Annotated in this window: 42 protein-coding genes, 2 tRNA genes, 1 pseudogene and 1 riboswitch (1 of these 46 running past the window's edge); of the genes and pseudogenes, 26 read left to right on the top strand and 19 right to left on the bottom strand. The window is 43.7% G+C overall.

The genetic code is table 11. From position 1 onward, the window contains the following. From G561_RS0103885 to G561_RS0103875, 3 genes are all read left to right on the top strand, one after another. A protein-coding gene (locus G561_RS0103885; protein WP_028858377.1) for a pirin family protein crosses the window boundary here: on the top strand, window positions 1-744 show its 3' portion. The gene continues 141 nt to the left of window position 1, outside the view; the window shows 744 of its 885 coding nt (coding positions 142-885); its start codon lies off the left edge, out of view; the stop codon is at window positions 742-744. A gap of 431 nt (window positions 745-1,175) precedes the next feature. Then, window positions 1,176-1,251, top strand: a tRNA-Ala gene (locus G561_RS0103880). Between the two features lie 132 nt (window positions 1,252-1,383). Then, window positions 1,384-1,459, top strand: a tRNA-Glu gene (locus G561_RS0103875). A gap of 263 nt (window positions 1,460-1,722) precedes the next feature. Here the strand turns inward: G561_RS0103875 and G561_RS0103870 are convergent. Then, on the bottom strand, window positions 1,723-3,303 hold the full coding sequence (locus tag G561_RS0103870) for a Do family serine endopeptidase (protein WP_028858376.1): 1,581 nt from the start codon (window positions 3,301-3,303) through the stop codon (window positions 1,723-1,725). 599 nt (window positions 3,304-3,902) lie between these two features. On the opposite strand from G561_RS0103870, the gene G561_RS0103865 reads away from it, so the two are divergent. After that, complete coding sequence (locus G561_RS0103865) at window positions 3,903-6,197, top strand: cation:proton antiporter (protein WP_028858375.1); 2,295 nt, start codon at window positions 3,903-3,905, stop codon at window positions 6,195-6,197. A gap of 181 nt (window positions 6,198-6,378) precedes the next feature. Here G561_RS0103865 and tmk read toward each other — a convergent pair whose 3' ends face one another. Next, complete coding sequence (gene tmk, locus G561_RS0103860; RefSeq protein ID WP_028858374.1) at window positions 6,379-7,017, bottom strand: dTMP kinase; 639 nt, start codon at window positions 7,015-7,017, stop codon at window positions 6,379-6,381. A gap of 19 nt (window positions 7,018-7,036) precedes the next feature. After that, complete coding sequence (gene mltG, locus G561_RS0103855) at window positions 7,037-8,224, bottom strand: endolytic transglycosylase MltG (protein WP_028858373.1); 1,188 nt, start codon at window positions 8,222-8,224, stop codon at window positions 7,037-7,039. Window positions 8,225-8,691: 467 nt separating this feature from the next. Between mltG and G561_RS0103850 the strand changes: the two genes are divergently transcribed. The 4 genes from G561_RS0103850 (at window position 8,692) to G561_RS0103835 (ending at window position 14,274) form a co-directional block, all read left to right on the top strand. Then, window positions 8,692-9,381, top strand: a complete 690-nt coding sequence (locus G561_RS0103850) for a hypothetical protein (protein WP_028858372.1) — start codon at window positions 8,692-8,694, stop codon at window positions 9,379-9,381. Between the two features lie 313 nt (window positions 9,382-9,694). Then, window positions 9,695-10,174 (top strand): hypothetical protein, encoded by a 480-nt coding sequence (locus G561_RS0103845; protein ID WP_147286706.1) that lies wholly within the window; start codon window positions 9,695-9,697, stop codon window positions 10,172-10,174. Continuing rightward, window positions 10,171-13,215, top strand: coding sequence for a YjbH domain-containing protein (locus tag G561_RS0103840; RefSeq protein WP_227674001.1), 3,045 nt, complete (start codon window positions 10,171-10,173; stop codon window positions 13,213-13,215). Before G561_RS0103845 ends, G561_RS0103840 begins: the two co-directional genes overlap by 4 nt. Before the next feature lie 294 nt (window positions 13,216-13,509). Further along, window positions 13,510-14,274, top strand: a complete 765-nt coding sequence (locus tag G561_RS0103835; protein ID WP_028858369.1) for a DpnI domain-containing protein — start codon at window positions 13,510-13,512, stop codon at window positions 14,272-14,274. Between the two features lie 250 nt (window positions 14,275-14,524). On the opposite strand, the gene G561_RS0103830 is transcribed toward G561_RS0103835, so the two are convergent. Next, entirely contained in the window at window positions 14,525-15,535 is a 1,011-nt protein-coding gene (locus G561_RS0103830; protein WP_028858368.1) for an aminotransferase class IV, read from the bottom strand. A gap of 63 nt (window positions 15,536-15,598) precedes the next feature. Beyond that, window positions 15,599-16,303, bottom strand: coding sequence for a hypothetical protein (locus G561_RS0103825; RefSeq protein WP_028858367.1), 705 nt, complete (start codon window positions 16,301-16,303; stop codon window positions 15,599-15,601). Between the two features lie 347 nt (window positions 16,304-16,650). Between G561_RS0103825 and aroE the strand changes: the two genes are divergently transcribed. After that, on the top strand, window positions 16,651-17,484 hold the full coding sequence (aroE, locus tag G561_RS0103820; protein ID WP_028858366.1) for a shikimate dehydrogenase: 834 nt from the start codon (window positions 16,651-16,653) through the stop codon (window positions 17,482-17,484). A gap of 77 nt (window positions 17,485-17,561) precedes the next feature. Here aroE and G561_RS13900 read toward each other — a convergent pair whose 3' ends face one another. After that, window positions 17,562-18,656 (bottom strand): FUSC family protein, encoded by a 1,095-nt coding sequence (locus G561_RS13900; RefSeq protein ID WP_051584352.1) that lies wholly within the window; start codon window positions 18,654-18,656, stop codon window positions 17,562-17,564. Between the two features lie 542 nt (window positions 18,657-19,198). Between G561_RS13900 and G561_RS0103810 the strand changes: the two genes are divergently transcribed. Next, window positions 19,199-21,019 (top strand): acyl-CoA dehydrogenase C-terminal domain-containing protein, encoded by a 1,821-nt coding sequence (locus G561_RS0103810; protein ID WP_028858365.1) that lies wholly within the window; start codon window positions 19,199-19,201, stop codon window positions 21,017-21,019. Window positions 21,020-21,143: 124 nt separating this feature from the next. On the opposite strand, the gene G561_RS0103805 is transcribed toward G561_RS0103810, so the two are convergent. The 4 genes from G561_RS0103805 to G561_RS0103790 form a co-directional block, all read right to left on the bottom strand. Continuing rightward, window positions 21,144-21,800, bottom strand: a complete 657-nt coding sequence (locus G561_RS0103805) for a YoaK family protein (protein ID WP_051584358.1) — start codon at window positions 21,798-21,800, stop codon at window positions 21,144-21,146. Window positions 21,801-22,058: 258 nt separating this feature from the next. Then, on the bottom strand, window positions 22,059-23,951 hold the full coding sequence (locus G561_RS0103800; RefSeq protein WP_028858363.1) for an amidohydrolase: 1,893 nt from the start codon (window positions 23,949-23,951) through the stop codon (window positions 22,059-22,061). A gap of 122 nt (window positions 23,952-24,073) precedes the next feature. Beyond that, window positions 24,074-24,325: a DUF1427 family protein gene (locus G561_RS15705; RefSeq protein WP_028858362.1), complete on the bottom strand. Its 252-nt coding sequence runs from the start codon at window positions 24,323-24,325 to the stop codon at window positions 24,074-24,076. A gap of 149 nt (window positions 24,326-24,474) precedes the next feature. After that, entirely contained in the window at window positions 24,475-25,164 is a 690-nt protein-coding gene (locus G561_RS0103790; RefSeq protein ID WP_028858361.1) for a hydrolase, read from the bottom strand. A 626-nt stretch (window positions 25,165-25,790) separates the two neighbouring features. After that, window positions 25,791-25,915: riboswitch (TPP riboswitch) on the top strand. A 189-nt stretch (window positions 25,916-26,104) separates the two neighbouring features. Here G561_RS0103790 and tenA point away from each other — a divergent pair. Continuing rightward, complete coding sequence (gene tenA / locus G561_RS0103785; protein ID WP_028858360.1) at window positions 26,105-26,752, top strand: thiaminase II; 648 nt, start codon at window positions 26,105-26,107, stop codon at window positions 26,750-26,752. Between the two features lie 60 nt (window positions 26,753-26,812). Continuing rightward, the gene (locus G561_RS0103780) at window positions 26,813-27,538 is read left to right on the top strand and encodes a class I SAM-dependent DNA methyltransferase (protein ID WP_320158241.1); all 726 of its coding nucleotides are present in this window, start codon (window positions 26,813-26,815) and stop codon (window positions 27,536-27,538) included. A 115-nt stretch (window positions 27,539-27,653) separates the two neighbouring features. On the opposite strand, the gene G561_RS0103775 is transcribed toward G561_RS0103780, so the two are convergent. The 3 genes from G561_RS0103775 to rapA all read right to left on the bottom strand — a co-directional run bounded on the left by G561_RS0103775 (window position 27,654) and on the right by rapA (window position 31,574). Continuing rightward, complete coding sequence (locus G561_RS0103775) at window positions 27,654-28,022, bottom strand: 5-carboxymethyl-2-hydroxymuconate Delta-isomerase (protein ID WP_028858358.1); 369 nt, start codon at window positions 28,020-28,022, stop codon at window positions 27,654-27,656. Between the two features lie 70 nt (window positions 28,023-28,092). Further along, window positions 28,093-28,560, bottom strand: a complete 468-nt coding sequence (gene ybaK, locus G561_RS0103770) for a Cys-tRNA(Pro) deacylase (protein ID WP_028858357.1) — start codon at window positions 28,558-28,560, stop codon at window positions 28,093-28,095. A 131-nt stretch (window positions 28,561-28,691) separates the two neighbouring features. Further along, window positions 28,692-31,574, bottom strand: a complete 2,883-nt coding sequence (rapA, locus tag G561_RS0103765; protein ID WP_028858356.1) for an RNA polymerase-associated protein RapA — start codon at window positions 31,572-31,574, stop codon at window positions 28,692-28,694. 400 nt (window positions 31,575-31,974) lie between these two features. Between rapA and G561_RS0103760 the strand changes: the two genes are divergently transcribed. After that, window positions 31,975-32,916 (top strand): D-2-hydroxyacid dehydrogenase, encoded by a 942-nt coding sequence (locus G561_RS0103760; RefSeq protein WP_028858355.1) that lies wholly within the window; start codon window positions 31,975-31,977, stop codon window positions 32,914-32,916. 805 nt (window positions 32,917-33,721) lie between these two features. Here G561_RS0103760 and G561_RS0103755 read toward each other — a convergent pair. The 3 genes from G561_RS0103755 to G561_RS0103745 all read right to left on the bottom strand — a co-directional run bounded on the left by G561_RS0103755 (window position 33,722) and on the right by G561_RS0103745 (window position 36,881). After that, window positions 33,722-34,255, bottom strand: coding sequence for an REP-associated tyrosine transposase (locus G561_RS0103755; protein WP_028858354.1), 534 nt, complete (start codon window positions 34,253-34,255; stop codon window positions 33,722-33,724). A gap of 773 nt (window positions 34,256-35,028) precedes the next feature. After that, window positions 35,029-35,829: an SDR family oxidoreductase UcpA gene (gene ucpA / locus G561_RS0103750; protein WP_028858353.1), complete on the bottom strand. Its 801-nt coding sequence runs from the start codon at window positions 35,827-35,829 to the stop codon at window positions 35,029-35,031. 161 nt (window positions 35,830-35,990) lie between these two features. Further along, on the bottom strand, window positions 35,991-36,881 hold the full coding sequence (locus G561_RS0103745) for an EamA family transporter (RefSeq protein WP_028858352.1): 891 nt from the start codon (window positions 36,879-36,881) through the stop codon (window positions 35,991-35,993). A gap of 148 nt (window positions 36,882-37,029) precedes the next feature. Here G561_RS0103745 and G561_RS14940 point away from each other — a divergent pair, with 148 nt between their 5' ends. The 8 genes from G561_RS14940 to G561_RS0103705 all read left to right on the top strand — a co-directional run bounded on the left by G561_RS14940 (window position 37,030) and on the right by G561_RS0103705 (window position 49,121). Then, entirely contained in the window at window positions 37,030-38,133 is a 1,104-nt protein-coding gene (locus G561_RS14940; RefSeq protein ID WP_051584351.1) for a fructosamine kinase family protein, read from the top strand. A gap of 235 nt (window positions 38,134-38,368) precedes the next feature. After that, on the top strand, window positions 38,369-40,294 hold the full coding sequence (locus G561_RS0103735) for an ABC transporter ATP-binding protein (RefSeq protein ID WP_037031607.1): 1,926 nt from the start codon (window positions 38,369-38,371) through the stop codon (window positions 40,292-40,294). A 192-nt stretch (window positions 40,295-40,486) separates the two neighbouring features. Beyond that, entirely contained in the window at window positions 40,487-41,614 is a 1,128-nt protein-coding gene (locus G561_RS13890) for an HlyD family secretion protein (protein WP_051584350.1), read from the top strand. Between the two features lie 257 nt (window positions 41,615-41,871). Then, on the top strand, window positions 41,872-44,706 hold the full coding sequence (rbbA, locus tag G561_RS0103725; RefSeq protein WP_037031606.1) for a ribosome-associated ATPase/putative transporter RbbA: 2,835 nt from the start codon (window positions 41,872-41,874) through the stop codon (window positions 44,704-44,706). 1 nt (window position 44,707) lies between these two features. Beyond that, window positions 44,708-45,826, top strand: coding sequence for an ABC transporter permease (locus G561_RS0103720; RefSeq protein ID WP_028858349.1), 1,119 nt, complete (start codon window positions 44,708-44,710; stop codon window positions 45,824-45,826). Window positions 45,827-45,908: 82 nt separating this feature from the next. Further along, window positions 45,909-47,387: an efflux transporter outer membrane subunit gene (locus G561_RS0103715; RefSeq protein ID WP_051584349.1), complete on the top strand. Its 1,479-nt coding sequence runs from the start codon at window positions 45,909-45,911 to the stop codon at window positions 47,385-47,387. 103 nt (window positions 47,388-47,490) lie between these two features. Further along, complete coding sequence (locus tag G561_RS0103710; protein ID WP_028858347.1) at window positions 47,491-48,396, top strand: alpha/beta fold hydrolase; 906 nt, start codon at window positions 47,491-47,493, stop codon at window positions 48,394-48,396. A 101-nt stretch (window positions 48,397-48,497) separates the two neighbouring features. Continuing rightward, on the top strand, window positions 48,498-49,121 hold the full coding sequence (locus tag G561_RS0103705) for an alpha-ketoglutarate-dependent dioxygenase AlkB family protein (protein WP_172462164.1): 624 nt from the start codon (window positions 48,498-48,500) through the stop codon (window positions 49,119-49,121). A 7-nt stretch (window positions 49,122-49,128) separates the two neighbouring features. Here the strand turns inward: G561_RS0103705 and G561_RS0103700 are convergent, their stop codons facing one another. From G561_RS0103700 to hisA, 3 genes are all read right to left on the bottom strand, one after another. Next, complete coding sequence (locus G561_RS0103700; protein WP_028858345.1) at window positions 49,129-50,124, bottom strand: NADP-dependent oxidoreductase; 996 nt, start codon at window positions 50,122-50,124, stop codon at window positions 49,129-49,131. Between the two features lie 138 nt (window positions 50,125-50,262). Next, window positions 50,263-51,978 carry a mechanosensitive ion channel domain-containing protein gene (locus G561_RS0103695; protein ID WP_081794360.1) on the bottom strand — a complete coding sequence of 572 codons (1,716 nt, stop codon included), beginning with the start codon at window positions 51,976-51,978 and terminating at the stop codon, window positions 50,263-50,265. A 56-nt stretch (window positions 51,979-52,034) separates the two neighbouring features. Next, window positions 52,035-52,823, bottom strand: a complete 789-nt coding sequence (gene hisA / locus G561_RS0103690; protein WP_227674000.1) for a 1-(5-phosphoribosyl)-5-[(5-phosphoribosylamino)methylideneamino]imidazole-4-carboxamide isomerase — start codon at window positions 52,821-52,823, stop codon at window positions 52,035-52,037. Window positions 52,824-53,212: 389 nt separating this feature from the next. Between hisA and G561_RS0103685 the strand changes: the two genes are divergently transcribed. From G561_RS0103685 to G561_RS13885, 5 genes and pseudogenes are all read left to right on the top strand, one after another. Then, the gene (locus G561_RS0103685) at window positions 53,213-54,577 is read left to right on the top strand and encodes a Na(+)-translocating NADH-quinone reductase subunit A (RefSeq protein WP_028858342.1); all 1,365 of its coding nucleotides are present in this window, start codon (window positions 53,213-53,215) and stop codon (window positions 54,575-54,577) included. A gap of 5 nt (window positions 54,578-54,582) precedes the next feature. Next, a complete protein-coding gene (locus G561_RS0103680; RefSeq protein WP_028858341.1) occupies window positions 54,583-55,815 on the top strand; it encodes an NADH:ubiquinone reductase (Na(+)-transporting) subunit B in 1,233 nt (410 codons plus the stop codon). After that, a complete protein-coding gene (locus tag G561_RS0103675; protein ID WP_028858340.1) occupies window positions 55,799-56,656 on the top strand; it encodes a Na(+)-translocating NADH-quinone reductase subunit C in 858 nt (285 codons plus the stop codon). The genes G561_RS0103680 and G561_RS0103675 overlap by 17 nt, the downstream gene beginning before the upstream one ends. 1 nt (window position 56,657) lies before the next feature. Then, on the top strand, window positions 56,658-57,332 hold the full coding sequence (locus G561_RS0103670) for an NADH:ubiquinone reductase (Na(+)-transporting) subunit D (protein WP_028858339.1): 675 nt from the start codon (window positions 56,658-56,660) through the stop codon (window positions 57,330-57,332). 103 nt (window positions 57,333-57,435) lie between these two features. Beyond that, window positions 57,436-57,671, top strand: a pseudogene (locus G561_RS13885) (IS982 family transposase); the annotation flags it as partial.

Below are 57,671 nucleotides of genomic sequence, written 5' to 3'. Positions count from 1 at the left end.
CCTTACTTGATGCTAGATAACTTTAAAAGCGATAATCCAGATGATTATATCGCCGGCTTCCCAAACCACCCCCATCGTGGCTTTGAAACCGTAACCTACATGATTACTGGCCGTATGCGTCATAAAGACAGTGCTGGCAATGAAGGGTTACTGCAAAACGGTGGTGTACAGTGGATGACGGCTGCTAGCGGGGTTATTCATTCGGAAATCCCTGAGCAAGAGGATGGCGAAATGGAAGGCTTCCAGCTTTGGTTAAACTTACCGGCCAAAGACAAAATGAATGAGCCTTGGTACCAAGACTTCCAAAATGCTGACTTGCCAAAGTTTGTGACCGAAAATGGTACTGAAGTAACGGTAATCGCCGGTGAGTCAAATGGCATACAAGGGGCGGTAACTCGAGAAGTGACTGAGCCTACCTATCTAGACATTCATCTGCCAGCAGACGCCAGCTTTAGCCATAATATTCCAGCAAGTCACAACGCCTTTGTGTTTGTGTACCGTGGCAGTGCTAGCATTGAGGGCAAGCAAGTACCGGTTAAAAACATGGCCATCCTAAAAAATGACCCAAATGCGGACGGCATCACCATTGAGGCTGGTAGCGAAGATACTAAAGTTATCTTGGTCACTGGTCGCCCCCTAAATGAGCCTATCGTGCAATATGGCCCCTTTGTGATGAACAGTCAGCAGGAGATTATCCAAGCAGTAAATGACTATCAACAAGGCCGCTTTGGTGAAGGAGCGTAATAGATAGCTTCATAGGCGCAATAGATAGTTGAGGTTTACCCTACCCAATCTAAGCCTGAACTTAATACAAAGCTGGTCAAAGTTAATTTGGCCAGCTTTTTTATTCTTTTATTAATGGTTTTTTATTAATCACTATTTGATCTTAGTTTATTTAAAACAATGAAATTTTTACGACCTCAGTTTATTAAAAGCTAAAAAGTGGCGAATTTTCGTGAATTTCAAAAAAAATTGAAAAAAAAGCATTATTTTTGATAATTGGGCTTTTCAGAACCATAATTTTGACCTATAATGCCCGCCACATCTTATGGGATGGTCGGTATAAACGTTGTTTTTGCTCTAAAAAGCCTCTTTTTTGAAATATTTTTAAAATAGTTAAAAAAAAGTGTTGACAACTTTCCATTACCCGCCTATAATACGCCCACTCTTAGAGAGGGGCTATAGCTCAGTTGGTAGAGCACTTGCATGGCATGCAAGGGGTCAACGGTTCGACTCCGTTTAGCTCCACCACATTTAAGATTAGTTGATACTCAGAATATTTTGTATATAATGACTATCAGCGGCACCAACGTAAGCACCTAGGCAAAGCTATTTTTATAGCACCTTACGTTGTAAAACTATTTCATGTTTACATGATTTTGTGTCCCGTTCGTCTAGAGGCCTAGGACCCCGCCCTTTCACGGCGGTAACAGGGGTTCGAATCCCCTACGGGATACCACCTATTCGAGCTTATCCTTAGCATTATATTTACTAAGAGATAAGCACTAAACCTCCAATCAGAGCGATTGGAGGTTTTTTTATGTCTATTTTATTTATCCTGTTGTCTTTTTTATTCTATTCCTCTTATCTCTTTACTCTGTATCAATAGAAATCGACTTAATCTGTATCAATAAAAATCGATAACAAAAAAGCGACGCACTCAAAAGAGTAGCGTCGCTTTTTGCTTTTTAAAATAGAAAGTTAAAAATTAATAGTTCATTCTTAGTCCAAACGCAGACCAATAATAGCTGGGATACCTTGGCGGATAACCTCAATAGTTACTACGCCCTCTTCTGGAAGCTGACGCAGTGCTCGTTGGAAGTCCTCGATACTGCTAATCGACTTCTGGTGCAAGTTGGTAATCACATCCCCTGGTCTTAGTCCAGCACGAGCAGCAAGCCCAGTGGGGTCAACTTCTGTGATCAACACCCCTTCTCCGCCTAGCTTAGCCAAACTCTCACGCGGTAAGGCCTGAATACGTAACCCTAGGCGAATCTGACTATTATTGGCTTTGGTGACCACAGCATCAGGGGAAACCTCGTCAGGGGCTACTGATAGTTTACCTCTAACATTTATCTGCTTGCCTTGACGTAACACCACGGCATTGAAGACATCGCCTGGCTTACTGCGGTTAATGATATTTAATAAATCTGACGATTCTAAAATCATCTTATTGTTATATTGAGTGATAATATCACCAGCTTTCAGTCCTGCCGCTTCTGCAGGAGAGTCTGGCGTTACTTTAATAAGTAAAGCACCTTGCGGCTTGCTTAAGCCATAGGCTTCCGCTAAGTTACGATCAATATCCTGCGGGAAGATACCCATGTAAGCACGCGTTACCACCCCGTTTTGTTTTAGCTGCTGATAGATATCTAAAGCTTCGTTAATGGGAATTGAGAAAGACAGCCCCATATAACCGCCGGTACCACTAAAGATACGTGAGTTAATACCAATTACTTGCCCATTGCGGTTAAATAAAGGACCACCAGAGTTACCGGGGTTTAGCGCCACGTCTGACTGAATAAAAGGCACGCTGATATCACGAGAGAAGTTACGAGATTTGGCACTGACAATACCGGCAGAAGCTGAGTAGTCAAAGCCGAAAGGAGAGCCAATAGCCAATACCGGCTCACCGACTCTTACCGCATTTGAGTCTCCTGTGGGCAGGGCGGGATATGACTTACCAGGCGAACCCTGTACTTTGAGCACTGCTACGTCGGAGCGCTCATCACTACCTACTAATTTGGCATCTAATTCAGTACGGTCATTTAGGGTAACGGTAATTTTATCCGCTCCGGCAATCACATGATGGTTGGTTAACATATAGCCATCGGTACTGACGAAGAATCCGGTACCATAATTGTACTCAATGGCTGGGGGTTGTGCCCCTGGAATGCGAATTCTATCGCCAAAGAACTGACGCAATAATTCAACGGTTTGCGCCTTAGCCAACTCCTCTTCACTCACCTTAGTGACCACGTTAACTCTGGCCACACCTGGGCTAACTTGCTCTACCAGTTCTGAGAAGTCAGAGGCAACCAAAGCCGCTTGAGCCACTGTAGGGGTCGCTGCTGTCGCTACTAGAGCACCTGTGGTTAACGCTGTACCTGCTGCTCCTAGCCCTAAGCTACTGATTGCCAGCACTGAACCTGCACTGACGGCTCTCAGCGCTTGCTGGATTTTGGTTAACTTTTGGCTCAAAGTAGAAGTAGTAGGGAACACCAAGGCATCTTCTGCCGAATCTTGTATTACAGCGTTCACTTCAGGGATACGAGGATTGTCTGTCTGTGAAGCACTATTCATTATTGTAATTCTCCTGGAGGGTCTGTGTTAAACAATAGGTTGACCTCAGTCCATTCGTGGATCATGCCAATACTAATGCCAACCTTACAGCCACAGCCGTTAATTATAATCAGTAACAAAATCTATATTCATGATAAGACGTTTTTACAGTATACGCTAGCAACTTATAGCACAAGCAAGCATCGCTCCAATTGCAGTTGCTTTCTAATTTGGTAACTGGGTCAAAAAACTACCGTATCTTTGAGCAATTGTACCGCATCTGTTACTTTATTTCGTGATATCATAAATTCACTTAACCCTAATTTCTTTTAATTAGGGTGTCAACAGTCGCCCAATAGATGGCTAATTATCTGCCAACCTTACTGGGTTATAGGACTATCAAAACTATAGCGCTAATAAAGATCGGCTGCTACAAATCATGGCTTCACTTAAGGGCATGACTTTATGGTTAGCCCTGCATTAGCGAAGCCTAGTAATAAACTACTAGGCTTTTTTACAGTGTCTTTTCACCTCTCTCTATTTTCTTTTTTTTGCCTGCAGGATGTAGTAAATGCTGACTACATAGCTGAGAATGGACACTGCATACACAAGGATTTTTTATGGATACCGCCTTATTATTATCTGGCGTGGTTGGGCTAGGCATTGCTGCGCAATGGCTGGCTTGGTATTTAAAACAGCCGTCAATTTTATTTTTATTACTTATTGGTATTTTTATTGGCCCGATCATGAACTACTTTGACCCAGATGCGGTCATTGGAGATTTACTATTTCCCTTTATCTCTTTGGGTGTGGCCATCATTTTATTTGAAGGCTCACTCACCTTAGAGTTCGAAGAAATTAAGCAGCACGGTAAAGTGGTACAAATGTTGGTCTCAGTCGGTGTATTAATTACCATCGCTGTGGTCGCCCTATCCACTTACCTTTTATTCGATGTCGACCCACTAATTGCACTACTATTTGGCTCCTTAGTCTGTGTTACCGGACCTACGGTTATCATGCCGCTACTGCGCAGTGTGCGCCCCAATAAGACCATCTCCAACATCTTAAAGTGGGAAGGGATTATCATCGATCCCGTGGGCGCTATCGCTGTGGTTTTGGTGTACGAATACATCATCTCCGGCGGAGAGGCCAACAGCATCTTCTTATTTGCTGAGATTGTGATTATTGCCTCTGCCATTGGTATGTTTGGGGCTTTTGTGCTGGCGAATTTAATTAAACGTCACATGATCCCTGAGTTTTTACACAACGTTTTTACCTTAGCCTTTGTGCTATTATTGTTCTCAATATCCAACCATTTAGAGCACGAATCGGGTCTATTGGCTGTGACCGTGATGGGCGTCGCCTTAGCTAATTGGAAAGACTTCCCACGTGAGCAAATCCTTGAATTTAATGAGTCATTAACCGTCCTGCTAATCTCAGTACTATTTATTGTGCTAGCAGCTCGGGTTGAGTTAAATAGCCTGTTAAGCGTCGGCTTCCAAGGCTTAGTGCTGTTAGCGATCGTCATGTTTGTAGCACGCCCTTTATCAGTCTGGGCCTCCTCAATGGGCTCTAATCTAAAAACTTCTGAAAAAATGATGATCAGTTGGATTGGGCCTCGCGGTATCGTTGCTGCCGCCATTTCCTCCTTATTTGCTATCCGCTTAGAGGAGTATGATATCCAAGGAGTGGAGTTGTTAGTGCCCTTGGTATTTATGGTAATCATTGGCACCGTCCTAATTCAAGGCTTGGGGGCGAAGATGGTGGGTAATCTGCTTGGAGTACGTGAGCCTGCCAATAATGGGGTGCTGATTGTGGGCTCTAACCCAGTGGCACTTAGAGTGGCAGCCGCATTACAGGAACAAGGCTTCGATGTGGTGGTAGCCCATAACAATTACACCAATATTGCCAAAGCCCGTATGGCTGGATTACGTACCTATTTTGGTAATCCCATCTCTGACCATGCCGAGCGTCACATGGACTTAATCGGTATTGGCCATCTCTTTGCCATGAGCACCGATAAGGAGATGAACACCCTATCCGAGCTACATTATCGTCATGAATTTGGCGAACAAAAAATCTATCGCTTAAAGTTCACTGAGGACAAGTCAAAGACAGAAAGAGAGAGCAAGCGCTCAGGCTTTAATTCACGTTGGTTATTTGGTAAAGATGTGACCTATACTAAGATGGCCAGTATGTTGTCAAAGAAGGCTCGGGTGAAGATTACCAATATTACTGACAGTTATAGCTACAGCCAGTATCGCGCCGATAATAAGCAATTTGTGCCTTTATTCACTATTGATAAAGAAGGTCATTTGCACGTGATTACTGACAGCTTTGACAATGAGATTCCTCGTGACCATAAGCTAGTGGCACTGGTCATTGAAGATGAAGTGCAGCCAAAAGAAGTTGATGTCACTGAGAAGCAAAACCAAGCCCGTGCTTTAGCCAACTCACAGTTTGAGGCCACATCCAAGTCACCTGAGAAGCGTAAAGAAAAGATTATAACCGAAGGGGTAGACGACCCAACTCATAGCTTGGAGCTTGATAAAGGTGACTCAAAACCAACTGATTCATCGCCTGCTCAAACTGACGTACAACACGGCCAAGATGAGGCAACTGGTGACAATGAGGCAAAATCTTCAACGACTGTACCTACTACGCAGTTAGAGGCTGAGCTGGCGACTAAGCTTGAACAGAGTCTACAAAAGCACTCTGATAGCAGTGGTAATACTAGTAGCAGTACAAATACAGGTAAAACCTCTAGCAATAAAAGCAGTAAGGCGGCTTCAGTTAAAAATCTGCAATCACAAGACAATGGTAACTCTCAAGCCCCAAGACAAGCCGATGGCTCGCTAGACCCTCAGCGCTTGCCCGATACTGAAGCAAAGAACAATTCGGATAAATCGTCTTAACTGCAGTGGCTTAACTGTTAATCCAAAGACACGACAACAATCTAAAAACAACCCAAAAAAAGAGCAGCTCACACAGGAGCTGCTCTTTTTTATTTACTACTAGGATCTCGATGATAACTATCTATCTATAGCTATGGTAGCTATACAACTGCACTGTTAGTGATAACTACACCCTTAGCGGCTACAGCTTCTGGGCAACGGCTTGCCAAATTCTAGCAGCTACCTCCTCTGCCTGCCCTTGAGCGTCAATACGCTGGACACGCTGAGGATGGGCCTGATGTTGCTGACTAAACCCTTGATAGACCCTTTCAAAAAAAGCCATTTGCTGTTGTTCAAAGCGATCAGCAGCACTACGCTTGCCTGCTCTTTGCATTCCCTCTGCAACCGGTAAATCTAGCCATAAGGTTAGGTCAGGCAGGCGGGGCACAAATTGACTGATAAGCCCCTCAATCTTCTGCAGCATAGCTGAGTCACCACACCCCCGACCATAGCCCTGATAAGCCACTGTAGAGTCTACAAAGCGATCGCAAATTACCCACTTGCCTGCCTCCAGCGCCGGCAAGATAACTTTTGCTAAGTGGTCACTACGAGCCGCGAACATCAGTAGCAGCTCAGTGTCATCGGTGATGTCCGTCTTGGTATCTAGTAATAGCTCTCGTAGCTGCTCGGCAAACGGACTACCCCCAGGCTCTCGAGTCTGCACGTACTCAATACCTGCGTCAGTTAAACACTGGCATAGACTATTGATGGCTGTGGTTTTTCCCACCCCCTCAGTACCTTCAAAGCTGATAAATTTAGCTGCATTGACTGTCTGCGACATAAGACTCGACTCTCTTTATTTATGGGTTATCAGCTGTTCTTTGTTCACGCATAACTTTTAAGTACTCTTGTACTGCCCGATTGTGGTCCGCAAGGGTTTTGGTAAACTTATGCCCACCCGTACCCGTAGCCACGAAATACAATACGTCACTATTGGCTGGGTGCATAGCCGCTTCAATAGATTCAGGAGAAGGCAAGGCAATTGGGGTCGGTGGCAAGCCATCGATTTGATAGGTGTTATAAGCGGTCTTCTCATTAATATCAGTACGGCGAATATTGCCATCATAACGCTCACCCATACCATAAATAATGGTAGGGTCAGTTTGTAGACGCATACCCTGATTAAGACGATTCACAAATACTGCCGACACCAGCTCACGCTCACTATCAACACTGGTCTCTTTTTCGATAATGGAGGCCATGATTAGCGCTTCATAAGGGGTCTTATATGGCAGATCAGCAGCACGCTTCTCCCAAGCTTCATCCAAAGCTTGTTGTTGACGCTTATAAAGGTCATTTAAGATCTGTTTATCAGTAACACCTCTAGCATAGTAATAGGTATCTGGAGTAAACCAACCCTCTAGATTATTAACGAACTCGCCTTCTGGAGTGAACGCATCAATACCCAGCAGCTGCTTAAAATTGTCTTTAGGCTTGCCGTTAGACTCTAGCACCTCTAACACTACCCCTTCTTTATTGGCAATCACTTTGTACAAGTCAGCAGCCGTCTTACCTTCAATAATTTGAATGGTAACCATGTCTACTTTTTGACCTTCTTTGAAGGCATCCATCATCTGTTTAAAGCTGGCATTTTTTGGTATTTCATAAGTACCAGCATGTAGCGGCACATCCACGGTTGCCTTGATATAAAGCTTGGCTAAGCTGGCAGAGAACATGGGCACATCGCGCTGAAATTGAGGTAAGAAGCCATAATAGCTCTGACCTTCTTCCACAACCAATTCACCAGCTGCTTGATTAGAGTGGCCAAACAAGGTCTGATAGACCATTGCCAATAAGAATAGCATTATTAAACCAAACACCAGTAGCAACTGATAACTGCGTTTTGAGGTAGGCTCTGGAGGCTGTTTTTTATGACGAGAGGGGTCATCACATACCAAGGATACGTCTGTTGGGTGCACTGTTTCAGTCTCAGTAGCTGTCGGTTTATTGGGATTATTGCTTGGATTTTTTGAATTCGAATCGCTCATAGCCACTCACGAGGTAAAAGTTTGCTAGAATTTAGCACTGTATGCTTAGATATTCAATGGGGAAAGAGCATCTGAGATTTTTTGTCTCCAATATAGCTATATTTCTATATATAAAGCATAGAGTTATCTTTGTTATTTTAATGCTATTAGCTACTAATTGTATTAGCTAATGACGCGCCCTCTCCTAACCTATTTCATACCTTTAAATATATAGCCTTTCAAGCCTGACAGACTAAACTTCTGCCGATTCCAACTGCTTATCTCCTAAGATTACAAAAAACTTGCTATTGATGAGCCTCCTTAAGTCGATGCTTTTTATTGGTTTTTTTCAAGCGACCTTTTTGATTGCTCTCTAACCTTCATAATTATTAGAAAAAAAAGTGTAAAAACCATCTAAAAATGTTAATGTGAAAATTAAACAAAACTTAACTGTTTATTTCAAGAATTTTAACAAAAGGATTTTACCATTGAAAACACTAGTAGGCGTTGTCTCATTAATGACCTTAGGAGCATTAAGTTTTTCTGCTCAAGCAGGCATCCATCAGGACTCGCATGGCAATGTGGGTTATGATACTTTGCAAGAGTGTCAACAAGCTATAAATTCAGGAACAGCTAGATTTTATAAATCTAGCACCTTTAAAAAGCCTCTATTACATGACAATGAAGTGTCAGTATCAAAGGGATTACTGGGTAATTTAGCCCCACAATTTCAAAATGGTACTTGCGATATCGGTACAGGTCATCGCCAACGTCGTGATGGCGTTGCTAAAGCCATTCAAGGTAAATATATTCCTTACTCGCCAGAGATGATGATTAATCAATATCATGATGCTTCAGGTAGGATTGTTCGTGTCTCTATGCATCAGTGTGATAACTGGTTCAGTGGCGCATTCCCTAAAGGCATGCCTGTTGTTCCACCGCCGCAACCTGTTCCACAACCAGCACCGCAACCTCTACCAACCGTCCAGACACCTCCTCCTGTCGTACAACCTGTAACGCCACCTCCACCGGCTCCTACGCCAGCAGTGGTAGCATCTTCGGGTGGTATTCCTATATGGGCGCCAGTAGCCGCTGCCGCAGTAATTGGTATTGCGATTGCTGCAAGTGGTGATGATGATAATGATTCTGGCACTTCAGGTACCACGGGCACTAAATAAGTAGCCACTTATATCTGATGTACTCACCATCCTTATAACACCTTAATATGCCTTAAATTTGTAAGAATTTAAGGCATATTTTTCTGAAACATAAAGATGAGAAAAAATGCTAAAAATAAACAAGCCTATTTTTAGGCTATTAATCGTAACTAGTGCTTTTAGCTTATTTGGATGTACTGTTAAAACTGGCTGCTCAGAGAGCAGTACCAAATGTTTTAGTACTTCTAAAGGCGCCATTAAAGGCAATGTTGTCTTTAGCAACAATCCTGATAGGCCTCAACTTGATCCCAACTTTAATTACATTAGGTTAAATATGAACGGTCACATTGCCTGGTTGGCTCAGGGTGCCAGCGATCAATGGCCCAGTGTTAATACTGAAGTGTTTTATAGTGCAGATCGCTCTATTTTTAAATGGAGTAATGGCCGATTGATTGCGGTAACGACAGCAGAATATGACTGGCGTGAACATATCATTTATCCTTTAAATTGGTCAGCACAAAAGCCTCAACAATTCATGCGAGAGATTGATACAGTCGACGGCATTACAGCAGTTCGCGAACGACGTGAATTAAGCAGTAGTGGAGCACCTGAGCACCATAATTTTGTCGGTGATAAAACGACTTTAAACTGGATACATGAATACACCATATCAAAAAGCCCAACGATGCAAGCTCAGCCTACCTTCGATAGTTGGTTTGCGTTTGATTCGAATAACATGAATAAGCCAGTCTATGGTCAACAATGCATCTCAAAAAGATACTGTTTATCTTGGCAAGTATGGAAATCATCATGAAGCGTAAACTATGTGCCTCTCCTCATTTTAATTACAAATATTTAGTTCTAGCTTTATCTTCCTCCCTTTCTCTATCCATCAATGCCAATGCGCAAAATCAAACTCAGCCACTAACCACGACTTTATACGACTCACCTGAGGCTATGCAGCCAGCTGTTAGCACCTCTAATCATTCAAGCTCTAATCATTCAAGAATACTGACCTCTCCTACAAGCCAGCGAATGGGTGGCTGGCTCTCACAAGAGTTTAATAATGGTCAAAATAGTGGCCTTAAACCCAACTCTAAATCTGACTTTAAAACTGCCTATGAACCTTATTATGAACCTGCCATGGTCTGGCAATCGAGCGCTGAAGTAGCACCACAGCAGACACAGCAAAAGACCCTTATTGCCGATTTAGATCATCTTTTAAAAAGTAAATCTTCAATAAAAAACAACTTATTGCCCCTAAAACAGTGGTTGCAGTCCTTAGCAGCCACAGGACGTGTGGTGCTTCCTAAGCAGGACCCTCGCTATTTAGAAGCCAACCCAAGTATTGAACCTGTTTTACGTACTGGGGATACTGTCCTTCTCCATGCTAATCCAAACACAGTGACCGTATTATTCGATAACACACAAGCGTGCCGAGTCCTTTATGAAGCGGGTACAAAAGCCCACAACTATATCGATGAGTGCCTAACCACTGTAAACAAACAGATGCAAGCCGATGATGCTTATCTGATTTCACCAGATGGCACTATACAATACATTGCCTTAGCAAAGTGGAATGCTCAAACCCAGCTGCCCCCTATTTCCGGGTCGTGGCTATGGGTACCTGATGCTACCAATGGCTGGACAAAAGACTTGGCCCTAGACGTTGCTAAATTTATAGCCACTCAAGGCCAAGATTTGCCATTGCCATTTGGACAAAATGACAACCCTATTAGTCTTACAGTTAGCCAACCTGTAACGTCAAGAGACCTACCGATCAGCTCAAGCGACTGGGGTGTCGTTGGTTTATTACAAACCCCTACCGCAAGAATGCACGACCAAGGCACCTTAGTAACTCATATCTCTCACGTCGATCCCTATACTCAATACAATCTTCTTTTGCAGCCGTTTGATAGGCTTGAAACTACCGTACGCTATAGCAATATTGATGGGGTATCTTATGGTCCTGTCAGCCCCAATCAAGATTTAAAAGACAAGTCTTTAGATGTTAAATTGAAGCTATTAAAAGAGGACCGCTGGTTGCCTGAGCTGGCTGTTGGCTGGCGAGATATGGCAGGAACTAGCTTATTCGCTGGTGAGTACCTAGTTGCAAGCAAACGTTATGGTGACTTTGACTTTAGCTTGGGTATGGGTTGGGGCTATTTAGGCGCTCGAGGTAATATTGATAATCCTCTAGGCAATATTGATGACCGCTTCGATGAGCGAGTCGTGGATAAGGGAGGCGAAGGTGGAGAGTTGAGTGCGAAATCTTGGTTTACTGGCCCAACTTCATTATTTGGTGGAATACAATGGCATACCCCTTATGATCCACTTACACTCAAAATTGAGTATGATGGCAATGATTATCAGTCTGAGCCTTATTCTGATAAAAACCTCAATACTAAGGACTTTCCAGTCAATATTGGAGCGACCTGGCAAGATTTAGACCGTGGTATCGCTGTTAGCGCGGGCTATGAGCGTGGCGATACGCTCATGCTAGGCCTAACCTTGCAAGGAGATTTATCTAAGCTTGGTCGCGTTAAACCTAAGGCCTATCAAGTCAAGAATATAGAAAAGCTTCCAGCCACTCAATACTCTAATCTTAGCTATCGAATCAATTTAGGCCAAGGCGATTCTGACACTTATACCAATCCGGCCATAATCAATGCCTTCTCCCAAGCTACTGGATGGAAGGCCACAGACCTGTCAATCACTCAGGGCAATGTTATATTAAACGTTGAAGACTATGGTGGCGCCTTTATCAAGGAAAGACTGCAGCAAGGCATGGAAGTACTACGTCAAGTGTTGCCAGCGGACACTAATTTTATTCAAATACAAGTCTCTCGTTATGGAGAGCCTGTAGGTGTATTCAATATCGATCCAGACACGTGGTCTCAGCAGTATTTACAGCTTCCGCCTCCTTCACAGCGTATTGATCACCCACTGACCATTACCACAGCGGTACCTACCTATCCTGCTTTAAATACTCAAGTAGTGTCCCATACTGAATTGCCGAAAGGGTCTATTCGATTTACCCCCAGTTTGCAGCAAAGTATTGGGGGTCCTGACGGCTATCTATTTGGTATTTTTGCGAATGCAAATGTAGATTACAAACTTTGGACAGGCTCATGGGTAGATGGCACAGCACAAGTGCGTGTGGTAGACAACTACGATAATTACTCGTATGTCGCAGACAGTAATTTACCGCGGGTTAGAACCAATTTTGGGGAGTATATGACCACCTCCAGACTCCTCATGCCGAATCTTCAGTGGAACCAATTTAAATCCTTTGGTAATAACTTATATGGCTTGGCATACGCAGGATACCTCGACCCTATGTTTGCCGGTGTTGGCGCTGAAATTCTATATCGTAAGCCTAATCAGCCTTGGGCAGTAGGCGTCGATTTAAACCATGTGCGTCAACGTGATTTTGACCAGCATTTTGGCTTGCAAGATTATGAAGCCACTACGGGTAATATTAGTGTCTATTGGGACACCCCTTGGTATGATGTTGATATGAAGGTATCGGCCGGTCAGTATTTAGCAGGAGATAAAGGCGCCACATTAGATTTGTCTCGTCAGTTTAATAATGGCGTAAAAATGGGTGGCTGGATTACCAAGACTGATGTCTCCTCTGAAGAGTTTGGGGAAGGCAGTTTAGACAAAGGTATCTACGTCTCCATTCCATTAGACACTCTATTTAGTCACTGGTCTTCAAATTCAGCGACATTGGTATATCAGCCTTTAATTCGTGATGGTGGAGCGAAACTTCATCGAAAGAATGAGCTAATAGATTTAACCTCTCCACTAGACAAGTCAACATTGGATATCAAAAATCCTTTGGCTCACTAGTAGATGGTATCGCTGTAAATAACCTTATTTTGTATTTTTAAGCCATCGTCTAATTACGGTGGCTTTTTGATAAAAGACAGCTTATTGCTTTAATAGCTTTATAGCTTGACTGGTTTTTTAGCTTTAGCCCAACTGTCGAAATTCAAACGACCCATAGCCACTCACGAGATGAAAGTTTGCTAGAATTGCACATTGTATGCTTGGATATTCAATGGGGAAAGAGCATATAGGCTGTTTTTTATCTTATATTTTTAAGAGCAATTGATAGCGCTCAAACTAGTCTGAGGGTCAACTATGGATTTAAAGTTTAATATAAGTCTAGCCCAAGGTTATAAGTCGCCCAGTCAAATCATTCGAGTTCTCAGTGAAGACTGGGTGAGCCACAACGGATATTGCCCTAGATGTGGTCACAATCCTTTATCTGAGTTCAGTAACAACCAGCCTGTGGCTGATTTTTATTGTTCAAGATGTAATGAACAATATGAACTAAAAAGCAAAAAAGCCAAATTAAGTACCATAATTAATGACGGCGCATACAGCACTATGATTGAGCGTATCAACAGTAAAGACAATCCAAATTTCTTTTTTCTAACTTATTCGCCAGAATTTGCTGTCAATAACTTCTTAATTATTCCTAAGCACTTTTTCACCCCAGATATTATTATCAAACGCCCTCCTCTACCTAATACTGCAAGAAGATCTGGCTGGGTTGGCTGTAATATTAACCTCAATAAAATACCGAAGCTTGGCAAAGTTTTCTTAGTTAAAAATCAACAGCCTATCGCAATAAATCGTGTCACAGAGCAGTTTCATAAAAGTACATTTTTGCATGAGCGAAAAATAGCTAATCGAGGCTGGACCTTAGAGGTAATGCGCTGTGTGGATAAATTGCCTGAAAAATTTACACTAAGTGAAGTTTATTACTTTAGTGACCACCTTAAGTCTCTTTATCCAGAAAACCACAATATACAAGCAAAAATACGCCAACAATTACAAGTACTGCGTGATCATGGTCTGATTGAATTTCTGGGAAATGGTCATTATTGTAAGTTAGACTAACCTACTTGGATGGCTCAGTTCTTACAAAATGTTTTCAGAGTCAATGTGTTAGAAACTAATAATAACAAACTGCCCATTTTATATGGTTCAATAAGAATAAAATATTGACAGCAAAAAAACAGATATTATCAATTGAAATTATCGAAACCTTATTAAAAACAGTAAAGATAGAAGCAAGCGATGAGTAACAGGCTTTGAATAAAGCCCAAGAGATGTATAGATATGAGCAGGTTGTCTCAGGTAGTAACGATTATTTTAGTACAGAATTCTTAATAAAAGGCGCTAAAGATAACTGAAACCTTTCATCTTGAAACCACAACTGCTGAACAGGAACCACACCACGCACCGCATTACAAAAGAACATCGCCTCAAGTTGGCTTAAATCTTCATTGCGTAAGTAACGCAGCTTAGCAGGTGCGCCGAGCTTTGCTAGCTTATCAATAATAACCTGACGCATAACCCCGCGCACCCCAGATTGCTCAATTGGTGGCGTATACCAAACGTCAGAATCTGCATCCTGTCCATCAGTATTCAGCGCTGGCTTTAAACGATAAAAGAAGTTGCTCATCACCCCTTCCACCCAATTACCGCTCATGTCTGCAACCAACCCTTCAGCAAGCTCAGGATTATGCTGCTTATGACGCTGTAACTCACCGGCTATCATCACCCCGTCCAAACGATTTAAGCTTTTTAGACCCGCCAAAGGCTGAGGCAAGCTAGCAAGCTGTGACTGCAAACACTTAGCTATAATGGGCGGCTGCTGTAACACCTGCTGTCCTAACGACTGATCATTATCCAAGTCACCACTCAAAAACTGAGCTGTATGCTCGGCGAGCGTTGCTGTCTGCATCACCCCCAACCAAATTAAAGCCTCGTTATCCGCAGCCTGTGTTGAATAAGCATAGCCACGCAAACTTTGGGCAGGACGAGAAAGGATAACTTTAATCAGTCCCTCGCTGATAGTAGCGGCAAACTGATGTAGTTCATTCCAGAGTTGCCGCTCAACTGTAGGGGGAATCGTTAACTGCAAAGCTTGGCAATGACCCATGAGACGAGCTTTATGGTACGACTGCCAAAGCAGCTTGCCATTATGCACTCCCATAGTGCTAAAGAAGCCATCACCATAGGCTACCGCTCTTAGGTTAGGAGCGATAATATCATTATGCGAGGAGGAGGAAATTGCAGAGGAGGCAGGCACTGAGGGTGTGAGAGTATTCATGCCGGCATCACTGAGTTGATACCACGTCATGGCATGAGACATCACCCTCTCCTTAATAACTGATTAGTGGTTAATTTAACCTTTTGAGATGACCTTGACCAATGATTAGCCGTTTTTATTCATAATAATCATACAGCTATAAAATTCACACTTAGCCAGTTCAACCTTAGTATCATTGATGACTTTATTCTTGACGATTTTGCCAGATAGGATGCTTTGAACCAGGTCCTTGCCCTCATCTCCCATAAGACCAGTCATCACTTTATACACTTTTTTGGCGTGATCAATGCTCATTTTCTTTTCGCTATCTGAATCATTGGGATTGGCATAATACCAGCCAAGCTCCAGATAATCTTGCGAGTCGATGATATCGAGATAAGGCTCATCGCCTTTCATAAAACGGTACTTCACCGCCATATTGCTGGCATAATCTAGACTTTTTTCATCAGTGACTGTGACTTTACCAAACTGTTTCTTTAAGGCATCTACATCCTCTAAGCTCAAATTCTGATTATTGGACGCTTTCCAGTTTTGTACGTCGTAGCTAACCGGCTTGCCTTCAGGCTTCTGGCTAACGTTTGACTCCACACGGCTGTCTGCCTCATGACTGGCCACAGCATCATTCTTAGACAGGGCTTGTTGCTTTGAAGCTTCCGTCTCTGAAGAAGCATCAACTGGAGTCACGGTTTCGTCGGCCTTGCTACACCCTGTCAATAACAAACAGGTAGCTAATCCTATGGCACTTAGCTTTGAGAGCGTTAAGCCGCTAGTAAATAGTTGGCTAGAGTTTTTGGACTTGCTGAATATCATTCACGCACACCTTTTTACTTATTTTTTGGACCGTTACCCACCTCGGTAACTCTTCAGTGAAGACTTCACAATAAAGCCCTCACTCTCTGTAAAAATGAATGTCTAGTTTATCCAAATCGCCACGCATTGCATAGTGGAAAAAGGATGAAGCTCAACACAAACCTTACAGACGGCTCACCCAAACATAGTGGGTTTGTTATACTCATCTTTTTATACTAAATTATAGCTAACAAACAGCGAAAAGCAGCTGCTTAAGTCCACTCTATTTCAACTGAGCTTTAATATCAACCTATGCTCACAAATCCACTTTGTCCTAATACGACAGCTAAAAAAATATAGAGTATTTTATGAGTCAATCTAGCCCTCAGCACTTTATCGTTATCGGCAATCCAATTGCGCACAGCAAATCTCCTGAGATTCATCAGCAGTTTGCCAAACAGGCCCAGTTACAAATTCGTTATAACCGTCAGTACTGCCCCGATGATGCCGCCAGTTTTATCGCAGTAGTAGAAGCTTTTTTTAATGGTGGTGGTGTCGGTGCTAATGTCACTGTCCCCTTTAAACAAGTAGCATACCAGTTATGTGCAGAACGTGGGCAGCTTTCGGCGCACGCTGAAGTGGCAGGGGCAGTAAACACCCTTATGCTAAAGGAAGGTAAGATCTATGGCGATAACACCGATGGTCAAGGGCTGGTCAATCATCTACTTAGTCTAGGCTGGCCCCTTAAAGGCGCTAAAGTTGCAATATTAGGCGCTGGCGGAGCATCACGCGGAGTGGCTCTGCCGCTTATTGAAGCGGGTATTAAACAGCTGACCATTGCCAATCGTACTGTGAGCAAGGCCCAAACTCTGGTTCAGCAACTGCGTACCGCCAGCCCAGTTATTGAGGCTATTGATCCTGATTACTGCGCTTTAGAGCAGTTAGAGGGTGATTTTGACATCATTATCAATGCCACCTCAATCGGCTTATCAGGGGATATGCTACCTCTAAAAGACAGCTTAAATTGCCATTATGCTTACGATATGATGTATGGCCGTGAGCTGCCGTTTTTGACTCATTTTTCTGATAAAGGAGCTAAAGTTTCACCAGGCTATGGCATGCTCATCGGACAAGCGGCATTAAGCTTTAAGCTGTGGACTGGCGCTAGCGTTGACCTTAATGCGTTAAGTGAGGCTCAATAACGACTGATAAATAAAGTTAATGAGCAATCACTGTGCAAATAACAGTGGTTTTAACATGAGGCTACTCACCCTAAGTGCTACTGCTTAGGGCTAAACACCTTAGTCTCTAAGGTCATTAATGGCTTTCTTAACCCCGTAGAGTGCATAACTACTCCGCCAAGCAAAGCAATCAAACAGCCTAATAAGGTATCTAAGAATCTGGCCTGCACAATTCCGTCGTAGGCCGCTGCAGCACCCGCCGATAGCGCTGAATGCCCTCTTCCATATTCAGCAATAAAGATGGTTAACGGCGTGACCATCACCACCGCCAATGCATAGTGGCGGGTAATAATGCTTTCTATCCAGACAAACATCATAAATATGGCGATTGCCACCCCGATGTCTGATAAAGGCAGTGACAATAAGAACCAAGCCACAAATACCCCAATGCCGGTGCCCAAAATCCTATGCAGCTGCTTAATCCACATCGTACGCAGCTGCATCCCTTGCATAATAACGTAGCAGCTAACAGGCACCCAATAAGGGTAAGGCATGTCCAACCATAGCGCCACCTCTAGTGACAGCACCACAAAGGCACTAACAATTAAGCTCTCTGTGACCATGCCCAACTGATAGCCATAGCCAGGATCCACACGCTCTGCTGGCGGTCTTACTATCCATAAATTATAAAAAAGTGACACTACCCAAGCATAAATAGCCCCTGCGGCGACAATACCAATTTTAGATAACATCTCCGACCATTGTACTGGCATAAAAATGGCCAAAACCGATGCCATCATAATAAACATACCTCCAGGCGGAGGCAGACGTAGATAGCGTCCCATTAGTACCATTGAAAAGGCCATAAAGATAAATAGTGGCACTCGAAAATCTGGCAGATTATGTGCCATAAGGCCTAAGCTAAAGCTACCAACCATAATAATGCCAATAAAAAACAACAAGGTCTGACGCTGGCGCACATTACCTGTCCGCGGTTGATTCAGAAATATCATGGCACCCAACGAAGCCAATATTCCTACTGGTAGCAGGTCAAATAAAGCCCCAATAAAAATAGTAGAAGCAATAGTAAAGGCAGCTACCACTCCCACATATAAAGGTCTAATCTTCGGTTTAAATTTAAATAAATGATCCGCCTCTTCTTTAGCAAGCTGTTTTAAACGCTGTATTATCATAAAAGAGAATTACTCACAGGGTGTTTTTTAAGAAAATCTACGCTCTGCCCAGCTTTACTTTGGACAGGCTAATATTTAATGGCCAGCTAGGCTTTTGGCCTAAATAAGTCGATTGGTCGGCGCCAAAAAGTCTTATGCTGACATTTCGATAACAGGAGTACAACACTACTACTGATTTAAGTTAATAATATAAGGCAATACTAAGTTGTAATGACTGTCTAAAGCACTGACTAAGCATTGCAACTATTAGCCCATCATAAAAAATATTGGCTCATCATAAAGCAAACCATACTCAGCAACAGGGAGGTTTATCAAAATTAGGTTCATGCAATATTGTACCTAACCACCGACACCATCATGACTGGTTTTTTTGGATAAAAACAAACTTATTTCTATGTGACACGTATTCACTGATGAATAATAGTTATTAATAATAGGTTTTTGTATGGATTGGGCTTATACTAAAATTGATGATAATACTGACATTATCATGGATAGATAATGTTTCACTGCAACACATTAAATATGAAAGAGATTAAATTATGCTAAGTTATAAAGCCCCACTTCGTGATATGAAGTTCTTATTAAATGACGTTTTTGATTACCAAACGCATTTTAAGGATTTAAGCAATGGCGAAAATGCCGATCCAGAAACGGTAGATATGATTCTACAAGGTATGGCTGACTTTGCTGAAAACGTCCTGTCGCCACTATACCAGCCTGCAGATGAAGAAGGCTGTCACTTCAAAGATGGCGTTGTGACTACTCCTAAAGGCTTTAAAGAAGCTTACGACCAGTTCGTAGAAGGCGGCTGGCAAGGTATTTCGTACCCAGAAGAGTACGGTGGTATGAATTTACCAATGTCATTAAACCTTATCAAGTCTGAAATGATTGGTACTGCTAACTGGCCATGGGCAATGTACCCAGGTCTAACTACTGGCTGTATCAACACCTTAATGCAGTACGGTACAGAAGAGCAAAAAGACACCTATCTTCCTAAATTAGTAGAGGGTACTTGGTCAGGTACTATGTGTCTAACTGAGCCACAAGCAGGTACTGACTTAGGTCAAGTAAAAACCAGAGCAGTGCCACAAGAAGACGGTACTTATAAGCTAAACGGTACTAAAATCTTCATCTCTAGTGGTGAGCATGACCTAACTGACAACATTATTCACATCGTTCTAGCGCGTCTTCCAAATGCCCCTGAAGGTACTCGTGGTATTTCACTATTTATCGTACCTAAGTTCAATATTAACGAAGAAGGTGAAGCAGGTGAGCGCAACGGCGTAAGCTGTGGTTCAATTGAGCACAAAATGGGTATCGCCTCATCAGCCACTTGTGTCCTAAACTTTGACGACGCAACTGGTTACCTAATTGGTGAACCACATCGTGGTCTAAAAGCGATGTTCACCTTCATGAACACTGCCCGTATCGGTACTGGTATCCAAGGTCTTGCTCACTGTGAGCTTGCTTTCCAAAACGCCCTACCCTATGCCAAAGAGCGTCGTTCAATGCGTACTCTTTCAGGTGTAAAAGAGCCTGAAAAAGTAGCAGATGCTATCATCAACCACGCTGATGTACGTCGCATGCTATTAACCATGAAGTCGTTCGCTGAGGGCGGCCGTTCAATGATTTATCATGCTGCGCGCTATGCAGACAAGATGGCTCAAGGTATCGCAGAGGGCAATGACGAAGAGTTTGAAAAGTGGGATGACAAGCTAGGTTTCTATACCCCAATTCTAAAAGGCTTCTTAACTGAGCTGGGTATTGAAGCGGCCAAAGAAGGCCAGCAAGTTTATGGTGGTCATGGTTATATCAAAGAGTGGGGCATGGAGCTGATCGCTCGTGATGCTCGTATTGCTACTCTTTATGAGGGAACCACTGGCGTACAGGCTCTTGACCTTTTAGGCCGTAAAGTTATCTTACAATCAAAAGGTAAGATCATCCGTAATTACACTTCAGGTATCATGAAGTGGTGTGGTGACTACGCTTTAGACAAAAACATGCGTAAATTCGTTTGGGCATTAACTAAGCTATGTGCTGAGTGGAACACCCTAACTGTACGTCTAATGCTAAGCGCTCGTAAAGACCGTGAAATCATCTCTGCAGCTTCTGTAGATTACTTAATGTACTCAGGCTACGTGATGATGGCTTACCACTGGGCACGTATGGCTGCAGTAGCTTATGACAAGCTAGAAAACGGTGGTACTGAAGCGCCAGAATTCTACAAAGCTAAGATTCAGACTGCTGAATTCTACTTTGATAAGATTTTACCACGCACTTCAGGTCACGCTGAAAGCATGGTAGCTCCAAGCTCGTCTATGACCGACATGGACATTGAACACTTTGCTTTCTTAGACTAATCTACCTGCTATTTAGTATTTAGCGCCTAGATTATCAAAAGACCGCTCTATTTAAATAGAGCGGTCTTTTTATTTGTATGGTTTTTGAGCTTAATAAGTAGGCTAAATTACAGAAAGCTAGGTACTAGGTACGGGTAGCTTGCCTTAAAGTTTGCTCATCTCTAGTAGCAATAGCCGCCATCAGCACTGGAAGGATAAATGGCCCAATCGCCCATAAGCCAATCTGTATATACAGCAAAGCCCCGATAAGAGCGCCTACTGCAAAGCTTGCCACAATGGTGAAGCTGTGCTTTAAGCTGACAAAATTACAATTATTACGATCAAATATATAGTCTGATAAATCAATACCTAACTGTGTGGTGTTACCGGTCATTAGTAAGGTCGAACTCATTTTGCCCATAACCGTCTTGCTCGCTGTATTACGAATGGCAAAAGCAATCAAACCCAAAAATCCAGTGAAAGCTATTTCTAAAGTACCCGGTTGATCAAATGGGCCAAAGTAGATTGCCGATAAAAAGAAAGCCAGCAAAAAAGCCACCTCAGCAAATAACAAGTCACTTAATATTAGTTTATTAGCTTTGCGCTTTTCGATAACCCGTTTGGTGACGATTACCGTCAATATAAATACTGGCACAGCGCCAAGCTTAATCCATAGCCCGCTCCCCCCTTGCACTATTCCAGCACCGGCCATTACCAAGTTTCCGGTCACATGGTTGGTAAAGAAACCAAATAGGCCAACAAAACCTATGGTATCAATGGCCCCACCTACTACAGTTAACATTACTGGTATCTTATATTGCTGCCAGAAAGTGACCTGCTGTGAGGAATTAGGCTTACCCTCTACAGTTTGCTCATTGTTTTGAGTCTTATTCGCACACATGGTCGTACCTTATTATTTTCGATTTTATTTTTTGAATTCTTACCGCACCAAAAGCGCCACTATAACTACAAAATCCCGCTGAAAATGAATTTCATCGGGATTTTGAGCAGCTTATAGTTGTAAGCTTAGTGCGCTATATTGCTGGTTTAAACCTCGTTATTAAACCGCCCAGCAAGAGCAGCCAAAAGCACCAAAGAAGTCTTTTAGATTCGACACTGGTGCATTAGACTTCCAAGCTTTAGCGTGGTTGTGCCCATGTATGCTACAAGCACTAGAGCAGCCACAAGAGGCCGCCATAGCAGCATGATTTTGCATTGGTGCTAAAGAGTTTTTACCCGCCCCCTCTGGATCTGCCCAAGCCGCATAGCCCCCATATTTGTTCACTGGTGACCAATCAGGCATTGCCGGAGGAATAGGACTGTCATAATCTGAGAACTCGCCTGCCCCAAATACAGGCTTACCACCCACCACAGTTAAATCCGAGGTTAAAAATGGAATCTCATTTTCTGCGACGTTAAAGAAGTCTTTATTGGGTACAATAAAGTCGGCTAGATGCCCCTCTTCAATACGGCCACGCTGTCCCTCTTCATTAGTAAACCAAGCTACTTTTTCAGTCCACATACGTAGGGCGGTCTCGCGGTCTAATAGGTTGTCTTGATCATAAAGCTGCATACCACCAACGGTTTGACCACTGATTAACCAGGATAGTGATACCCAAGGGTTGTATGAGGCAACACGGGTAGCGTCAGTACCAGCAGATACGTTAACCCCGCTGTCTAGCATTTGCTTAACCGGCGGTGTATTTGAGGCAGCTGCTGTGCCATAACGCTCTGCGAAATATTCTCCTTGATAAGCCATACGGTGCTGTACCGCAATACCACCACCTAGCTCAGCAATACGGTCGATCGACTTCTGTGAGATGGTTTCTGCGTGGTCAAAGAACCAGTTTAAGCCCTCAAAAGGAATCTCTTTATTTACCTTTTCAAAAACATTCAATGCGCGCTCAATGGTTTCATCATAAGTGGCATGTAAGCGCCATGGCCATTTGTTTTGGGCCAAAATACGCACCACCTCTTCAAGATCTTCCTCCATATTAGCTGGCATCTCAGGGCGAGGCTGACGGAAGTCTTCGAAGTCAGCAGCAGAATAAACCAACATCTCCCCTGCCCCGTTGTGGCGGAAGTAGTCATCACCTTGCTTGTAAGTGACCGAAGAGGTCCAATTTAGGAAGTCCTCTTTTTCCTCTTTGGGCTTTTGGGTAAATAAGTTATAAGCCATACGCACCGTTAACTGACCCTCATCATGCAGCTTCTGTACCACTTCATAGTCGTCAGGGAAGTTCTGTGAGCCGCCACCAGCGTCAATAATACCGGTAACCCCTAAGCGGTTTAGCTCACGCATAAAGTGGCGTGTAGAGTTCAATTGATACTCAAAGGGCAGCTTAGGGCCTTTGGCTAGGGTGGCATAAAGAATCGATGCATTTGGTTTTGCGAGTAGTAAGCCTGTTGGATTGCCTTTGGCATCACGTTGTATTTCGCCCCCTGGAGGCTCTGGCGTGTCTTTGGTGTATCCCACAGCACGTAGCGCGGCTGCGTTAAGCAGGGCACGGTCATATAGGTGTAGGATAAATACTGGTGTGTCAGGGGCAACGGCATTAATTTCATCAATGGTTGGTAAACGCTTTTCAACAAATTGATTTTCGGTAAAACCGCCCACCACACGCACCCACTGCGGAGCTGGGGTTTTAGCGACTTGATCTTTTAGCATCGCCATTGCGTCCGCTAACGAGCGTACACCGTCCCAGCGTAATTCCATATTGTAGTTTAGACCCCCGCGGATAACGTGCGTATGGTTGTCAAACAAGCCAGGCAATACACTGCGGCCTTTTAGGTTAATGGACTTAGTGTTGCTGCCTGCTAAGTCAAGAACTTCAGAGTCTGTACCGACTTTTATAAAGCGGCCCTCTTTAATGGCCACAGCTGATGCAGTGGGGTTCGCACGATCAAGCGTGGTTATCTTACCGTTATAATAAATAATATCTGGATGTGTCATAGTATTATCCTATCGAAATTAGCAGAAACAGCCTTTTTGGTAATCAGCCTTACAGTTTGGGGTCATATATACAGCAGCTTGTAGTCATATATTCAGCATAAAACTGTATTTATTTGTAGTACTTAGCCATTACCTATCTCTGCTGAGGATTGAGCTGTTTTTGATGCCTCAGTACTTTGAATCTGAGCTGAATTGGCTTGATCTGACGGATTAAATAGATACTGCTTAGCAACAGGAATAAGCTGCTCACCCATTAACATACCCAATAACCCAACTAGCGCCCATGTTGGGGGTGCAGGCGAACGAACATTGACCAGACTATAAAGCACACCTACTACAATTCCGACAATCAATGAAGCAATATAAATTCTCATAATTTATACCTTTTACTCGGATGATATAAAAAAAGGATTAACCAAGTAGAGAGAGCACCTGCAGTAGCAACATCTCACACTCGATTAATCCTTCTTATAGCCCGTTCACTTGGGCCTTAACCAGTTAAATCATTAGCCTGATGCAGGGACTATTTAGCTGGGTTAGGACCAATTAATTCACCGTGCTCTACACGCTCAGGAGCGCCGTGAACCATAGTGTAAGCATAGTCAACACCCATACCATAAGCACCTGAGTGTTCTCTTACGATGTCCATTACTGCGTCATAAGTGTCTTTTTTCGCCCAGTCACGTTGCCACTCAAGAAGCACTTGTTGCCAAGTCACAGGGATAACGCCCACTTGTATCATGCGGTCCATAGCATATTTATGAGCTTCAGCTGAAGTACCACCAGAAGCGTCAGCTACCATATAAATTTCATAGTCAGTATCTTGTAGGCAAGATAGAGCGAATGATAAGTTACATACCTCAGTCCATAGACCAGAAACAACAATTTTTTTGCGGCCATTTTTAGCGTTTTCAGCTAATGCATCACGAACGTTTTGGTCATCCCAAGAGTTCATTGAAGTACGCTCAAGGATTTTGTTTTCTGGGAAAACGGCTAGAAGCTCTGGATAAGTGTTGCCTGAGAAGCTTTTGGTCTCAACAGTGGTAATAGTAGTTGGAATGTTGAAAACCTTAGCGGCTTTAGCCAAACCAGTTACGTTGTTTTTTAATACTTGACGATCAATTGACTGTACGCCAAATGCCATTTGTGGCTGTTGATCGATAAAGATTATTTGAGAGTTTTCAGGAGTTAAAAGCTGTAATTTGTTAGACATTTTGTTTTCCTTGATTAGGTTTGCCCTGTAGCACCGATTGTGAATTCTCAAACTTTCGCCCGCTGGCTAAATTTAAAAACTCACTTTTAATTGTATAGTTAAACTTAAGTAATATGTTCGCTTAATTACTAAGGCCTAACAATATTATATTCTCAGTCAGTTTCTAGCTCAATAGCTAAAATTCCCAAATTACAGTTTTCGTACATTATTAACCTTAGTTAACATTCGGCACTTATTTGTTTTAAATTACTAAAAAATAAAGGGCTGGTTATGCAGTTTTACAATTAAGGAGAGTTTCTATAATTAAATGGATTAATATAAAAAAAGCTCCCCTATTTCAGAGGAGCTTATCGACCAGTTTGTCGGCTTTTAATGGTTTTGACTAACTGTGAGTTCATAACCACTTCAGTCCAATGACAACTGGTACTACAGCATTGTTTCAGGGCTACTCTCCGCTTATGTTTGGTATCCTATCTTGGCTTATCGATGATAAAACCTAGCCTGCCTTGCATTAATGCCATCCGTTGTCCTATGATAGTGAGTAGCAGCGGATAAAGCCTTATTGTAGGGACAGCAAATTAGTCTCGATAATGACTTTATCCCAGTGCCTTTATCTTATTATCCCAATGACCTTGTCGGGGTGCTATTGCTAATGATTTGATTATTCATATCAAGCACTTAGCCTTAGCTGAGAGACACCCGAGAACCTGATGCAGTTAATACTGACGTAGGAAACAAGCGTGATCTTAGTGAACTCACTTCCAAAAATACACTTAATCCATTAAGGCCTAGCCCTTTAATGGCATTTTAGTGCTGTTCAATATAATTCTGTGCTTCGTCTCCCAGTAGTCAATCCAAACGGTCATCAGGTTTTCAAAGACACGGCTAAATTTTTGGTCATGTGGCGGTTAATGACCTATCTTTGACAAAAGTGAACCTTATGGACTTTCAAACACTACGCGATAACTGTCCAACTTGGCAGAATTACATCCATCATGAGTTTGTCAATCAGTTGGCAACAGGAAGATTACCCAAACAAAGCTTTCAGCACTATCTAAAGCAAGATTACCTCTATCTGCTGCACTACACCCGAGTAATGGCGCTGAGTGTTTATAAGAGTGACACTTTGGCTCAAATGCGGGTGGGACAAGCTGGTATCAATGCCATGCTTGATCTAGAAATAGGTATGTACTTAGAGTTTTGTCAACAATGGGACATCTCCATTGAAGAAGTCGAAAACACCACAGAATCTGCAGCGACCATTGCCTACACCCGCTACTTATTAGATGCCGCCATGTCTGGCTCTTTGGTTGAGCTATATGCAGCCATTGCCCCTTGTCTAATGGGTTATGGGGAGATTGGCCAGCGCCTTAAAGCGGAGGGATTCGTTGACAATAACCCTTATCAGCCTTGGATTGACGTCTTCGCTAGCGAGGAGTTCCAAGAAGTGACTGCCCAAAATGAAGCCTTTATCAATCAATTATTTGCTGACGTCAGTCCGGCTCAGCAGCCAAAATTACAGAAGCTATTTAACACAGCCTCTCGTATGGAGGTTAACTTTTGGCAAATGGCTTTAGATTTGTCCTAATTACTGCACAAGTCTTAATTACCGCACAAGCCGTTAACTTAAACGTTCGACGAATAACTAATCCACATAAATAAGGAGAAAATCATGGCCGTATTTGATGAACATGCCAACGCATACGACAGTTGGTTTATGGACAATGAGAATTTACTACTCAGTGAACTAAAATTAGTGGCTCACTTTTTGGACAAAGACAGTACTATTTTGTCCGTGGGCTGCGGCAGCGGACTGTTTGAAATGCTACTGGCAAAAGACTACGACATCCATATCAAGCACGGTATTGAGCCTTCAAAAGACATGGCGCAAATCGCTGAGAAACGCGGACTAACTGTGGACATTAATACCGCAGAAGAGGCTGAGATTGAACCTAATAAATTCGATATTATTATGTTCAACGGCAGTGTCAGCTATATTAGCGACCTAGCCCTGTGTATCAACAAAGCTCATGAAGCCCTAAAGCCGGGTGGTAAGCTGATCCTTATTGATGTGCCAAAAGAAAGCGGCTTTGCCAGCTTGTACAACTTAGCCAGCGCAGTTGATACTTGGGATCATAAGCTATTGGCTCACATCTCACCCAAAGACCCATATCCTATTGAGCTGGTGCGCACTGCAAACTGGCGCACCTCTGATGAGAAAATTGAGCTGATGCAAGAGGCTGGATTCACTAATTTTGAATACGCACAAACCTTACTGACCCACCCTATGTTTGCCAATGACAAGGTGCAAGAGGTTATTGAGGGTTATGACCGCGGTGATTATGTGGCTATTTGTGCTCAAAAGAAAGCCTAATAAGCGTTGCTATTGCTGAGAGCTTCGATTAAAGCGTAATCCTCACTATTAAAAATAAAGCCCCATACAGCAATCTGTATGGGGCTTTATGCAAATAATCTATCACTGACACTGACTATATCTTCTGCTTTTTATAAGCCGCTGTCAGCTCAACAACTTCGACACAGTACTGTACCGATACTCGCTCTGATTGCTGCTCTACTAGCTCTTGCTTTAAGCAGGCATGCAGCTTCTCAGCCAAGTCATCTCGAATCTGTTGACTACGCCCCGGCATCAGCCTTAATTGGATATAAACGAACCCTTCAGCCTGCTGCTCATCCTCTACCCCGACCAAGAATGTTTCTAACTTCACAAATCTGGCCTTAATCGCTTGCGGTGAGCCAAAGTGGCCCGTTTCCCATAGGGTGCTATTTAGCTTTTTTAATAAACTGTCAGGCTCTTTGATAGTGACATTGGGCGTGGCTTGAACGATAACGTGTGGCATAGTTTTACTCTATATTGGTCTATATTGGTATTAAAGTTAATGGTAAAAATCTGGGTGAGTTTAATCAATATTAATCAACAATAGCAGCAAATTTGGCATTGAGGCTATTTGCCAATTGCTGCGGTGGCAACTCAATCTCAAGCCCTCGTCTGCCTCCGCTAACATGCATGGTCGTTAACGATTGGGCAGAGTCGTGAATGATTGTGGGCAATCGCTTCTTTTGACCCAAAGGACTTACCCCTCCCAGCACATAGCCACTGCTACGCTCAACCAGCTTAGGATCGGCCATGTGTACTTTTTTGCAGCCCAAAGCTTTGGCCACTTTTTTGAAGTTTAGCGTATCAATAACCGGTAAAACCGCAACCGCAAGTTTATTGGCATCGGTTTCTACCACTAACGTTTTGAAAACCTGTTCAGCAGGCAGACCTAGCTTATCAGCGGCTTCTAGACCATAAGACTCGGCACTAGGGTCGTGCTCATATTCATGGATTTGATAATCTAGTTTTAATTTTTTGGCTAAATTAATGGCTGGAGTCATAAACCTTTGCCTCAATAAAATCAGTTGTTAATCAGTTTAGAGTACCGCATATACCAAAAAACTAAAAGCCCCCCTTAATGATTAAGGAGGGCTTTTTTAGGCCTAAAAAGTCAAGATTATTGGCTAGCCACTTAAGGCTTAATTGCTACTAAAACCCGGATACTATCAGGCACCAATGATAAGTTAGTCAACGCCTGCTCCCCTTGGGCTTTTAGTGATTGTAGACGTTCAATCTCTTCATCACGCACGTTGGGGTTCACTTGTTGTAATTGTTTTAGGCGGCTAATTTCACGCTCCCAAACCTGACTAAATCGCGCCAATGCTTGAGCACTAATGCCCTCTAGCTTACTTTGTGCAATGGCTTCAGCGTCATAGTAACGTGACTCAATCACTTTATTACGCACCTTAACTACCTGACGCGAACGGTTTTTATCCAAACGCTCAATGTGCGGCATAATCATATCGGCGGTAATGCGATCAGATAGGTCACCGCCCTGCTCTCCTAAGAACACTCGTAGATTTTGGGTTGGTAAAGTAGCGCCTAAATTCAGAACTTTTGGAGCAATGGTAGTCACCCTAAAGTTCACCTCCAGTAGCAGCATGCCCTCCGGAACGGTGTTACTCTTCAACATGGCAACTGTGGTGTTACCAAAAGTGCCCGAGTTGGCCATATCATAAATGGCCAGCATTAGTGGGTGCTCATGAGTAATAAAATCCATGTCTTCACGCACTAAGGCTTGGCTACGTTTGAAAGTTAAGGTCATGCCGTCTTCAGAGATTGGCAGATTGTCGACATCGGTATGCTGGCTGTTTTCGGCTTCTGGCGGATGAATAACCCAAGAGCCATCACGCTGTACACTATGATCCAAATTCACTGAAGAGAAGAAGCGATCTAAGAAAGAGGGCAATAAATTATTGGCATCAAAATCGCTCATAGCGTCTGCAATGCGGTTGGCAACGCGTGGACGACAAGAGTTGTACTCAAGTAGACGGTCACGGCCCGACTGCAACTCCGCCTCTAACTCTTGACGAACGCTCGCTGCCTCATCAATTAGATCACCTAAAGCTTGACGGTTTTCTTCGCTATCATCACCCTCAAGTAAAGGTTTTAGATCGATAATGAACTGCTCTTGTACCGTTTGTGCGGTCGGTGAAATCTGATTGAAGATATTAAGCGCAGAATCATACCAGCGGTACATACGCTCTTGAGCAGTGCCCTGAACGTAAGGCACGTGTAGAGTAATTTTTCGGGTTTGACCGATACGATCCAAGCGACCAATACGCTGCTCTAAAGTATCTGGGTTAGCCGGTAAGTCCCACAGCACTAAATGACTAGCAAACTGGAAGTTACGACCTTCTGAGCCAATCTCTGAACACAGTAGAATTTGGGCACCAGCTTCATCAGCGAAGAAGGCCGCCGCTTGGTCACGCTCAAGCAGACTCATCTGCTCCGTGAAGATAGCGGTCTTAATGCCGGCATGTAGACGTAACACCGCCTCTAAACTCTCAACTGTAGCCCCACTACGGGCGATAAGCAGAACTTTTTCTTGCTTTAACTCTTCTTTTAATAGCTTAATTAACCACGGCACACGAGGGTCATCCTCTAACCAGCTGCCATCGGGTTGATTCTCCTCTCCCCACAGCTGCTCGCGTAATTTGCCACAGGTCTGGTAGCTGCCTATCCAGCTTTCAGGGCAAGGCAGAGGGTGTGGACGACTGGTACGACCATGGAAACCTTGCACGCTATCACGGGTGTTGCGGAACAGCACTCGGCCAGTACCATGACGGTCTAACAACTGATTTAGGGCATAAGTACGTAATTTATCGTCCTCATTAATGGAAGCCAACTCTTCAGGATCGCTAAAGCCTAATAAATGAGTCAGGGCTTTAATTTGACCCTCACTCAAAGGCTTTTTATCCATTAATACTTCGGCTACTGCTGCGGTGTCAGAGAACGCTGCCTGACCCTCAATAAAGTCATCTAAGTCATCGAAGCGGTCTGAATCAAGCAGACGCAGGCGAGCAAAGTGGCTCTCTACCCCCAACTGCTCTGGGGTAGCGGTTAATAACAACACGCCTGGAGTTTCATGAGCGAAGTCTGCCACCAGCTCATATTTATCATTACCGCCTTGCTCTGGGTCCCAATGTAAGTGATGCGCCTCATCCACCACCAATAAGTCAAAGCCGGCTTCAAGCGCTTGCTCATATAAATCATGATGGTCTAGCAATAAGTCTATGCTGGCGATGATACACTGCTCAGTGGCAAACACGTTTTGATCCGGATTATGCTCTTTAATAGCCGCCGTACGCACTAGATCAAATAGAGCGAAATTTAGGTTGAAGCGGCGACGCATCTCGACCATCCACTGATACTGCAAGCTGTCAGGGACCAAGATCAATACCCGCTGTGCTTTGCCAGTAAGTAGCTGCTGATGGATAATCAGACCCGCCTCAATGGTTTTACCCAAGCCCACTTCATCGGCCAATAGAACGCGAGGTGCGATACGTTTACCCACTTCATGAGCAATATAAAGCTGATGCGGAATAATATCGACACGGGCTCCCATCAAGCCTTTTAAAGGGTGCCCCGCTAAGGCCGACTGCATACGCAAGATATCTTGACGCAGCTCGTACCAATCGCCACGCTCCACTCGCCCTGCCAATAGACGCTCTAATGGTTTCGCCAAAGTAATATTGGCAGCCAAGCGGGTCTCCATGATGCCACGCGGGTGCCCTTCCACATGATATTTGACTACGCCCATCACCTCTTCAAGCCCAGTAACTATGTGCGTGTTACCCTCTTGGTCGGTAATCTCATCACCCACCTTAAACGTTACTCGAGATAAAGGCGCCGAGTTCTTGGCATAGACCCGGGTCTCTTCGCTTTGAGCAAATAAGATATGCACACAGCGGTCATCAACATCTATAACCACGCCCAGGCCAAGCTCAGCTTCGGTATCAGATAAATAACGTTGACCAACGGCGAATTCGGGGATTAAAGCAGCTATTGTCATAAATCAGTCAGTTCTTATATTAAAATGTGGGGTTTCGCTTGATAATCAATCACAAGCAACAGCAAATAAACCGCTGTCAATTGGTGCTTATTATAAAGGATTATTAGCCCTATCTACGTTAATGAGGTCAAAGTTAGCAAATTCTACACCTAATCTTTGAAAACACCTTTTCCTATCGATTTTTTTGCTATTTTAACAACTAATCACTGTCCTTAAAAAAATACTCGCATAATCTTTGTAAATAAATAGCTAATTTAGCACTTAGTTTTGGAACTTTGGGTTACAGTGTTAGCATGTTGAGTATTGGCTGGCTTTATTGTATCAATAATCACAGAGGTAAGCCTAAGCCCCTTTTAGTAATAGTTAAATTAAGCAACAGTAGAATAATTAGGAGAGATTTATGAAAGCCGTATTTTTGGATAGAGGGACTTTTTTGGATGACGTGAACTTGCCCGCCCCTAACGGAGTCACTGATTATGTGGTCTATGAGGATACCGAGCAAGATGATCAGCTAATTATTGAACGCTGTAAACAGGCTGATATTATTTTTTCTAACAAAGTAAAGCTCAATGCCGATATCATCTCAGCCCTGCCCGACTTAAAGCTAATACAACTGACGGCTACTGGGATGAATAACGTTGATGCAGAAGCTTGTAAAGCACACGATGTCGAGCTATACAACGTGGCAGGCTATGCGGTAAAAAGCGTACCAGAACATACCTTTATGCTGATGTTAGCCGCCCTACGTGCTGGGGTTTATTATCATGATAAAGTCAGTGATGGTACTTGGGAGCAGGCTGGTAGCTTTTGCTTAATGGACGTGCCCTTGATTGATTTAGAGGACAAAACTTTAGGGATTATCGGAGTCGGCACCATTGGTAAACGAGTCACTGAGATTGCCAAAGCCTTTGGGATGAAAGTATTGTGGGCAGAGCATCAAGGCAAAGAGCCTCGCAGTGATGACTATACCGACTTTGACACCGTGCTTGAGACGTCCGATGTCATTAGCCTGCATTGTCCCTTAACTGAGCAAACCCAGCACCTAATTAACCAAGACACGCTGGCCAAAATGAGCAAAAAACCATTAATCGTTAACGTAGCTCGCGGCGGTGTGGTGGACTCAAAAGCCTTAGCCGACGCGGTGAAAAACGATCAAATTATAGGTTATGCCACCGATGTCTTCGAACAAGAGCCAACCACCAAGGATGACCCTTTACTACAATTGGCCGATCACCCCAGAGTCATCTTTAGCCCGCACAATGCTTGGGGCAGTAAAGCCGCTCAACAGAAGCTGTGGGATATCTTGAGTGAGCAAGTGAGTGAGTTTATTGCTAAGCAGTAAAAGACAAAGAACAAAAGATAAAAGCAAATGAGCTTCAACATCGGAGCATTTTAATGAGGGAGAATTATGCGGGGCAACGGTAGTCTTTCTTTACAGGCTATGGCCGTGCCTCGTCCCTCGGCGAAGAGCAGAAGCCGGCTTTATTACTGTAAGTATCGACTTAGAACCGTAGGCTATGGCTTCCTATTAGGGTAATCACTTAAAACACTTAAAACGTAGGCTGTGGCTTTCTATTAGTACTGAAAACTCTTGAAACGTAGGCTGTGGCTTTAGCCCAGCTACTGATAAGTTTTAAATTTGGCTGCTTTTTTAGAGCAATTATTAAAAAAACTTGATATGTAAAATGTGGCTTTCTGTTAGGTCATTCACTAAATACACTTAAACCGTAGGCTGTGGCTTTCTGTTAGGTCATTCACTTAAAGCTCTTGAACCGTAGGCTATGGCTTCCTATTAGAGTAATTACTTAAAATAGTTGAAACGTAGGCTGTGGCTTCCTATTAGAGTAATTACTTAAAGCTCTTGAAACGTAGGCTATGGCTTCCTATTAGGGCAATCACTTAAAATAGTTGAAACGTAGGCTGCGGCTTCAGCCCAGCTATTGATAAGTTTTAAAACTTGGCTGCTTTTTTAGGACAATTATTAAAAAAACTTGATATGTAAAATGTGACTTTCTATTAGAGTAATTACTTAAAACACTTGAAACGTAGGCTGCGGCTTTAGCCCAGCTATTCTATTAATAACTTTTAAAATTTTGCTGGGCTAAAGCCACAGCCTACCTAAACCATTTAGTCCTAAAATGACTTGCCTAGTCATACTTCACATCGATGGTATCGAATAAACCATTTTCACCCCAATCTTGCGTATATATTCCTGCATCAATAAACTTACGCAATGTTGAATACTGCCAATCTTTTGGACTATTCACATAGCCATGTTTAACCGGATTGAAGTGTATATATTCAATATGTCTCTGATAATCTAGATCATCACGTATGCGATGTTCCCAAAATCTTCTTTGCCAAATACCTCTTTCACGCTTTTTTTGTCGTGATTGAGATATTGACTCTTCTTTATTCATTCGACGAGAGAACTGGCTTTTCAAACTGGCAATAATTATTGAATAGTTATTGCTACTCTCAGGTAATGTCAGAATCATGTGAACATGGTCGGGTAAAACGACCATCGCATCCAAATTGAAATCATAGTTCTTTTTGGTGTCACGGTATGCCATACGAAATTCAGCGATGTAATCCGTCAGCAGTGATGACTGCCTATCTTGTAAGACGAAGGTTATAAAGTAGCATCCGCCATAGGTATTGTCTCGAATATAGCGACGCATTTATTGACCTTGTAAATATGGATTTTAAAAACCAGATGCTTTTATGTTGTGGCGCAAGCTTCAAAAGTTTCTAAATTTAACTTTATTCTACCTAATGAATATCAAGTTAGCTTATTTAAATATTTAACTTGAAATGTAGGCTGTAGCTTTCTATTAGGGCAATTACTTAAAATACTTGAAGCGTAGGCTGTGGCTTTAGCCCAGCTATTCTATTAATAACTTTTAAAATCTGGCTGGGCTAAAGCCACAGCCTACATGTTATGGATTGCACTTTAGCATACGCTCAATACCCAGCTTTACGTCGACCACATCGTTTTAGCCCATGCCTGGTGTTTATATCCTTAAGGAGTAGACAGATTCGTAACTCTTTAAGGTCATTTGGTAGATGGTAATGGAGTCTGTGAATTTTATTGATGAACTAGGCAATAATAACAACCTTTTCTTTGAATATAAGATACTACTCACTTTTCTTTTAATTGGATAGCAGCTAATTAAATTATATTTAATGTTTACTACATCAGAACATCACCCCCAAAAGAGTACAAATATCCAAACAACAGCCTCACAGTGCTTTTTAGCCCGCACAATGTTTGGCGCAGTAAGGTGGTTCAACAGAAGCTGTGGGATATCTTGAGTGAGCAAGTGAGTGATTTTATTGCTAAGCAGTAAGGGCTTTGATAAAAAACAATAAAAAACCACCTTCTTTAAAAGAAGGTGGTTTTTTGTTGTGAGCGTATCGTATTTAGATTAAAGTTTAGTTACTCAAAATATAACTACTCAGCCGTACCCATACTTATAGTTTCAGGTAGAGTTGCGCCACCATCGATAACCACTTGTGAGCCAGTTAAATAACTTGACTCATCGCTGCCTAAGAAAGCAAATAGCTCACCCACTTCGGTCGGTTTTGCCAATCTTTTCATCGGTACAGATTGAGCAATGGAATCAATCGCCTCTTCTGGATTATCAGGGTTTGATTCTGATGCCATTTTTTCAACCATCGGAGTACGAGCATAACCTAGCTGTGTGCAGTTAACCCGAATATTTCTGTCAGCATATTCAACGGCCAGACACTTGGTTAGACCCACTAAGGCTGATTTGGTCATGGCATAAGCGGCTTCACCTGCGTCAGCCACCAGATCACCTGTTACAGATGAGGCAATAACAATGCTACCTGCGCCTTGCTCTAGCATCTGCGGGATTACTGCTTGGCAGGTATTCCAAACCCCTTTGATATTCACATCAATATGAAAGTCACGCATCTCATCACTCATTTGCTCAAACGGTGCTAATTGGCACACGCCGGCATTACAACAAGCAATATCAACTTTGTTAAAAGCATCCAAGGTTAGCTTTACAGCCTCTTGCATTTGAGCTTTGTCAGTGACATCACCAACATAGGTGATCACCTCTGCTTGATAGTCCTTACGAATGCGCTCAGCGGTTTGCTCAACGCTATCGGACAAATCAATCATACAGATTTTTGCACCATGCATCGCATATACGCTCGCAATGCCCTCGCCTAGACCTGTTGCCGCTCCAGTGATGATGGCGACTTTATCGGTTAGTTTTGCCATGATGAACTTCTATTGATTCAGGTTTAAGAGCCAATTTTTTTTGAGAGCTTATGTTTTTGAGAGCTAATACTCAAAGGTTAAAGTAACGTTTAACAGCTAAACGAAACATTCACCCTCTTTAAGATAGCAAATATCTATTGCCTCCGAAACAACCCTCTCTGCTATAAAAACAAAACCAACACACAAACAATAGCCAACCCAACACCCAACATATTGATCTTATTAAGCTTCTCTTTAAAGACAAAAACGCCCACCACAGTAGCCACAGCAATTACCCCTACGTTCATCCCAGTAAATACCATGCTTGGAGAGTCTGAAAGCAGTTGATGAGCTTTAATATAGGCATAAATATTACCCATATTTAACGCGCCTAATAGCAGACCTGAAGCCAAAGCTTTGCTCTGCCATTGAGTCTTATTGACCAGTAAATATAAAAATAACAGTAGCCCAGCTATACCGAAGGCGATAAATATGGTCAACGGAAAAGCAGCCCCCTGCTTAGCCACTTGTTTGAATAAAATATCAATAACACCGTAGCCGAGCCACACCCCTAGCAGCCAAAACCAGGGGGCTACCTTCTTTGAGCCAGAATTTTCATTCAGGTGCGTCGGAGTCTTGACGAAGCGACCGGCAACGATCGCATCAGGTTTCCGGTACAGCAAAGCTATCAGAGCCATAAAGCCTATAAATATTCCCCAAGTGCGTTGCAGGGTTAGCACTTCATCAAATAGCAAAAATGCAGCTGCGATAGGAATGATAAGCGACAACCGCTGTGCAGCATCCGAAGCAATCATCCCGACCGATTCAATGGCACGCCCCAGAATAACAAACACCAACGGCAACAAGATGCCCAGCAGTAGTATAATGGTCCAAGAACTGCCTAAATCCGCCGTGGCACTAAGGTCTGGCTTTAATAAAAGCCAAGTTAATAAAAAAGCCACAGGATAGCCGGCCACGATGGTTTGACGAATATCGATATTATTTTGACGTAACACTTTAAGTAGCACCGAAACAGCGACACTACAAAGGACAGCAATGATAAGGTAGGTCATAACGGGAGAATCCAAAAGTAATATGTAACAATATATTACAGTCTAACAAATTTTAACGTCATTTACCGTTTTCTTTGCTTGATACTTCGATATAACCCCTAAGCTACGTTAATTTGACTCAATTCATTTACCTATTTGGCTTATGACGATGAATCATTTAGTTTCTGAAACTACAGATCCAAACTCAATAAATGCTTTTCTAGAGACTGTCCCACGCTTTGACAGCCTAATTGAAGCCATAAACTCGCTTAGCAGTACCGTTATTGACTCCATAGATGATGTCAATCTAAAGCCGGTCTCTGGCGGTGATATTAATGACTCTGGTTTACTAACTTTAGATAGCGTTGACCCTGAGCATAGGCAAATATTTTTGAAACAAAATAGCGTGGATAATGCTCGCCTACTCTCTGCCGAAGTAGCGGGGCTAGTGGCCATTCGGGCGACGGGGGCTCGCACCTGTCAACCGTTATGCTTTGGCATAGATAATGAGCTAGGGTGTAGTTTTTTATTATTATCGGTGATTCACTCTTCTCAAGGCTCAAAAGGTGCTACTAATAAATCACAGGGTTGGCATGACTTAGCCTCACAACTGGCTACTTTACATCAAGCACTGCCACCACAACCTGATTCAGTAGAAGCCAAGGCTACAAACCCAGATACTGAGGCCCAGCAGCAAACTGAGCAGCAAATCCAGACATGGTACGCGGGATGGTTTGAAGATAACTTTATCGGTAGCAATCCTCAGTACAATCCTTGGAGCGCGGACTGGCATGAGTTCTTTGCCACTCAAAGATTGGGCCAACAAACCAAAATGGCATTCGACAAGCAACTGATAAACCGCCAAACCGTACAACAGATCGAGCGAATACAACACAAATTACAGCAATATCTACCTGACTATCCGCTGACAGATAATACAGGTCAACCTAGACCTAGCCTGCTACATGGTGACTTATGGGCCGGGAACGCGATGTTAGGCAATACCTCAGCCAATAGTAGCGAAGTGCTTGGGTACTTGATCGATCCTGCTGTCTACGTTGGCCATCCTGAAACTGATCTGGCCATGACCCAGTTATTTGGAGGTTTTAGCAAGGAGTTTTATGACGCTTATGCCGGTTATGGCCTAGTTGAAGAAGGGTTTACAGATCGGTTAGACGTATATAACCTTTATCACTACCTTAATCATCTGAACTTATTCGGTAGCGGCTATTTGAGCGCAGTACAGCGTATTGCTAACCGCTTTGGCAGCTAGCCTTACTAGTTGGATTTTATTTAAGTCGTTTAAGTTGCCAATTTATACCTCATATAGGGCTTGGCTAATGGCTTTTTGAATGGGCTAATGCCTCAATATTGCTTACAGCGCCAATAGCTTTTTTGAAGTTCAACCTCTGTTTTAAGTTCAATTTCACTTACAATAAGCGTAATATCACAACCAACATCGCACCCCGCCCAACGCCAAAAATAACTATAAATAGTAATGAATGCCTATGAATAAGCTGTTTAATTTCTTCGAAACCCGTTTATCGGCCTTCCCAGAGAATAAAATCCCGTTGCCGAAACAGGGATTATTTAAGTTTCTTTGGGCCTGTACCTATGGGCTACGTAAATGGTTAATCCTATTTATGATATTCACCGCAGGTATCGGGGTCTATGAGGCGTTACTGTATGCTTGGATTGGGGATCTTGTCGACTGGATGGGCATTTATACCCCTTCCACACTTTGGGCGGAGAAAAGTGGCACCTTAAAGCTTATGTTTGCGGTATTGATACTGAGCCCTATCTGGGTAGGTTTGGCCTCTTTGGTGCATTTTCAGGTGATCCAAGGGGTGTTCCCGATGCAGATGCGCTGGCGTTTTCATAAACGCATGCTGGGTCAATCGATGGAATTCTATCAAAACGAGTTCTCTGGCCGAGTTTCTGCCAAGGTAATGCAGACCGCGCTGGCGGTACGAGAGACCATTATTACCGTCGTCGATATGATGACTTACGTCTTAGTGTTCTTTGTGACCAGTGGCATCATTTTATTTCAGCTTGATAGCCTACTGCTTATTCCCTTTGCTCTTTGGATAGTCATGTTTGGCGCAACGTTATGGTATTTCTTACCTAAACTGAGACAAACAGCGAGTATTCAAGCCAATGCCCGAGCACTGATGACAGGGCGTATTACCGATGCTTATGCCAATATCATGACAGTTAAGCTATTTAGCCATTCTCGGCGTGAGCTGGGCTATGCTAAAGCAGCGATGCAACAGTTTTTGGGCACAGTACATGCTCAGATGCGTTGGGTGACTACGCTGGAGTTCGTCAACCATCTAGTCAGTGTCACCTTAATCGGTAGTACCGCCGCTATTGGTCTTTATCTCTGGCAACGAGGTGATGTTGGCGTTGGGGCGCTGGCGATGGCGACGGCAATGGCCTTAAGATTGAACAGCATGACCCACTGGATTATGTGGCAGATGGCCAGCTTGTTTGAGAGTATCGGTACCGTACAAGATGGTATTCGCACTTTATCTACACCACAAAAAGTGGTGGATGTCGCCGATGCCAAAGAGTTGACTATCAAAGAGGGCCATATTAAGTTTGAAAACGTAGACTTTGGTTATGAAGGCTCTTCTAAAGCGAGTATGGGTCTTAAAGTCGCTACCGCAGAGGATAGCCTTGATCATAGCGAGGCGCCAGGCAACTATGTCAAACTGCTTGATAACTTTAATTTGGATATCAAACCTGGCGAAAAGATCGGTCTCGTAGGTCGTTCTGGAGCAGGCAAATCGACTCTGGTCAATCTATTATTACGCTTCTATGATGTTGACTCTGGGCGTATCACTATTGATGACCAAGCCATTGACCAGGTGACCCAAGAGAGTCTACGTCGCCAGATTGGTATGGTGACTCAAGACACCTCGCTGTTACACCGTACCGTGCGTGAGAACATTGCTTATGGTCGTCCTACAGCCACTGATGCGGAGATTATTGAGGCGTGTAAAGAAGCGCAGGCTTGGGAGTTTATCCAAGAGTTGCATGATGCAAAAGGCCATACCGGTCTGGATACCCAAGTGGGTGAGCGTGGTGTCAAACTCTCAGGGGGTCAGCGTCAGCGTATCGCCATCGCTCGAGTGATGCTAAAAAATGCCCCTATCTTGCTACTTGATGAAGCGACCAGTGCCTTAGATTCCGAAGTCGAGCATGCCATTACCGAAAGTCTTAATGCGATGATGGAGGGCAAAACTGTGATTGCCATTGCCCACCGTCTGTCCACTATTGCTGCCCTAGATCGCTTAGTAGTCATGGACAAAGGCCAGATCATTGAACAAGGCACCCATGAAGAGCTATTGGCAAAAAATGGAGTATATGCAAGTCTTTGGGAGCGTCAGAGTGGCGGTTTCTTGGGTGAAGATGACAGTGAAGACAGTTAACGTTATTATGGTTTATCTTTAGCCTTATTGCTATAAGGGTTAAGGTCTTAGATAACTAATAAAAACGGGGTTGGGCTAACCTATTTACTTGACAATAAATTCAAGCTCGGATTTAATCTTCAAAAGTATATGATTATTAGATTATTCTATATAAACTAATTAGCTGATAACAATGACTGCTTAGGAACTGTTATGAAGAAAAAGAACATATGGATTTTAATTCTGCTACTTGCTATCGCTATTATTGGGTTCTTTATCTGGCAACACTATCAGTCAGGCTCAGATCTCCCTGAAGGTATTGTCAGCTCAAACGGTAGATTGGAGTTAGAACGTTTTGACATCGCTAGCCTTTACCCAGGACGTGTGGAAGAAATGCTAGTCGATGAGGGTGATGAGGTAGAAAAAGACCAAGTGTTGGCTCTGCTCTCCTCTACTCAAAGCGAAAGCAATCTTACCGCAGCCAAAGCCGATGAACAACGAGCTCGCCAACTTGTTTCCCAAGCAAGAGCTGGACGAGCCCAAGGTGAGCAGACCGTTGCTCGTGCTGAGGCTGAGATTAATGCCAGATTAGAACAACAGAAAGTTGCCAAACTGGAATTGGATAATGCCCGTCAAATGCGCCGTGAAGGCCTAATTTCTCCCGCAGAACTAGACAAACGATTATCAGCCTACAATGGCGCGGTATCAGCGGTACAAGCTGCTAGAGCAGCTCGTTCTGAAGCTGTGGCCGCTCTTAGCAGATTAGATGCCCAAATCTCAGAAGCACAAGCAGGCGTCGAACAAGCAAAAGCTCAAGAGAGCGCTGCTGCCTCAGCCAACGACGACATGTCTATTCGCAGTCCCAAATCAGGCCGAGTTGAGTATCAAATTGCCAAAGTAGGCAGTGTCATTGCCGCTGGCAATAAAGTTGTAAGCTTACTAGACACCTCTGATGTGTTTATGAATATCTTCTTACCTAATGAGCAAATGAGCTCTTTAGAAGTAGGCGATGAGGCTCGAATCGTACTCGATGGCGTAGATATGGTCTGGCCGGCAGAGATCAGCTATATAGCCCATGAAGCTCAATTTACGCCGAAGTCTGTAGAGACCCAAAATGAGCGTGAAAAACTTATGTTTAAGGTGAAACTAAAGCTGCCTGCTGAGACTGCTCTAAAATATAAAGGTCTGCTAAAAGGAGGCATGACAGGGATGGGTTATGTGCGTACTAATGCGGATACTGCTTGGCCTGAAAACTTAAAGATTAAACTCGCTGAACCTACCTCACAGCCTGAATCTCAAGCTAATACTGATCCAAAATTAGAAACTACAGGCCAATCCTAGTTATTTTTTTATAGCTACTAAGCCATAGGTATAAGTTATTGCTTCTTATCACAGTAACCGCAGCCTTCAACAAAGCACGGTAGAAGACAAAACAGCAAAGGTTGTTTATACAGCGGTAGATAAGAGATAAGCAGCTGTCTGTTTATATAGAACCACAGTTAGAAGCACACTGCCCTAGTCTTTGACGCTAACCTAAGCCATTGACGCTAACGTTTTGGGGTAATTCATCACTGTAAAATTGGATTACGAGTAAACTAATGATACAAGCTGAGAGTGAATACATAGACCGTGACTCTGCCGTGACTGTGCAAGATGTATCGCATCATTATAATAAAACAGTAGCACTTGAGCAGATATCATTGACCATCCCAACCGGAACAACGGTTGGCCTCATCGGCCCAGATGGGGTGGGAAAATCCACCTTATTATCCCTCATCGCTGGTGTTAAAGTGATACAGTCAGGGTCAGTCAAAGTATTTGGTGAAGACATGGCCAACAAAGAGCATAGAGAGAAAATGCTAAAACGCATTGCTTTCATGCCGCAAGGTCTTGGTCATAACTTGTACCCCACTTTATCTGTTTATGAAAACATCGAATTCCATGCGCGGTTATTTGGCTTAAATGCTCGTGAGCGAAAGCTACGCATTGAACGTTTGTTAAAGGCTACCGGACTTGATCCTTTCCCTGACCGGGCAGCAGGTAAGCTATCTGGGGGTATGAAACAAAAATTAAGTCTGTGCTGCGCGCTGGTAAACAACCCTGATTTACTTATTTTGGATGAGCCTACCACCGGCGTGGATCCCTTAGCTCGTCGTCAATTCTGGACATTAATCGAAGACTTGCGCAGTGAACGTGAAGGTATGACTGTGCTGGTTGCCACCGCCTACATCGATGAAGCCGAAAACTTCGAACACCTGCTAGCGATGGATGATGGCAAGCTGCTAATTGACCAGCCCACTAAGACGGTGATGCAAGAGTATGATGCTAAGTCCCTTGAAGAGGCTTATGTCAAACTACTACCTCCCGAGAAGCAGCAACAAGCCAAAGGACTTAAAATCACTCCTTTTGAAGCGGATCCTAACTCCCCTCCAGCTATTGAGGCCGATGGCCTTACCAAACGTTTTGGCGACTTTACCGCCGTTGATCATGTCAGCTTCCGTATCGAAAAAGGGGAAATCTTCGGCTTTTTAGGCTCTAATGGCTGTGGTAAATCTACCACTATGAAAATGCTAACTGGCCTTATTGAAAGTACCGAAGGTAGCGCTAAGTTACTCGGTCAACCGGTAGATGCCAGCGACATGTCGACCCGGATGCGTGTGGGCTATATGTCGCAAGCCTTCTCTTTGTACACCGAACTCAGTGTCCGCCAAAACCTTGAGCTACACGCCCGCCTGTATCAGATCGAAGGCGAACGCGGTGAACAAGCCGTCGAAAAAATGTTACAGCAGTTTGAGCTAAAACAAGTTGAAGATACCCAGCCTGAATCCTTATCTCTAGGTATGAAGCAAAGGCTGCAGCTAGCGGCGGCTTGTTTGCACCAACCCGAAGTGTTGATTTTAGATGAGCCAACCTCAGGGGTTGATCCTGCTGCTCGTGATATGTTTTGGCAACATCTACTGAAGCTTTCACGTGAAGACAAAATCACTATTTTCGTTTCTACCCACTTTATGAATGAAGCGAGCCGCTGCGATCGTATCTCTTTTATGCACCGAGGCCAAGTGCTTGGCATTGGTACCCCAGAGGAGCTTATTGAAAATAAGCAGGCGCCTAATCTGGAAGAGGCTTTTGTTCAATATCTAATCGATGCTGAGAACGAAGACGACCCAAATAGTGAGGGTGTCGAAACCTCGCAACAAGAGCCAGAGCAGCAATCTGAAGCAATGGCACAGTTGAGCAATATCAAGCCAGACAATTCAGATAGAACAGACAATCCAGAAGTTACAGCGGATAAAACCGAAGGCATTAAGTTTTGGTTTTCTTCAGTATGGACCTTTGCTACTCGAGAAAGCAAAGAGCTGATGCGCGATAAAATCAGGCTGTTTTTTGCTATTTTTGGGCCCATAATCTTGATGGTTATGACCGGCTGGAGTATCTCTTTTGATGTTAATAACCTGCCTTTTTCTGTTTTGGATCAGGATGATTCGGCACAGAGTCGCCAATTAGAAGAATACTTCTCTGGGAGCGACTATTTTATATCTCAGCCTCCTGTACAATCTCTCGATCAAGCCCAACGAGCTTTAAGGAGCTCTGAGGCGAAAATGATTATCGACATTCCAACAGACTTTGGTCGCGACTTGATAGCACAAAGACAGCCTGAAGTGAGTTTTTATATCGATGGCTCATTACCCTTTAACGCTGAGACTATGCAAGGTTATGTCGGAGGCATAATGATGACGTATACCATGGATAGGATACAAGAGACCGGGCTACCCCTGGATTTAACACCAGCCGCTTCTTTAGAACCCCGGTTTATGTACAACCAAGACTTTAGAAGCGTCAACGCGGTTGTCCCCAGTGTATTGATGATGGTATTGATGCTTATCCCAGCGATGATGACCGCATTGGGCGTGGTCCGCGAGAGAGAGGTTGGTTCAATCTCCAACCTATACTCCTCACCGGCGAGTGTTGCCCAATACCTTTTAGGCAAGCAGCTACCTTATGTTGGCCTGGGATTGATAAATTATATTCTACTGGTAATTATGGCGGTATTTTTATTTAAAGTCCCTTTCAAAGGCTCCTTTACTGCCATGACCTTTGGGGCAATATTATTGATTTATGTGTCTACCGGTCTAGGGTTATTAATCTCAAGTTTTGTGCGCACTCAAGTTGCAGCTTTGTTTGTGACGGCTATCGTGACCCTTATCCCAACCATTAATTACTCAGGGCTACTATACCCGCTATCGAGTATGGGCGATGTGGCTCATGCTATCGGTATTGGTTTTCCAGCCTCTTGGTATCAACGCATTAGTATTGGTGGCTTTACTAAGGGTTTAGGTTGGTCGAGCTTCGGCAGTGAATATGCGATGTTGGCACTATTTGCTCTGATCTACATCACCTTGGCCTGTTTATTTCTAAAAAAACAGGAGGTATAAAGTGCACTTTTTAAAAAACCTGCTAACCCTGACCATCAAAGAATTACGTAGCTTATTTAAAGACGTGACCCTAATGGTGATGATTGTGGTGGTTTTTACGGTTGCGATTTATACCGTTGCCGAGGGTATAAGTACTGATGTGCGTCATGCTCCTGTCGGTGTGGTTGATTATGATCGCAGTACTTTGACTCATCAAATTCGTGATGCCCTACAGCCCCCATTCTTCCAGCCTCCTGTCGAGATAAAGAAGCAAGAAGTTGATGAGTTAATGGACAAAGGTGAGCTGATATTTGTCCTGGAATTCCCGCCTGGCTTTGAGCGCGATGTTTTATCAGGCCATAAGCCTGAAGTACAGATGCTTATTGACGCCACAACCATGACTCAGGCCGGTGTTGGTCAAGTCTATATATCACAAATCTTTAGCCGTGAAATCAGTAACTTTTTGAGTGAACCCGATCCTCCGTTGGTAGTCGAACCAGTACTAAATGTGATGTATAACCCCAACCTAGAGAGTCGCTGGTATATGCCGGTGATGGAAATTGATAATATGATTACCTTGCTAGCCATTGTGTTGTCAGGGGCGGCTGTTATTCGGGAACGGGAACGAGGCACTATTGAGCATTTGTTAGTAATGCCAGTCAATGCGGCTGAAATTGTTTTCTCAAAAATCCTCGCCAATAGCTTGGTTATTTTGGTCGCCTCGATGCTGTCAATGGGCTTGTTTGTGCAATACTTTTTAAATGTTCCCTTAAATGGGTCATTATGGTTATATGGATTTGGGGTGGTGATTTATTTATTTTCCATCTCTTCATTGGGTATTATGCTCGCCACTATCGCCCCTACTATGCCGCAGTTTGGGCTACTGATGTTGCCTATCTATGTAGTAGCCTTACTGTTCTCCGGAGCCACTGCACCACGCAGTAATATGCCCGAAATGGCACAGACTATTAGTGAATATTGGCCAACCACCCAGTTTGTGGATTTTTCTCAGAATGTGCTATTTAGAAACGCTGGTTTTGATATTGTATGGCCAGAATTGTTGATAATGGCAGTTATCGGGATCGCTTTTTTGATATACGCCCTCTCACGTTTCAAAAACATGCTAGAGCGCTTGAGTTAGATCTATAATGCCAGCTGTTATAGATCAACAGATCAGCGGCTTATGACCTTTAAAATATAGGATATATCACAAGGATAAAGCTATGCACTCTTTAACTAAAATTGCTACCTTAAGCACCCTTACCCTTTTTATTAGTGCCTGTCAGACGCCGCAAACCACCCAAGTAGAGCGTACTAGTGAAGTGCCTATCCCAGCCAGTTTTGATAAGGCTAAAGCAGCCCAAGGCAGTCAACAAATAAGTCAATGGTGGCAAAATTGGCATGACCCTTTGTTAAGCCAGCTGATCAACCAAGGCCTACAAAACAGCTATGACATCCGTATTGCCGAAAGCAATTTAAAAGAGGCGATGGCTATTAGCCGCTTAGCCAATGCCAATCTTGGCCCTCAAGCCGGAGTTGGTGGCTCTGCAGGGGTTGGTACTGGCTCTATTGAACCCTCTAAAGATGGCAAGCTCTATGATTTCATTCGTCCTATTCCCGGGGCATCTAACCTATACGATCGCCGCGATATCGATGCGGCCTATGCTAATGTTGGTTTTTCAGCTTCTTGGGAGCCTGATATCTTTGGCCAAAAACAAAGTGATATCGATGCTGCTAACTATGCTGTCATGGGTATGCAAGAAAAAGTTTATGGCGCACAGTTACTGGTGTCCAATCAGATTGCAGAGCACTACTTAGCAGCACGGGCCGCTGAACAACGTGAACAAATAGCCAATCAAAACCTTGAAACATTACTCCGCTATCAGCGTTACGTCAAAGGCCGCTTTAACGCTGGACACGTCACTATTGAAGAGGTTAATAATATTGCAAGCAAGCTCAATGCTGCTCGTGCCAAAAAGAGCACCTTTCAAGCTGAGCGTGAGGCCCATGTTCGCAGTATTGCGGTATTGATCGGTCAGGTGCCACAAAGTTTTGAGCTACCCCGATCTACTATAGATGTGCTGGAGCATCAGCCTGAGGCACCTAGTGGTCAAACCCCGCAGGGTCTTCTAGAGCGCCGGCCTGATATTCGCGCTTATGCTTCACAAATTAAAGCTTATTCAGCCAAGCTAGCTAGTGCAGAAGCGGACTTATTGCCTCGCTTCTCCATTAACTTCTTGGGCCAAGGTGGACGCATAGAGATTGATAGCGATGTTCCTGCATTGAAAGGCTGGGGCAGCCTATTAAGCGTGGGCATCAACGTGCCTATCTTTACCAACGGACGCATTCAAGCCAATATCGATAGTGCTGACTCCCGTTTGCAGACTGCATTACTGCAATATGACCAAAGCATTTTACAAGCCTTGGGTGAGGTGGATAGCGCCTATCAGGCACACCAAGCTTTAAAGCAGCAAAACACTCTTCTAAACACGGCTGAACAACAAGCAAGAAAACGGGTCAGTGATTCCGAAAAACTATTTCGCTATGGCAATAAAACATTAGACAATGCGCTTGATGCCCAAATTGAATTACAGCAACTACAAGAGCGCAGAATTGATTCAAAGCTGGCACGAGCCAACATGCTATTAAATATTTATAAATCTCTTGGTGGTGGCTGGGACAACACTAAATCCGTTTCATAATAAACCACAATTTAATGCCTCACTGTGCATAATTAGTCGCTAGGATTTAAAGGCTGTTAGGGATAAACTATTGAAATCACTCCGTGTTAAGGATTAACCATAAATGCAACAATATGAACACCGTATCACTTTATCGGGCAAGCTAGCACGATACTATGATTTTTCGAACTCTGATTATTCAGATTCGGACACGCTGCAAAAGCCTCTGCTTCACTTTTATGGAGGTAATGGCTTCGTTACCGGAGTTTACCAACCGTTAATTAATGAGCTTAGCCAGCAGTTTAATGTGGTCAGCTTAGCGATGCGTGGCTACTGGCCGGATTTACCTACCGATAAGGTTATGACCCGAGAACAAGATGCGGATGTATTGATTGAATTTTTGGAACAGACCCAAACCGGCCCAGTAATTGGGGTGGGTCACTCGCAAGGTGCCACTGCAACCGCAATGGCTGCCGCCAAACGACCTGATTTATTTTCCGCCCTGTATCTTATTGACCCAGTCACCTTTACCAAAAAACAGACTTTGCTCTATAACCGCATTCCTCGATTGGCTTTACTGACCCAAGAGCCATTCAAAAGCACTCGCAAAAAACAAACCGACTGGGACAGTGTCGATGAGTATTATCAAGACTTACGCCAAAAGCGTGCTTTCCAGCGAATTAGCGATGCTCATTTAAAGATTTTTGCCAAAAACAGCTTGGTAGCTAAAGAAAAAGGGCAATCCGGATTTAGTTTGTTATTTCAGCCCAAACAAGAGCTGGCTAGCTACTTTGGCACCCCTTACATAACACCTGCCCTAAAAAAGCTGAATAAGAAAGAAGTCCCTTTCTATTTGATATTGGCCAAGCCATCTATCTTCAATAGCAATAAAGTACGCGAAAGCTGGAAAGGTTTGGTGCCTATCCAAAACAGAATTGTCCTGTCGGACTATGGCCATCTACTTCCGCTAGAAGCTCCCAAAGCTTGTGCTGAAGTCATTTTCAATTTTGAGCAATCGCGGATTAAGTAGCCCATTCCATTATCAAGCCTACTGACATATTGGCTAGACAGCTTGGTTAAATAGCAGCAAAGCTACTTTATCTCTAGGCTTTATATTATGGAGTTATAGCTATGGATTTATTTGCCCCAGAGCCCTCCTACAACCTACTGCCTTTTGACGGTATAGTGAATGATTTAGGTATTGTCTTAGTAGACGACGATAGTTTATATCAGCAGCTATTAGCTGAGCTGCCTTGGCAGTCCGATAAAGTAACATTATTTGGTAAGACCCACATTACCACCCGTCAGATTGTGTGGATGGGCGACAGTGAAACTGATGGCTCTCTGGCTTATAGCTATTCGGGACACAGCCGCGCCATCACTCCTTGGCACCAATCAGTGTTTCACGTGAAACAATTGGTTGAGCAAAAGTTATCCGAGATTGGGGTAGAAGTCTGCTTTAATAGTTGCTTGCTAAACTACTACCCCACTGGAGCGGATGGCATGGGTTATCATGCCGATGATGAGCCTGAACTTGGTCATCAACCGGTAATCGCCTCGCTGTCGTTGGGTGCTACCCGCAAATTTGTGTTAAAGCATAAAAAAGCTCAACACAAAGTTGAGCTTCATCTTAAGTCAGGACAGCTGATCGTCATGCGAGGTAGTACCCAGCAGTATTGGAAACATACGGTCACTAAAACGAAATTGGTACAACAAGGTCGAATTAGCCTCACCTTTCGTACCCTATATCCGTAACCTTACTTTATATCTCTAGCACAATTTTGCCAAAGCTATCGCCTTTTTCTAAGGCTTTGTGCGCATCAGCAGTATCTGCCAAAGGATACGTGGCTTGAATTTGTAGCTGTAACTTGCCAGCTGCTATTTGTTGCAATACCTCGGCTAAATCTTCAGCGTTTGGCTTGGCGATAAACCCTTGGACATCTAGCTTTTTATCAGCGCCCGCCTCTTTTAGCTTTTGGGCCCAAATCGAAGGCAATACCACCACACGCCCGCCAGTTTTAACCACAGTTAACGCTTTTTCACCGGCGTCACCACCGACCAAATCCAATAAAACATCGGCATTTAACTCAGGGAACTGCTCTTCTTTGGTGTAGTCAATCCAACCTTCAAGCTGGCTAGTATCGATCAAGCTTGCAATTTTTTGATATTTTTCAGCTGAGCAGATTACCGTCAGTTTGATACCGATTTCATCCACCTTATTCATTAATAACTGCAGAGCTAAATGACCCACACCCCCTGCTGGCGCACTCATTACCACGTGCTCACCGGCTTTTATTTCGGCAAAATCAATCAGCTGTTTGGCAGTAGTACCGACACAAGGTACAGCCCCTGCTGTTTTTAAATCTACCCCTTCAGGCACTTTAGTGAGCAGCTCAGCCTCTACGCTATTGTAATGGGCATAGCAGCCACCGCTAAAGTTTAAGGCAGCCACTTTATCGCCCACCTCAAACTGTGCTACATTACTAGAAACTACTTCGCCTGCCATATCAAAGCCTAATATCGCAGGCTTATTCTCGGCAAACTGCTTATTTTTGATATTCTCAGCACCCCATCCGAGGCCTTGGCGAGTTTTATAATCAACAGGATTAATGCCCGCATAAGCCAACTCTACCAATACTTGACCATTACCGACTGTCGGTACGGCAGCATCATTAATAAACTGCAATACTTCAGGCTCACCAAACTCAGTAATGATAATGGCAGATTGGGCTTGAGGTAGGTTTTGATTAGACGACATGACACACTCCTTGTTTTTATGAGACAAACGATAACTTTCATTCTAGTCTAGCACAACACTAAGGAGCCAAGTTGAGACTGCTTTCGGATCATGATCCAAAAGACATAGAATCAAAGCCATAACCAAAGAGGCTTACCATTATTCTTGGGGGCTGTTGCAATCTAGCAGGTCTTGGTCCCCACTATTATCCTGAATCTCTTCCTCTACTTTTTGCATCAGCTTAGGATCAGGTCGGGCATCGAGCACCTCATCCACCTGAGTATTGCCTAGAATGGCTTTGGCACGCTCCTTGGCTTTTTCTTTTTCTAGATTATCTGCTTTACGGCTTTTGCTGCTGGCCAACGCCTCTTCAGCCAGCTTGTTAAGCAGTTCAGGGTTGTGGCTAGTAGTATCTTGGGATTTTTGTTGCTCCCAAGCGGCAAGATAGTTAATAAGCGCTTCTTCCACCTCATTATCAAAGTGCATACGATAGGTTGGCTCAGGCAAGATAAAGCCATTATTTTCCAGAGCATGCTTCGCTTCTCTAATGGCAATACTGCGCGCTTTGGTAATATCGGTATTGGTTTGGTCAACCCACACCTGAAACTCAAGAAGAATATTAGAGTCACTAACCTCAGTAACAATACAAACAGCCTCCGGATCCTCTAGCACGAACTCTAAGTCTCGAACTGCCTGAATACCTACTTTAATAGCAGCAAGAGGATCATCGTTGGCATCCATAGCTAATTGAAAAGTAAATCGACGCTCAGGATTTTTGGTGTAGTTTAAAATGGTGGCTTTAAACACTTCTGAGTTGGGAATACGTAGCTGGTTACCATCTGCCGTCATCAGAATAGTGGCCCGGCTGGTGAGGCGTACTATGACCCCCTCTTGCCCGTTAATATCCACATAATCCCGCGCCCTAAAGGGCTGGCGTATACTAAGCATTAACGAAGCAATGTAGTTTTCAATGGTGTCTTTGACCGCAAAACCCACCGCAATACCAATAACCCCAGCACCCCCTAAAAGTGTGCCAATTATTGCTTCAGCCCCCATCAAGCTTAAGCCGAGTAGCAGACCTATAACGATAAATAATATTTTAACCGTTTGAGCAAGTAGCTCAGCAATAAAGGGGTTTGGAGTAATGCGTTGCCACAAAGACTCGCGACGAGCCAGCCAAGACCCAAACCAAACTACGATAATGAACACCACAATGGCGACCAGCAATAAGGGCAAAGCATGAATAAACCCTCGGAACTGCTGTTTTAACGCACTAATCACCGGAGTAACGTTGTCTTGGACATCTAGGGTACGGCTAATGCGGTCTTCAACTGCCACCACATCGCTAACCCTATTGGCCAAACTAATGGCCTGCTGCGCCTTCTTTTCATTAGGCACTTCACCAGATAAGCTGACTACCCCTTGATTGACGCTCACATTGAGCGCTTTAAGCCCTTCAATTTCGGAGTAAATCCCACTAATACGCTGTTTGATATCCTGATCATTAACCTGATCAGGTTTGGTCGCAATGACTGTGTCCTTATCGGTCAGATTACCCGCTGCAGGTACATTAACAGGCTCAGAAGCTTCAGAGGCAGCTTCGGTCGCTTCGGCTTCAGACTCGGCCTCCTCGTTGCCATCAACGGCTGCTTTATCCTCATTTTGCTCAATGTTTGTAGACGGCGTGTCGTCACTCTGGGCTTGTGCTTCAGGGACGACACTGGTTAAAGCCTGTGCAGGTAGAGACAATAAACAACTGCTTATTATCCATAACACAATCGAGCCAAACCAGGCGTTATGGCTTTTGGCTCTCTTAGCTTGGGGTTGCTTATTAGATTTAGCTTTAGTTTCAGGCAACTGTAAAAAGGGCGACATTCATATCCTGTTTTGCTTTATTCATCATTGCATTCTAAACCAAATAGTAGGGTTCTCTATTGGTCTAAATAGGCCTGTGCTTCACCCAAATCTAGAGTGCCTTCATAAATAGCACGGCCGGTGATAATCCCTTCTAGACAGTCGCCATAAGGCTTTAATAGCTCAATGTCTTTCATATTGGTCACGCCACCTGAAGCGATAACGGGTAGGCCACCTTCACGAGCCAAATTAACAGTCTGCTCAACGTTCACCCCTTGCATCATACCGTCACGGGCGATATCGGTATAAACGATAGACGACACCCCAGCATCGGCAAAACGCTTCGCCAAATCAGTGGCCTTAACGTCTGTCACATTGGCCCAGCCATGAGTGGCTACCAGACCGTCTTTGGCATCGATACCGACGATAATATGACCTGCAAACTCACGACAAGCCTCTTCCACGAACTCTGGATTTTCAACGGCTTTGGTACCAATAATGATATAGGTTAAACCGGCGGCTAGATAATGCTCAATGGTCTGTAAGCTACGTACACCACCGCCAAGCTGTACCGGTAGAGTTGGATGTGCCTTAGCAATCTCCATCACCACATTCTTATGCACTGGCACCCCATCAAAAGCGCCATTAAGGTCTACTAAATGTAAACGACGTGCGCCTTCATTAACCCAACGGGTTGCCATGGCCACTGGATCATCAGAGAACACTGTGTCATCTTCCATGCGACCTTGTTTTAGACGCACACATTTGCCATCTTTTAGGTCGATAGCAGGGATAAGTAGTGGCGCCACTGATTTATTTAAATTGTCTAAAGAATTATTCAAGGGAGATTTGGACTGATTATGCATATCAAAGACCTATATTTTTAGAAGCTTTTAAGCTAAATAAAGAAGAATCAAATAAAAATTACAATTTACATTTATGCCCTAAAATGGCTTAAATTCAGAAACAGACTGGCAATTTTAGGGTAATTTAACGTATAATCCTAGGTTATATTGTATATGTATTTTGGTAGCCAGTCGCCACTGTCTTCTATGTTAAGAGATTAGCACAGGTCTCACTGCTCGTTCTCATTTATTCTAAATTTTACGAGTTTACAGTCTGAAGTGCATTTTCGTTGTACTGCGCTAAACCCTCTTATCCCAGCAAGAGTCTCTCTCGGTCACCGTACCGTTCGTGGCTTGTTCACTACCGACAGGACGTCTGGCATTTCTTCGCTTATGGAATAAGTTCGCTTATGATTACCATCAAAAAGGGGCTTGATTTGCCCATTGCTGGCGCACCCAGCAGTGAAATCACCCAGCATTCTCCAAAGCACGTTGCACTGGTAGGCTACGACTATGTCGGTATGAAGCCTACAATGAACGTTAAAGAAGGTGATATAGTCACTAAAGGCCAACCCGTTTTTGAAGATAAAAAACGTGTTGGGGTGATTTATACTGCACCTGCCTCAGGTAAAGTCGTCGCCATTAACCGTGGCGAACGCCGAGTATTCGAAAGCATGGTTATTGAGATTGATCCCAATGCCGGCGCCGATGCTAATGAGGTTACGTTTCAGCAATATGCCTCTAATGAACTGGCTGGGCTTGATTCTGAAGCTGTTGAAGCGCAATTAATCAAATCTGGTGAATGGACTGCTTTCCGTACTCGTCCATACAGCCGTAGTCCAGAGGTTGGCTCTCGTCCACAAGCCATTTTCGTCACTGCTATGGATACCAACCCATTGGCCTATGACCCGATGTTGCTGATCCAACAAGAGCAACAGGCCTTTGATGACGGCCTTGCGGTACTTTCTACCTTATCACCAAAAACTTATGTTTGTCACCATGGTAATGCTAACCTAGCAAAAGCTGCTAATACTGCAGCGGGTAATAGCACTGAATACCATGCCTTTGCAGGCAAACACCCTGCAGGTAATGCGGGTACTCACATTCACTTCTTACACCCAGTAAGCCGTGAAGTCATGGTTTGGACCATAGGTTTTCAAGACGTGATTGCTATTGGTAAGCTATTTACCACAGGTCGTATCTATACTCGCCGCCTAATCAGCTTGGCCGGTCCTGGTGTAAAAAATCCACACTTAGTGTTGACTGATCGTGGTGCAGACCTAACAGAGCTTACTCAAGGTCAATTAAATGCCGGCGACAATCGTATTATTACCGGCTCGGTATTATCAGGTCGTAAAACCATTGCCAGTACTGCTTATCTAGGTCGTTTTCACAACCAAGTGAGCGTCCTAGAAGAAGGTTATGAGCGCCCAGCATTCCACTTCTTTAGTCTAGGTGCTAACCGCTTCTCAAAACTGCCTATTTACATCTCGCAGTTCTTCAAGGGTAAAAAGTACAACTTCACCACCTCAAGCAATGGCTCTCCTCGTGCTATGGTGCCAATCGGTGTCTTTGAAGAGGTTATGCCGCAAGACTACTTGCCAACCCAATTACTCCGTGCGCTGATTGTTGAAGACATTATCTCAGCAGTAGAGCTTGGTGCTTTAGAGCTTGATGAAGAAGATTTGGCTTTATGTACTTTCGTTTCACCAGGTAAATACGAGTTCGGCGATATCTTGCGTGATAACTTAACTCGCATCGAGCAGGAGGGCTAACGCTGATGAAATTCTTACATAATATGTTTGACCGCATGGAGCCTAGCTTTACCAAAGGCGGCAAATACGAGAAATACTACGCTGTGTTCGAAATGTTCGACACATTCTTACGTCAGCCTGGTACTACCACTCACTCAGCGTCTCACGTTCGTGATGGTATTGATTTAAAACGCATCATGATTATGGTGTGGTTATGTACCTTCCCTGCTATGTTCTGGGGTATGTACAACGTTGGCTTCCAAGCCTTAACGGCCATTCAACAGTTAGGCCTTCAGCCTGAAGGTTGGCGTACCGCAATCACCAACATGGTGGGCTACGATCCAAATAGCATTTGGGCCGCCTTCGTCTATGGTGCCATGCAGTTCTTACCTATCTATATTGTGACTTTCGTGGTAGGTATCGCTTGGGAAATCATTTTTGCCGTGGTTCGTGGTCACGAGGTGAACGAAGGTTTCTTCGTAACGTCTGTACTATTCGCTCTGTGTTTACCACCCGATATCCCATTATGGCAAGTGGCGCTAGGTATTAGCTTCGGTGTTGTCGTTGCAAAAGAAGTGTTCGGTGGTACTGGTAAAAACTTCTTAAACCCTGCCCTATCAGGTCGTGCGTTCTTATACTTCGCCTACCCAGCTTATATGTCAGGCGATACCGTTTGGACTGCAGTAGACGGTTTCTCAGGGGCCACTCCTTTAGGTCTAGCGGCCATTGGCGTAACTCCTGATAAGTTTGTCGATGCTTATGGCTCAGCCATCACCTGGATGGATGCCTTCTTAGGTAACATGCAAGGCAGTATCGGTGAAGTTTCTACCCTAGCTATCTTATTAGGTATGATCGTCCTAATCTGGACTCGTATCGCTTCTTGGCGCATTATCGCGGGCTGTGTGGTCGGTCTAGTAGCCACTTCAATGGTCTTCAACGCCATTGGCTCAACTGACAACCTAATGATGAACCTACCTTGGTACTGGCACCTAGTATTGGGTGGCTTTGCTTTTGGTGCGGTATTTATGGCAACAGACCCTGTGTCAGCTGCTCATACCAATAAAGGCCGCTGGGCTTATGGTATTTTAATTGGTTTCATGACGGTGTTAATTCGCGTCATCAACCCAGCCTTCCCAGAAGGTATTATGCTAGCGATCTTATTTGCTAACTTGTTTGCGCCATTATTTGACTACTTTGTCACTCAAGCAAACATCAAACGTCAAACGGCTCGGAGGATGCGTCATGTCCCAGCAGACTAAGAAAAGTTCAAACTCAAATATGACCACCATCACGGTGGCGCTGGTTTTATGTTTGGTCTGTTCTGTAATGGTATCCGCCGTTGCAGTAGGCTTAAAGCCAGCTCAAGTTGAAAACCAACTGCTTGACCGTAACAAAAACATTTTAGTGGCTGCCGGTTTATTTGACCCAGCCAAAGACACTAATGAAGATGTTGAAAAACGCTTTGCCGATTTCGATGTCAAACTGGTTGATTTAGAAAAAGGTGAGTACGCTACTGAAGCCGACTTATCAAAAGCTGGTATCACAGATGTTAACAACTATGATGCCAACCAAGCGGCTAAAAACAAAGCCTTGAGCACAGACTTAGGCAATGATGACCCTGCCAGTATTGGTGCGGTACCTAAGTTTGCCAAAGTTTATGTAAAAAATGATGCCAACGGTAAGCCTGAGTTAATGGTACTTCCTGTTCATGGCTATGGCCTTTGGGGTACCATGTATGGCTTCTTAACCCTAGAAGGCGACTTAAATACTGTTAAAGGTATCAGCTGGTACGATCACAAAGAAACACCAGGTCTGGGTGCTCGTATTGAAGAGCCAAAATGGCGTGCGCAGTGGGAAGGTATCCATGCGTATGACGAAAATGGTGAAGTGGCTACTGGGGTAACTAAGGCCGGTCAAAGCCGCGAAAACTGGGTCGATGGTATCAGTGGTGCAACCCTGACCAGTGTTGGTGTTCGAAACCTTATCCAGTTCTGGCTTGGTGAACGCGGATACAAGCCATTCTTAGATAACTTACGTGGTGGCACTCCTGATAGCGCAGCTAACGCTCAAACTGAAACCACTACGGGCGAGGAGGCATAACATGGCAACAGATACTAAAAAAATCTTAACCACGCCGATTTTTGACAACAACCCGATCGCTCTACAGATTCTGGGTATTTGTTCGGCGTTGGCGGTAACAACAAGCGTGCAAAACGCTTTGGTTATGTGTATTGCACTAACCTTAGTAACCGCGTTTTCAAGCTTTTTTATCTCAATTATTCGTAATCGTATTCCCTCAAGCATTCGTATTATTGTACAGATGACCATTATTGCATCTCTTGTAATCGTGGTTGACCAGATCCTTAAAGCGGTTGCTTATGATGTCAGTAAATCACTATCGGTATTCGTTGGTCTAATTATTACCAACTGTATTGTAATGGGTCGTGCTGAAGCGTTTGCGATGAGTAACCCACCTGTACCTAGCTTCTTAGATGGTATTGGTAACGGTCTTGGTTATTCTGCTGTTCTACTATTCGTTGCGGTTATCCGTGAGTTATTAGGTAATGGAAGCATCTTAGGCTTCACCCTACTTAACCCTGTAACCGATGGCGGCTGGTATGTGCCGAATGGCTTGTTGCTACTACCCCCTTCTGCCTTCTTTATTATTGGCTTATTCATTGCGATTATTCGTACTTGGAAGCCTGAGCAGGTTGAAGAGCCTGAATTTGTTATGAAGCCTCAGTCTAAAGGTATGGCTCATGGAGGAGGTCACTAATGGGACACTATATTAACCCCACTCTCAACACTTTTAGGGGTTGAAAAAAAATGACACCTCACTATCCTTAAAGTTTTCGACCAAGAAGACCAAGGACAATGAGATGCCACTTGACGAATTTATCATTAATATCTATCTGATGGTAGAGCAATATTACAACTTAGTCGTTCAAAAACCGTTAAGAAGAGGCGGATTTGCGCCTAAACTTAGCGATACTGAAATTATATGTATGGAGCTAGTTGGTGAGTTTATGGGCATGGATCAAGACAAACAAATCTGGCAATATTTTAAAAACCACTGGCTGTCTTGGTTTCCAAACCTTGGCTCTTACCCTAACTT

This window comes from Psychrobacter phenylpyruvicus DSM 7000 = NBRC 102152 (genome assembly GCF_000685805.1).
Lineage (GTDB): Bacteria > Pseudomonadota > Gammaproteobacteria > Pseudomonadales > Moraxellaceae > Psychrobacter > Psychrobacter phenylpyruvicus.
The sequence above is the reverse complement of the archived record's forward strand: the minus strand, read 5'-3'. Positions and strand labels throughout refer to the sequence as shown.

Bases quoted from the DNA above. Each gene is read 5' to 3' on its own strand.
- G561_RS0103870 (WP_028858376.1), bottom strand. From the start codon at position 3,303: ATGAATAGTGCTTCACAGACAGACAATCCTCGTATCCCTGAAGTGAAC.
- G561_RS0103865 (WP_028858375.1), top strand. From the start codon at position 3,903: ATGGATACCGCCTTATTATTATCTGGCGTGGTTGGGCTAGGCATTGCT.
- tmk (WP_028858374.1), bottom strand. From the start codon at position 7,017: ATGTCGCAGACAGTCAATGCAGCTAAATTTATCAGCTTTGAAGGTACT.
- mltG (WP_028858373.1), bottom strand. From the start codon at position 8,224: ATGAGCGATTCGAATTCAAAAAATCCAAGCAATAATCCCAATAAACCG.
- G561_RS0103845 (WP_147286706.1), top strand. From the start codon at position 9,695: ATGAACGGTCACATTGCCTGGTTGGCTCAGGGTGCCAGCGATCAATGG.
- G561_RS0103840 (WP_227674001.1), top strand. From the start codon at position 10,171: ATGAAGCGTAAACTATGTGCCTCTCCTCATTTTAATTACAAATATTTA.
- G561_RS0103835 (WP_028858369.1), top strand. From the start codon at position 13,510: ATGGATTTAAAGTTTAATATAAGTCTAGCCCAAGGTTATAAGTCGCCC.
- G561_RS0103830 (WP_028858368.1), bottom strand. From the start codon at position 15,535: ATGTCTCATGCCATGACGTGGTATCAACTCAGTGATGCCGGCATGAAT.
- G561_RS0103825 (WP_028858367.1), bottom strand. From the start codon at position 16,303: ATGATATTCAGCAAGTCCAAAAACTCTAGCCAACTATTTACTAGCGGC.
- aroE (WP_028858366.1), top strand. From the start codon at position 16,651: ATGAGTCAATCTAGCCCTCAGCACTTTATCGTTATCGGCAATCCAATT.
- G561_RS13900 (WP_051584352.1), bottom strand. From the start codon at position 18,656: ATGATAATACAGCGTTTAAAACAGCTTGCTAAAGAAGAGGCGGATCAT.
- G561_RS0103810 (WP_028858365.1), top strand. From the start codon at position 19,199: ATGCTAAGTTATAAAGCCCCACTTCGTGATATGAAGTTCTTATTAAAT.
- G561_RS0103805 (WP_051584358.1), bottom strand. From the start codon at position 21,800: ATGTTAACTGTAGTAGGTGGGGCCATTGATACCATAGGTTTTGTTGGC.
- G561_RS0103800 (WP_028858363.1), bottom strand. From the start codon at position 23,951: ATGACACATCCAGATATTATTTATTATAACGGTAAGATAACCACGCTT.
- G561_RS15705 (WP_028858362.1), bottom strand. From the start codon at position 24,325: ATGAGAATTTATATTGCTTCATTGATTGTCGGAATTGTAGTAGGTGTG.
- G561_RS0103790 (WP_028858361.1), bottom strand. From the start codon at position 25,164: ATGTCTAACAAATTACAGCTTTTAACTCCTGAAAACTCTCAAATAATC.
- tenA (WP_028858360.1), top strand. From the start codon at position 26,105: ATGGACTTTCAAACACTACGCGATAACTGTCCAACTTGGCAGAATTAC.
- G561_RS0103775 (WP_028858358.1), bottom strand. From the start codon at position 28,022: ATGCCACACGTTATCGTTCAAGCCACGCCCAATGTCACTATCAAAGAG.
- ybaK (WP_028858357.1), bottom strand. From the start codon at position 28,560: ATGACTCCAGCCATTAATTTAGCCAAAAAATTAAAACTAGATTATCAA.
- rapA (WP_028858356.1), bottom strand. From the start codon at position 31,574: ATGACAATAGCTGCTTTAATCCCCGAATTCGCCGTTGGTCAACGTTAT.
- G561_RS0103760 (WP_028858355.1), top strand. From the start codon at position 31,975: ATGAAAGCCGTATTTTTGGATAGAGGGACTTTTTTGGATGACGTGAAC.
- G561_RS0103755 (WP_028858354.1), bottom strand. From the start codon at position 34,255: ATGCGTCGCTATATTCGAGACAATACCTATGGCGGATGCTACTTTATA.
- ucpA (WP_028858353.1), bottom strand. From the start codon at position 35,829: ATGGCAAAACTAACCGATAAAGTCGCCATCATCACTGGAGCGGCAACA.
- G561_RS0103745 (WP_028858352.1), bottom strand. From the start codon at position 36,881: ATGACCTACCTTATCATTGCTGTCCTTTGTAGTGTCGCTGTTTCGGTG.
- G561_RS14940 (WP_051584351.1), top strand. From the start codon at position 37,030: ATGAATCATTTAGTTTCTGAAACTACAGATCCAAACTCAATAAATGCT.
- G561_RS0103735 (WP_037031607.1), top strand. From the start codon at position 38,369: ATGAATAAGCTGTTTAATTTCTTCGAAACCCGTTTATCGGCCTTCCCA.
- G561_RS13890 (WP_051584350.1), top strand. From the start codon at position 40,487: ATGAAGAAAAAGAACATATGGATTTTAATTCTGCTACTTGCTATCGCT.
- rbbA (WP_037031606.1), top strand. From the start codon at position 41,872: ATGATACAAGCTGAGAGTGAATACATAGACCGTGACTCTGCCGTGACT.
- G561_RS0103715 (WP_051584349.1), top strand. From the start codon at position 45,909: ATGCACTCTTTAACTAAAATTGCTACCTTAAGCACCCTTACCCTTTTT.
- G561_RS0103710 (WP_028858347.1), top strand. From the start codon at position 47,491: ATGCAACAATATGAACACCGTATCACTTTATCGGGCAAGCTAGCACGA.
- G561_RS0103705 (WP_172462164.1), top strand. From the start codon at position 48,498: ATGGATTTATTTGCCCCAGAGCCCTCCTACAACCTACTGCCTTTTGAC.
- G561_RS0103700 (WP_028858345.1), bottom strand. From the start codon at position 50,124: ATGTCGTCTAATCAAAACCTACCTCAAGCCCAATCTGCCATTATCATT.
- G561_RS0103695 (WP_081794360.1), bottom strand. From the start codon at position 51,978: ATGTCGCCCTTTTTACAGTTGCCTGAAACTAAAGCTAAATCTAATAAG.
- hisA (WP_227674000.1), bottom strand. From the start codon at position 52,823: ATGCATAATCAGTCCAAATCTCCCTTGAATAATTCTTTAGACAATTTA.
- G561_RS0103685 (WP_028858342.1), top strand. From the start codon at position 53,213: ATGATTACCATCAAAAAGGGGCTTGATTTGCCCATTGCTGGCGCACCC.
- G561_RS0103680 (WP_028858341.1), top strand. From the start codon at position 54,583: ATGAAATTCTTACATAATATGTTTGACCGCATGGAGCCTAGCTTTACC.
- G561_RS0103675 (WP_028858340.1), top strand. From the start codon at position 55,799: ATGTCCCAGCAGACTAAGAAAAGTTCAAACTCAAATATGACCACCATC.
- G561_RS0103670 (WP_028858339.1), top strand. From the start codon at position 56,658: ATGGCAACAGATACTAAAAAAATCTTAACCACGCCGATTTTTGACAAC.